Source organism: Agreia sp. Leaf210 (genome assembly GCF_001421485.1).
GTDB lineage: Bacteria > Actinomycetota > Actinomycetes > Actinomycetales > Microbacteriaceae > Agreia.
In genome coordinates this window covers 342,872-399,235 of sequence record NZ_LMKK01000001.1, presented here as the reverse complement: position 1 = coordinate 399,235, position 56,364 = coordinate 342,872, and the positions used below count along the sequence as shown (strand labels likewise).

The 56,364-nt window shown below is 66.1% G+C and carries 56 protein-coding genes and 1 tRNA gene (2 of these 57 only partly in view); 30 read left to right on the top strand and 27 right to left on the bottom strand.

Going from position 1 to position 56,364, the window contains the following annotated elements; translation table 11 throughout:
- The 4 genes from folP to ASE64_RS01915 form a co-directional block, all read right to left on the bottom strand.
- Positions 1-549, bottom strand: the 5' portion of a protein-coding gene (gene folP / locus ASE64_RS01930) for a dihydropteroate synthase (protein WP_055775150.1). 375 nt of this gene lie to the left of the window's left edge; only the first 549 of its 924 coding nucleotides appear in the window; the start codon lies at positions 547-549; its stop codon lies beyond the left edge, outside the window.
- Positions 550-619: 70 nt separating this feature from the next.
- Positions 620-1,486, bottom strand: coding sequence for a DNA-3-methyladenine glycosylase family protein (locus ASE64_RS01925; RefSeq protein ID WP_235480466.1), 867 nt, complete (start codon positions 1,484-1,486; stop codon positions 620-622).
- Between the two features lie 7 nt (positions 1,487-1,493).
- Positions 1,494-2,444 (bottom strand): LLM class flavin-dependent oxidoreductase, encoded by a 951-nt coding sequence (locus ASE64_RS01920; RefSeq protein ID WP_200920076.1) that lies wholly within the window; start codon positions 2,442-2,444, stop codon positions 1,494-1,496.
- Between the two features lie 10 nt (positions 2,445-2,454).
- Complete coding sequence (locus ASE64_RS01915; RefSeq protein WP_055775147.1) at positions 2,455-3,045, bottom strand: TetR/AcrR family transcriptional regulator; 591 nt, start codon at positions 3,043-3,045, stop codon at positions 2,455-2,457.
- A gap of 115 nt (positions 3,046-3,160) precedes the next feature.
- Between ASE64_RS01915 and ASE64_RS17035 the strand changes: the two genes are divergently transcribed.
- Entirely contained in the window at positions 3,161-3,772 is a 612-nt protein-coding gene (locus ASE64_RS17035; RefSeq protein WP_156351595.1) for an NAD(P)H-dependent oxidoreductase, read from the top strand.
- A 36-nt stretch (positions 3,773-3,808) separates the two neighbouring features.
- Here the strand turns inward: ASE64_RS17035 and ASE64_RS01905 are convergent, their stop codons facing one another.
- Positions 3,809-4,231 carry a DapH/DapD/GlmU-related protein gene (locus ASE64_RS01905; protein ID WP_181035759.1) on the bottom strand — a complete coding sequence of 141 codons (423 nt, stop codon included), beginning with the start codon at positions 4,229-4,231 and terminating at the stop codon, positions 3,809-3,811.
- A 141-nt stretch (positions 4,232-4,372) separates the two neighbouring features.
- Here ASE64_RS01905 and ASE64_RS01900 point away from each other — a divergent pair, with 141 nt between their 5' ends.
- Entirely contained in the window at positions 4,373-4,696 is a 324-nt protein-coding gene (locus ASE64_RS01900) for a hypothetical protein (protein WP_055775141.1), read from the top strand.
- A gap of 11 nt (positions 4,697-4,707) precedes the next feature.
- Here the strand turns inward: ASE64_RS01900 and ASE64_RS01895 are convergent, their stop codons facing one another.
- Positions 4,708-5,346 (bottom strand): MBL fold metallo-hydrolase, encoded by a 639-nt coding sequence (locus tag ASE64_RS01895; protein WP_055775138.1) that lies wholly within the window; start codon positions 5,344-5,346, stop codon positions 4,708-4,710.
- Between the two features lie 67 nt (positions 5,347-5,413).
- Between ASE64_RS01895 and ASE64_RS01890 the strand changes: the two genes are divergently transcribed.
- The 6 genes from ASE64_RS01890 to ASE64_RS01865 all read left to right on the top strand — a co-directional run bounded on the left by ASE64_RS01890 (position 5,414) and on the right by ASE64_RS01865 (position 9,726).
- Complete coding sequence (locus ASE64_RS01890; RefSeq protein WP_055775135.1) at positions 5,414-6,328, top strand: diacylglycerol/lipid kinase family protein; 915 nt, start codon at positions 5,414-5,416, stop codon at positions 6,326-6,328.
- A 51-nt stretch (positions 6,329-6,379) separates the two neighbouring features.
- Positions 6,380-6,452 (top strand) — tRNA-Glu (locus ASE64_RS01885).
- Between the two features lie 82 nt (positions 6,453-6,534).
- Positions 6,535-7,557 carry an LLM class flavin-dependent oxidoreductase gene (locus ASE64_RS01880; protein ID WP_055775132.1) on the top strand — a complete coding sequence of 341 codons (1,023 nt, stop codon included), beginning with the start codon at positions 6,535-6,537 and terminating at the stop codon, positions 7,555-7,557.
- A 118-nt stretch (positions 7,558-7,675) separates the two neighbouring features.
- On the top strand, positions 7,676-7,948 hold the full coding sequence (locus ASE64_RS01875; protein WP_055775129.1) for a GlsB/YeaQ/YmgE family stress response membrane protein: 273 nt from the start codon (positions 7,676-7,678) through the stop codon (positions 7,946-7,948).
- A gap of 171 nt (positions 7,949-8,119) precedes the next feature.
- Positions 8,120-9,010 (top strand): DUF4097 family beta strand repeat-containing protein, encoded by an 891-nt coding sequence (locus ASE64_RS01870; protein ID WP_082465831.1) that lies wholly within the window; start codon positions 8,120-8,122, stop codon positions 9,008-9,010.
- Positions 9,007-9,726 (top strand): PadR family transcriptional regulator, encoded by a 720-nt coding sequence (locus tag ASE64_RS01865; protein WP_055775126.1) that lies wholly within the window; start codon positions 9,007-9,009, stop codon positions 9,724-9,726. The genes ASE64_RS01870 and ASE64_RS01865 overlap by 4 nt, the downstream gene beginning before the upstream one ends.
- A gap of 39 nt (positions 9,727-9,765) precedes the next feature.
- Here ASE64_RS01865 and ASE64_RS01860 read toward each other — a convergent pair whose 3' ends face one another.
- Positions 9,766-10,515 (bottom strand): TIGR00645 family protein, encoded by a 750-nt coding sequence (locus tag ASE64_RS01860; RefSeq protein WP_082465830.1) that lies wholly within the window; start codon positions 10,513-10,515, stop codon positions 9,766-9,768.
- 215 nt (positions 10,516-10,730) lie between these two features.
- Between ASE64_RS01860 and ASE64_RS01855 the strand changes: the two genes are divergently transcribed.
- The 7 genes from ASE64_RS01855 (at position 10,731) to ASE64_RS01825 (ending at position 18,284) form a co-directional block, all read left to right on the top strand.
- Positions 10,731-11,759 carry a TerC/Alx family metal homeostasis membrane protein gene (locus ASE64_RS01855; protein ID WP_055775123.1) on the top strand — a complete coding sequence of 343 codons (1,029 nt, stop codon included), beginning with the start codon at positions 10,731-10,733 and terminating at the stop codon, positions 11,757-11,759.
- A gap of 195 nt (positions 11,760-11,954) precedes the next feature.
- On the top strand, positions 11,955-13,421 hold the full coding sequence (leuC, locus tag ASE64_RS01850) for a 3-isopropylmalate dehydratase large subunit (protein WP_055775121.1): 1,467 nt from the start codon (positions 11,955-11,957) through the stop codon (positions 13,419-13,421).
- A complete protein-coding gene (leuD, locus tag ASE64_RS01845; protein WP_055775117.1) occupies positions 13,421-14,017 on the top strand; it encodes a 3-isopropylmalate dehydratase small subunit in 597 nt (198 codons plus the stop codon). The genes leuC and leuD overlap by 1 nt, the downstream gene beginning before the upstream one ends.
- Positions 14,018-14,041: 24 nt before the next feature.
- Complete coding sequence (murA, locus tag ASE64_RS01840) at positions 14,042-15,412, top strand: UDP-N-acetylglucosamine 1-carboxyvinyltransferase (protein ID WP_055775114.1); 1,371 nt, start codon at positions 14,042-14,044, stop codon at positions 15,410-15,412.
- A 2-nt stretch (positions 15,413-15,414) separates the two neighbouring features.
- Positions 15,415-16,155, top strand: a complete 741-nt coding sequence (locus ASE64_RS01835; RefSeq protein WP_055775111.1) for a lysophospholipid acyltransferase family protein — start codon at positions 15,415-15,417, stop codon at positions 16,153-16,155.
- Positions 16,148-17,290, top strand: a complete 1,143-nt coding sequence (locus ASE64_RS01830; RefSeq protein ID WP_055775108.1) for an NAD(P)H-dependent glycerol-3-phosphate dehydrogenase — start codon at positions 16,148-16,150, stop codon at positions 17,288-17,290. Before ASE64_RS01835 ends, ASE64_RS01830 begins: the two co-directional genes overlap by 8 nt.
- Positions 17,193-18,284: a D-alanine--D-alanine ligase family protein gene (locus ASE64_RS01825; protein ID WP_055775105.1), complete on the top strand. Its 1,092-nt coding sequence runs from the start codon at positions 17,193-17,195 to the stop codon at positions 18,282-18,284. The genes ASE64_RS01830 and ASE64_RS01825 overlap by 98 nt, the downstream gene beginning before the upstream one ends.
- A 57-nt stretch (positions 18,285-18,341) precedes the next feature.
- Here ASE64_RS01825 and ASE64_RS01820 read toward each other — a convergent pair whose 3' ends face one another.
- From ASE64_RS01820 to ASE64_RS01765, 12 genes are all read right to left on the bottom strand, one after another.
- Positions 18,342-19,271 (bottom strand): FHA domain-containing protein, encoded by a 930-nt coding sequence (locus ASE64_RS01820; protein WP_055775103.1) that lies wholly within the window; start codon positions 19,269-19,271, stop codon positions 18,342-18,344.
- Positions 19,268-20,548: a vWA domain-containing protein gene (locus ASE64_RS01815; protein ID WP_055775100.1), complete on the bottom strand. Its 1,281-nt coding sequence runs from the start codon at positions 20,546-20,548 to the stop codon at positions 19,268-19,270. Before ASE64_RS01815 ends, ASE64_RS01820 begins: the two co-directional genes overlap by 4 nt.
- 25 nt (positions 20,549-20,573) lie before the next feature.
- On the bottom strand, positions 20,574-21,821 hold the full coding sequence (locus ASE64_RS01810; protein ID WP_082465829.1) for a PP2C family serine/threonine-protein phosphatase: 1,248 nt from the start codon (positions 21,819-21,821) through the stop codon (positions 20,574-20,576).
- Positions 21,818-24,139, bottom strand: coding sequence for a serine/threonine-protein kinase (locus tag ASE64_RS01805; RefSeq protein ID WP_055775097.1), 2,322 nt, complete (start codon positions 24,137-24,139; stop codon positions 21,818-21,820). Before ASE64_RS01805 ends, ASE64_RS01810 begins: the two co-directional genes overlap by 4 nt.
- Positions 24,136-25,275, bottom strand: a complete 1,140-nt coding sequence (locus ASE64_RS01800; protein ID WP_055775094.1) for a hypothetical protein — start codon at positions 25,273-25,275, stop codon at positions 24,136-24,138. The genes ASE64_RS01805 and ASE64_RS01800 overlap by 4 nt, the downstream gene beginning before the upstream one ends.
- 76 nt (positions 25,276-25,351) lie before the next feature.
- A complete protein-coding gene (locus tag ASE64_RS01795; RefSeq protein ID WP_055775091.1) occupies positions 25,352-26,344 on the bottom strand; it encodes a glutamate ABC transporter substrate-binding protein in 993 nt (330 codons plus the stop codon).
- On the bottom strand, positions 26,341-27,672 hold the full coding sequence (locus ASE64_RS01790) for a hypothetical protein (protein ID WP_055775087.1): 1,332 nt from the start codon (positions 27,670-27,672) through the stop codon (positions 26,341-26,343). Before ASE64_RS01790 ends, ASE64_RS01795 begins: the two co-directional genes overlap by 4 nt.
- Complete coding sequence (locus tag ASE64_RS01785) at positions 27,669-29,309, bottom strand: AAA family ATPase (RefSeq protein ID WP_055775084.1); 1,641 nt, start codon at positions 29,307-29,309, stop codon at positions 27,669-27,671. The genes ASE64_RS01790 and ASE64_RS01785 overlap by 4 nt, the downstream gene beginning before the upstream one ends.
- Positions 29,310-29,320: 11 nt before the next feature.
- Positions 29,321-29,839 (bottom strand): hypothetical protein, encoded by a 519-nt coding sequence (locus tag ASE64_RS01780; protein ID WP_055775081.1) that lies wholly within the window; start codon positions 29,837-29,839, stop codon positions 29,321-29,323.
- A 25-nt stretch (positions 29,840-29,864) separates the two neighbouring features.
- Positions 29,865-31,076 (bottom strand): toxic anion resistance protein, encoded by a 1,212-nt coding sequence (locus ASE64_RS01775; RefSeq protein ID WP_055777276.1) that lies wholly within the window; start codon positions 31,074-31,076, stop codon positions 29,865-29,867.
- A gap of 87 nt (positions 31,077-31,163) precedes the next feature.
- Positions 31,164-32,141 (bottom strand): magnesium/cobalt transporter CorA, encoded by a 978-nt coding sequence (gene corA / locus ASE64_RS01770; protein WP_055775076.1) that lies wholly within the window; start codon positions 32,139-32,141, stop codon positions 31,164-31,166.
- A gap of 22 nt (positions 32,142-32,163) precedes the next feature.
- Positions 32,164-32,712 (bottom strand): DUF3515 family protein, encoded by a 549-nt coding sequence (locus ASE64_RS01765; RefSeq protein WP_082465828.1) that lies wholly within the window; start codon positions 32,710-32,712, stop codon positions 32,164-32,166.
- A 23-nt stretch (positions 32,713-32,735) separates the two neighbouring features.
- Between ASE64_RS01765 and ASE64_RS01760 the strand changes: the two genes are divergently transcribed.
- Positions 32,736-33,836, top strand: a complete 1,101-nt coding sequence (locus tag ASE64_RS01760) for a thiamine-phosphate kinase (RefSeq protein ID WP_442853825.1) — start codon at positions 32,736-32,738, stop codon at positions 33,834-33,836.
- Positions 33,837-33,840: 4 nt separating this feature from the next.
- On the opposite strand, the gene rsmD is transcribed toward ASE64_RS01760, so the two are convergent.
- Positions 33,841-34,410 (bottom strand): 16S rRNA (guanine(966)-N(2))-methyltransferase RsmD, encoded by a 570-nt coding sequence (rsmD, locus tag ASE64_RS01755; RefSeq protein WP_055775069.1) that lies wholly within the window; start codon positions 34,408-34,410, stop codon positions 33,841-33,843.
- An 88-nt stretch (positions 34,411-34,498) separates the two neighbouring features.
- On the opposite strand from rsmD, the gene ASE64_RS01750 reads away from it, so the two are divergent.
- The 3 genes from ASE64_RS01750 to ASE64_RS17900 all read left to right on the top strand — a co-directional run bounded on the left by ASE64_RS01750 (position 34,499) and on the right by ASE64_RS17900 (position 38,500).
- Positions 34,499-36,709 (top strand): ATP-dependent DNA helicase RecG, encoded by a 2,211-nt coding sequence (locus ASE64_RS01750; RefSeq protein WP_055775066.1) that lies wholly within the window; start codon positions 34,499-34,501, stop codon positions 36,707-36,709.
- 110 nt (positions 36,710-36,819) lie between these two features.
- Positions 36,820-37,713: a helix-turn-helix domain-containing protein gene (locus ASE64_RS01745; protein WP_055775063.1), complete on the top strand. Its 894-nt coding sequence runs from the start codon at positions 36,820-36,822 to the stop codon at positions 37,711-37,713.
- Between the two features lie 229 nt (positions 37,714-37,942).
- Positions 37,943-38,500, top strand: a complete 558-nt coding sequence (locus tag ASE64_RS17900; protein WP_082465827.1) for a GNAT family N-acetyltransferase — start codon at positions 37,943-37,945, stop codon at positions 38,498-38,500.
- Between the two features lie 562 nt (positions 38,501-39,062).
- On the opposite strand, the gene ASE64_RS01740 is transcribed toward ASE64_RS17900, so the two are convergent.
- Positions 39,063-40,046: an aldo/keto reductase gene (locus ASE64_RS01740; RefSeq protein ID WP_055775061.1), complete on the bottom strand. Its 984-nt coding sequence runs from the start codon at positions 40,044-40,046 to the stop codon at positions 39,063-39,065.
- 88 nt (positions 40,047-40,134) lie between these two features.
- Between ASE64_RS01740 and ASE64_RS01735 the strand changes: the two genes are divergently transcribed.
- Positions 40,135-40,548, top strand: coding sequence for a MerR family transcriptional regulator (locus ASE64_RS01735; protein WP_055775058.1), 414 nt, complete (start codon positions 40,135-40,137; stop codon positions 40,546-40,548).
- A 133-nt stretch (positions 40,549-40,681) separates the two neighbouring features.
- Here ASE64_RS01735 and ASE64_RS01730 read toward each other — a convergent pair whose 3' ends face one another.
- From ASE64_RS01730 to ASE64_RS01710, 4 genes are all read right to left on the bottom strand, one after another.
- Complete coding sequence (locus ASE64_RS01730) at positions 40,682-41,062, bottom strand: nuclear transport factor 2 family protein (protein WP_055775054.1); 381 nt, start codon at positions 41,060-41,062, stop codon at positions 40,682-40,684.
- Between the two features lie 2,028 nt (positions 41,063-43,090).
- Positions 43,091-43,663 carry a hypothetical protein gene (locus ASE64_RS01720; RefSeq protein WP_156351594.1) on the bottom strand — a complete coding sequence of 191 codons (573 nt, stop codon included), beginning with the start codon at positions 43,661-43,663 and terminating at the stop codon, positions 43,091-43,093.
- 653 nt (positions 43,664-44,316) lie between these two features.
- Complete coding sequence (locus ASE64_RS01715; RefSeq protein ID WP_055775044.1) at positions 44,317-45,093, bottom strand: L-threonylcarbamoyladenylate synthase; 777 nt, start codon at positions 45,091-45,093, stop codon at positions 44,317-44,319.
- A gap of 600 nt (positions 45,094-45,693) precedes the next feature.
- On the bottom strand, positions 45,694-46,062 hold the full coding sequence (locus ASE64_RS01710) for a hypothetical protein (protein WP_055775042.1): 369 nt from the start codon (positions 46,060-46,062) through the stop codon (positions 45,694-45,696).
- A 555-nt stretch (positions 46,063-46,617) separates the two neighbouring features.
- On the opposite strand from ASE64_RS01710, the gene ASE64_RS17025 reads away from it, so the two are divergent.
- The 8 genes from ASE64_RS17025 (at position 46,618) to ASE64_RS01670 (ending at position 52,942) form a co-directional block, all read left to right on the top strand.
- Positions 46,618-47,235: a hypothetical protein gene (locus ASE64_RS17025; protein WP_235480465.1), complete on the top strand. Its 618-nt coding sequence runs from the start codon at positions 46,618-46,620 to the stop codon at positions 47,233-47,235.
- Between the two features lie 171 nt (positions 47,236-47,406).
- Positions 47,407-49,062: an ABC-F family ATP-binding cassette domain-containing protein gene (locus tag ASE64_RS01700; protein WP_055775035.1), complete on the top strand. Its 1,656-nt coding sequence runs from the start codon at positions 47,407-47,409 to the stop codon at positions 49,060-49,062.
- 9 nt (positions 49,063-49,071) lie between these two features.
- Positions 49,072-49,554 (top strand): pantetheine-phosphate adenylyltransferase, encoded by a 483-nt coding sequence (coaD, locus tag ASE64_RS01695; protein ID WP_055775033.1) that lies wholly within the window; start codon positions 49,072-49,074, stop codon positions 49,552-49,554.
- A gap of 83 nt (positions 49,555-49,637) precedes the next feature.
- On the top strand, positions 49,638-50,639 hold the full coding sequence (locus ASE64_RS01690) for a TIGR03557 family F420-dependent LLM class oxidoreductase (protein WP_044442178.1): 1,002 nt from the start codon (positions 49,638-49,640) through the stop codon (positions 50,637-50,639).
- Positions 50,639-51,505 (top strand): coenzyme F420-0:L-glutamate ligase, encoded by an 867-nt coding sequence (locus ASE64_RS01685; RefSeq protein ID WP_156351593.1) that lies wholly within the window; start codon positions 50,639-50,641, stop codon positions 51,503-51,505. Before ASE64_RS01690 ends, ASE64_RS01685 begins: the two co-directional genes overlap by 1 nt.
- Entirely contained in the window at positions 51,502-52,143 is a 642-nt protein-coding gene (gene cofC, locus ASE64_RS01680) for a 2-phospho-L-lactate guanylyltransferase (RefSeq protein ID WP_055775028.1), read from the top strand. Before ASE64_RS01685 ends, cofC begins: the two co-directional genes overlap by 4 nt.
- Before the next feature lie 44 nt (positions 52,144-52,187).
- On the top strand, positions 52,188-52,502 hold the full coding sequence (locus ASE64_RS01675; RefSeq protein ID WP_156351592.1) for a hypothetical protein: 315 nt from the start codon (positions 52,188-52,190) through the stop codon (positions 52,500-52,502).
- On the top strand, positions 52,499-52,942 hold the full coding sequence (locus ASE64_RS01670; protein WP_055775022.1) for a hypothetical protein: 444 nt from the start codon (positions 52,499-52,501) through the stop codon (positions 52,940-52,942). Before ASE64_RS01675 ends, ASE64_RS01670 begins: the two co-directional genes overlap by 4 nt.
- A gap of 33 nt (positions 52,943-52,975) precedes the next feature.
- Here the strand turns inward: ASE64_RS01670 and cofD are convergent, their stop codons facing one another.
- The gene (gene cofD / locus ASE64_RS01665; protein ID WP_055775018.1) at positions 52,976-53,983 is read right to left on the bottom strand and encodes a 2-phospho-L-lactate transferase; all 1,008 of its coding nucleotides are present in this window, start codon (positions 53,981-53,983) and stop codon (positions 52,976-52,978) included.
- Positions 53,984-54,062: 79 nt separating this feature from the next.
- Here cofD and ASE64_RS01660 point away from each other — a divergent pair, with 79 nt between their 5' ends.
- Positions 54,063-54,707, top strand: coding sequence for an MOSC domain-containing protein (locus ASE64_RS01660; protein ID WP_055775015.1), 645 nt, complete (start codon positions 54,063-54,065; stop codon positions 54,705-54,707).
- 12 nt (positions 54,708-54,719) lie between these two features.
- On the opposite strand, the gene ASE64_RS01655 is transcribed toward ASE64_RS01660, so the two are convergent.
- Positions 54,720-56,057 (bottom strand): aminotransferase-like domain-containing protein, encoded by a 1,338-nt coding sequence (locus ASE64_RS01655; RefSeq protein ID WP_055775012.1) that lies wholly within the window; start codon positions 56,055-56,057, stop codon positions 54,720-54,722.
- Between the two features lie 139 nt (positions 56,058-56,196).
- Between ASE64_RS01655 and ASE64_RS01650 the strand changes: the two genes are divergently transcribed.
- Positions 56,197-56,364: the start of a nitrilase-related carbon-nitrogen hydrolase gene (locus tag ASE64_RS01650; protein WP_055775009.1), read on the top strand. 681 nt of this gene lie beyond the right edge of the window; the window shows 168 of its 849 coding nt (coding positions 1-168); the start codon lies at positions 56,197-56,199; its stop codon lies beyond the right edge, outside the window.

Genomic DNA, 56,364 nt, shown 5'->3' with positions numbered 1-56,364 from the left:
GCGCAGGAAGTCCACGACGTTCTGCACGACGTCGTCGTACCGCGGCGCCGCGTAGGCGGTGCGCGGCTGGGCAAGGCTGTGGGTGATGACGAGGGTGGTGCCGGTGGATGCGGCCAACTCGGCGAGCGCCGGGTTCTGCAACCCGGTGGTGTCGTTGACGACCGACGCGCCTGCGGCGATGCACGCTTCGGCGACCTCCGGCCGGAAGGTGTCGACCGAGATGACGACGTCTGACTCTGCCGCAACGGCCTGAACCACCGGAAGCACGCGGTCGAGCTCGTCGGCCGCGGAGACCTCCGGACCGGGCGCGAACTTGACCCCGCCGATGTCGACCCAGTCGGCGCCGGCAGACGCCGCGGCGAGAGCGGCCTCGACCGCGCGGTCGAGGGCGAAGGTCTTGCCGCGGTCGAAGAAGCTGTCGGGCGTTCTATTGATGATCGCCATGACCGCGATGCGGGCGGAGAAGTCGATGGTGCGGGCGCCGATGGTGCGAACCGGTGTGGTGAGAGGGGGCAGCGGAAACCAGGAGGTCGCCGAGGGGGTCGTCATGGATCCATCATGCCTCTCGCGAAGGCGTGTGGCCTGTGTGCCCGAGTTGTTCACCTTCTGGGCAGGCGAGTCAGGAGAATGCCGCCGTCGTCCAGATGTGGATCAGTGCATACGAGCGGAGGGGGCGCCATGGCTCGGCAAGGCGTTCGGCCTCGCCGGCCGCGCTCACACCGAGCGCTCGGCGTAAGACCAGATCTCCCGCCGGATACGCATCGCGGTCGCCGAGGGCTCGAACGGCCAGATAGTCGGCCGTCCACGGACCGATTCCGACGATGGAGAGAAGGGACGCCCTCGTCTCGACGAGGTCGACAGACGGGGTGAGTACGAGGCCCTCTGCACAGGCCCGGGCCACGGCCTGGAGTGTTCGAGTGCGTGCCCCGGTCAGACCGATGGCCCGCTGCAGTTCATCGGTCGGTACCGAGGCGAGCACCTCGGGTCGGGGAAAGATGAGTAGCGAATCCGGCCCGGGTTCTCCGAATGCCGCGACGAGCCGTCCGGAGAAGGTGCGGGCCGAGAGGAGCGAGACCTGCTGACCCAGAACCGTGGTGATCGCCGCCTCGTATCCGTCGGGATGGCCGATCACCCGCAGCCCTGGCCGGGCCGAGACCATCGGGCCGAGTAGCGGATCGCGGCCGAAGGCATCCGTGATCGTCGACGGGTCGAGATCGAGGTCGAGCCACGCACGAACGAGGGATGCGACGGCCTCGACGTCGTTCGGCTCGTCACTCGAGATGGTCGTCGTCACCGACCGGGTGCCGAGCTCGACGCGAACAGCGACCGGTCCGCTCGGAGCGCTCATGATGCGCGTGGCGGACAGGCCATGGGGGTCGATCCGTTCGGATCCGGGAACGGCGTGCGCCGCGATCAGCGCGAGCGCCTTCTCGCGCTCGTAAGGCGGAGAGAAGGGAAGATCGATCGTGGTCGACGAGGGCGTCACCGCGACATCAGAGCGCGCGGGCGAGCGAGTCGAGTCGGCCCATCGGGTCGTCGCCGGCGGGAATGAAGACGACGCTGGTGACGCCGCTCGCGTGAAGTTCGGCGATGCGCTCGCGTACCCGATCGGGGGTTCCCACCAGCGCGAGGGCGTCGACCCACTCGTCGGGAAGTGCTGCGACGAATTCGGCGCGGGTTGCCGAGCGTTCCCTCAGCGCGACGAACTCGTCGGCGAAGGGCAGCGGCTCGATGTGCGGCGCCCAATCCGGGTCGCCGATCCACTCGAGGGCCGGCCGCGCGCGGTCTCGTGCGACGGAGGCATCGTCATCGACGGCGGCCACGTTGTAGGCCACGACAGCGTGCGGCCCCGCCGCAGCGATATTCGCGAGAGCGGCCACCACGTACTCGGGGGTGACCGGCTCGGCCAGGATGGTGCCATCGGCGGATCTGCCGGACACCGCGAGCGACTTGGGTCCGCGCACCCCGGCGAGCACCGGGGGAGCGATCGAAGCGGGAGTCGCTAGCTGGGCGCCATGGATCTGCACATACCGGCCGTCGACCTCGAGCGGCTCGCCGGCCAGGAGCGTGCGGAGTGCCGAGAGCTGCTCGTCGAGCATGGTCAAGATGCTCGCCGGTTTGTCGCCGACCTGGCGCATCCAGTCGGGCATGCCGTGACCGATGCCCACGATGAGGCGGTCGGGATAGATCTCGGCGAGGGTGTTGGCTTCGAGCGCCGTGAATGCCGCGTTGCGCACGGGCGCGGGCAGGATGCCGATTCCCACCCGGATGCGCTGGGTCGAGGCCAGTGCGACGGCGGCCTGGGTGAACCCGCCGCGGAAGAAGCAGTCTTCGACCACCCAGAGTTCGTCGAAGCCGAGTTCTTCGGCCTTCTGCACGAAGGGCACGATCTGGTGGGCAGGGAGGTCGCGGGGCAGCATGATGCCGACGGTGGCAGTGGTCACGGGCACAAGCCTAGAGGCGAGATGCGTCGAACAGGGCGACCAGTGCGGGCTCGGCCTCGTCGGCGGTGATGTGGCCGGCGATCACGAGTTCCGCGAGGCCATGCACAGCACCCCACACTCCCGTGGTCAGTGCCGTGAGTGTTGCATCGGATGCGCGAGGAGAGATCGCCTTCGTCGCCTCCATCAGGATCGTCTCGACTGCGGTGATGAGGGGCGCCATCTCGGCCGAAGGAGCCCCCGGTACGCACACGGAGGGGTCGTAGATGATCCGGAACCGCTCCGGGTACGCGGCGGCGTAGCCGACGTACGCCGCGCCGACGGCCACGAGCTGGGCGCGCGCAGTATGCGGCGCGGCTCCGCTCGGCGATGCGGCGACGAGCGCATCGAGCAACTCCGACATGCTCCGCTCGCTCAGGCGTTTCAGCAGCGCCGTTCGATCGCCGAAGTGGTGGTAGGGCGCGTTGTGGCTGACGCCGGCGGTGCGGGCGACTTCGCGCAGACTCAGATCGGTGTGGGCGGTCGTGCGCAGGAGGTCGAGCGCTGCGTCCTCCAGGGCCGGCTTGAGGCTTCCGTGGTGGTAGGCATCGGCAGATCTTGACACGAGCAAGATCCTATCCTACGGTCGAGATCGACAGATGTTGGCAGTGTCCAGATTGTGGGCACTGCCCAGATCGGTCTGTTCCGCCTCACCCAGAAGACGTCAGAAAAGGACACCAATGAACGCCCTCGTCATCGACGGACATCCGAATCCCCACTCTCTCTGCGCCGCCATCGCCATCCGCTACGCCGAGGCGCACGGCGACGCGCTCGTCTTGGCGTTGCGCGACCTCGAGTTCGATCAGAACATGCGCTTCGGCTACACGAAGAGGCAGGAGCTGGAACCCGACCTGCAGCTCGCGTGGCAGCGACTCCTCGAGGCGCGGCACGTCGTGGTGGTGACGCCGGTCTGGTGGGGGTCGGTGCCCGCGCTGTTGAAGGGGTTCTTCGATCGACTGCTGCTGCCGAAGCGGGCTTATCGAGTGAAGGCGAACGGCCTGCCCGAGGGGCTGCTCTCGGGCAGGACCGGGCGCGTCATCGTGACGATGGACTCGCCGTGGTGGTACCTGCGGCTCGCGGGTGACACCACGATGCGGCACGTGCGGCAGACGACACTGCGCTTCTGCGGCATCTCTCGTGTGAAAGCCACCCGGATCGGACCGGTCAAAGGATCTACAGAAGAGCTGAGGGCCGGCTGGCTGTCGAAGATCGAGCGGATAGCTCGTGCCGACTCGGCGGCTTCACGCACAAACCGGCCGCACCCACCCGTTGAGGTGGCTGCGACCGGTTGAGGTTCGGCGGCGTCGTCGCGACAGGGTCGAAGGCCGTCAGGCGGCCTTGGCGAACCCATCTGCGGGTGACGTGCGGCGGCGTTCGCTCCAGCCGAGGTCTTCGACCACACGGGTGTCGCGCTCGACGCGCGTCTCGTCACCGATGCGAACGTCGGCTTCGATGCGGGAGTTGCTGCCGAGCCTGGCTCCTCGACCGACGAGCACACCGCGACCGATGTGCACATTGGCTCCGACGAACACGCCGTCGCTCAGCACCGCGCCCCGGTCGACCCAGCTGCCCGCGCCGATCCAGGTGTTCTGGCCGACCTGGGCGTCCGACTCGACATAGGCCGACGACTCGATGAATGCGCTCGGGTGGACCTTGGCTTTGGATGCCACGCGCCCGCGTCCGTTCAGGTGCCGCCGGTACTTCGTGACGACGCCGGTCTCATCTTCAATCTCTTCTATTGGTCTGGTCACTGTGCCTCCATCTACAGCCGTTCTCACGACTCGCTAGAGATAACACACAAGGGCCCGTGAGGATTCCCATCTGCGCACTCCCGTATCTCGGTGTTTTTCAAGCCCTATCGAGCCGGTTCGGGCGGGCGTATCGTCGCCGCCATGAATACGACAGACCACACCAACAGTCACGCCGCCGACGACGCGCGTCAGGAACCGAATCGCAGCGCGCTCGACGAGGTCGCGCATCCGTTCGATCAGACCAACGGCATCGTCGAAGACGTCGACCGCCGTCACGGCGAGACGCACAACAACGACGAGCAGCTCGACGCCGATCCCGATGTCGACTCACACCTCGACGCGACGCGCGAAGACGACGAGCCGGGTCGAGAGGCCCCCGACGACCGTCGTCCGCTGGTCAACACCGAGTTGATCGCCGAAGAGGTCTTCGGCGACGACGAGCGACGCAAGCCCCGCTTCGACTGAGCGGCCGGCCGCTACACGTCGAGTGAGTCACCGGGCTCCAGCGCGAAGTACTCTCCGCCGTTCTGCTCCGTGGCCCACTTGATGCGGTCGCCCGTCATGGCCTTTCCCGCCTTCGAGAGAGTCATCTCGTGGGTGGGAAAGCTGCGCTTCGGCTTGATCGTGAGCACGTAGTCCATCGACTCGCTGATCTTCAGCCACGGGGCTCCGATGGGCGCCGCCAGAACGTCGACCTCGACGCCCTCGGGCACCGTGTACGAGTCGCCGCCGTAGTACACCGATCCGTTGATGAGCACCCCGACGTTGTCGATCACCGGAATCGACTCGTGGATCACCGCGTGCTTCTCGCCGAAGAACCGCAGAGTGAATGGGGCGACCGAGATCTCGTCGCCCGCCTTCACGACGGTGACCGGAAACCCGCCGGCGGCATCCGCAACGCCCTGCGGGCCGAAGATCTTGATGTCCGGGGCGCGGTCGACGAGGCGCGTCAGTTGCTCGGGGGTCCAGTGGTCGGGGTGCTCGTGGGTGATGACGACCGCGACAGCGCCCGCGGCTTCGGTGATCGCGGTGGTGAACGAACCCGGATCGACGAACAGTTTCTTTCCCGACTGCTCGATGATCAACGCGGCGTGCTCGAGTTTGGTGAGTCTCATTTCATCAGAGTAGAACTCATCGCGCGATCGGCATTGGGCATTGCCTGTAGGCCATAATCAACACATCATGCGCACCTCGCCGAAGCGGATCATCGTCGCGATCAACCCCTCAGCTTCCTTCGGTTCGCGCAGCGCGACCGGCCCACGCGTCGTCGACGCGCTCGTCGCAGACGGTCACCATGTGACCGCCCTGACCCAGCCCGATTTCGGCTCTCTCGCCGCGGCCGTTCTACAGGCTCTGGATGCCGGTGACCCGGCCCCCGCAGACGCGCTCATCGTGGTCGGCGGCGACGGCATGGTGAGCCTGGCGGTCAACGCGACGGCGCAAACCGGGATCCCCTTCGGAATCATCCCGTCCGGCACGGGCAATGACATGGCCCGGGGCCTCGGCATCCCGCTGGACTCGCTCGACGACGCCTTGGCTGTTCTGCGCACCGCTCTGGTCTCGGGACCGCGCACCATCGATGCCGGCCGCGTTCATCACGAGGGCGGCTCGACCTGGTTCGGGGGAGTGCTCTCGGCAGGTTTCGACGCCCTCGTGAACGAACGGGCGAATCGCATGAAACGACCGCGCGGGGCCAGCCGCTACGTGATCGCATTGCTGGCCGAGCTCGCGACCCTGCGCGCCCGCAGCTACGAGCTCACCGTCGACGGTGCATCGTCGACCGTGAGCGCCTCTCTGATCGCGGTGGCGAACAATCGGTCGCTCGGCGGCGGCATGACGGTGACGCCCGACGCCGTGCTCGATGACGGATTTCTCGATCTGTTCCGGGTGGGCGCCCTGTCGCGTGTGCGTTTTCTGCGGCTGTTCCCTAAGGTCTTCTCCGGCAGCCACACCGGGCTCGACATCGTCGACATCTCGAGGGTGTCGCGCGTGCGCATCGACGCCGACGGCGTGATCGCCTACGCAGACGGAGAGCGGGTGGGGGCTCTGCCGGTCGACGTCGAGGTCGTCCCCGGGGCGCTCCGCGTGCTCGCCTGAGCCGATTGGCATTGAGGGCGGGTCGTATGGCATACTCGTTGAGTTGCAGACGGCCCCATCGTTTAGCGGCCTAGGACACCGCCCTCTCACGGCGGCAGCACCGGTTCGAATCCGGTTGGGGTCACAGACAGCCCGGTTCCCTTCTCACGAAGGGTGCCGGGCTTTTTCGTTGCGGACGCGCGGGCTGCGCTCGGTACTGTGAAGGCATGAGCACAGACAGCCCGCGCGATCTCAAGAGCCTCGGATTTCTGACGATCGGCTTCTTCGACGAGGCCGACCCGTTCGGAGGGCACGAGAGCACTCTGCAGATCATCGAGCTGGGGGAGCGGTTGGGCTTCGACAGCGCCTGGCTTCGCGACCGGCATCTGCAGCACGGGATCTCGTCGCCCGTCGCGGTGCTCGCCGCGGCCAGCCAGCGAACGAGCCGCATCGAGCTGGGAACAGCGGTCATCCCACTCGGACTCGAGAATCCTTTTCGTCTCGCCGAGGACCTCGCGACGGTCGACGTTCTGAGCCGCGGTCGACTCAACCCGGGAGTCAGTGTCGGGGTCCCCACGCACTTCGACGACATCAAAGAGCACCTCTACCCGGACTCGTGGCAGACAGAGAACTTCACGACCGAGCGGGTCGACCGTCTGCTGCACAACCTGCGCGGAGGTGCCGTGAGCACCTTCGAGGGAACCGAGGGCATCGAGGCGTACTCGACGCGCATTCAGCCGCACTCGCCCGGGCTAGCCGACAGGGTCTGGTACGGCGCGGCCGGTCTGTCGTCTGCCGCATGGGCGGGGGAGCGCGGACTCAACCTGCTGAGCAGCAGCGTCGTCCGGGCGGAGGAGGACGACGACTTCGCCCGCATCCAGCGTGCGCAGATCGATCTCTTCCGCGATCGCCACCCGCTGGGGCAGGCGGCTCGAGCGTCGCAGGGGCTCGTCGTCATCCCCACCGACTCCGCCACGCCCGAGCAGGCCGCGAAGTACCGGGCATTCGCCGAGCGTCGATTTGCTCGCACGACGGCGCCGCAAGGGCCGCAGCGCATGCTCTTCGCACCGGATCTCGTGGGATCGTCGGCGGAGATCGCCGACGCGCTGCGCGCTCACGCCGGCTTCCAGGCGGTCGAAGAGGTGGTCTTCGCCTTGCCCTTCACGCTCGAGCACGAGGACTACGTTCAGATCCTCACGGACATCGCGGGCATTCTCGCACCCCTCCTGGGGTGGAAGGCTGAGAAGTAGCCGGACGAAAGTGCCTAATGTCAACCCCTGTGCCCCAAAGTAGGCACGACCGCTAGTGTCTTGGCTGCAGTAGTCGAAATCCGTCTATTGCAATACACAGCGCATTGGAGAGACAGTCATGAGCTTTCTCGGTTTTCTTCTTCTCGGTCTCATCGCCGGAGCCATCGCCAAGGCGATCCTCCCGGGCAAGCAGGGCGGCGGATGGGTTGTAACCCTCATCCTCGGTGTTGTGGGTGCCCTTGTCGGCGGCTGGATCGGTGGAGCGGTCTTCGGCGTCGGCTACGACGGATTCTTCAGCATCGAGTCGTGGCTCATCGCCATCGTCGGCTCGATCGTCGTTCTTCTGATCTACGGCCTCATCGTGGGTCGCGGAAGCCGCAGCCGCGCATAACGCGCCACACAACGTTCGAAGCGCCCCGACCCCTTGTGGGTCGGGGCGCTTCGTCGTTAACACGACCAGGGGCATCCAAGTCGAGATATAACTTGACTTGATCTTCTATCGCGATATATCTTGATGTCACCCAACACGATATATCGCGTTACAGACACCAAGGAGATATTCATGGCCATCGAGAAGTGGGTCGTCACCGGCCCCAAGGTCATCGACCTCGAACTCGTTCGCTCCGTCAAGATCAGCCTCATCGGCGGCAAGATCGATGTCATCGCCCACGACGAGCCCGGCGCTCGCGTCGAGGTGCACTCGGTCTCGGGCAAAGACCTGAAGGTCTCGATCGACGGCGATGTGCTCGAGATCGACCACCCGCAGCTGCGCTGGGACAACTTCATCGACGTCTTCAAGTCGTTCAAGGGCACCGCTAAGGCCGACATCAGCATCATGATTCCGCGCGACTCGAAGCTGAAGTTCGGCGTCGTCAACGCCGGTGCGCTCATCTCCGGTCTGCGCACCGACGCTCGCATCAACTCGGTCTCGGGCGACATCGTGATCGACGACATCGTCGGCGACCTCGACATCAACACCGTCAACGGAGAGATCTCGGTCAGTGACCAGCAGGGTGTGCTGAACGCGCACACCGTCACGGGTGACATCACCGTCACCGGGGCGCTGCGCAAGTTCTCGGCAGACGGAGTCTCGGGCGCCGTGTTCCTCGATCTCACGGGCGTTCCCGAGGAGATCAGCAACAACACCGTGAGCGGAGACCTCACCATTCGACTCGATCAAGAGACCGCGGCACGCTTCACGCTCAACAGCGTCAGCGGCACGCTGCAGGTCGACTCGACCACGACGCGAGGAACGCGCGGACGCGGGTTCAACCACACCGCGGGAACACTCGACGGCAAGTGGGTCGAGGTTCGGGCCAACTCGGTCTCGGGCGACATCACCTCGGTGCGACGCGCGACGGTGGGAGCCTCCACGGCTCCGACCACCGGTGTCTACGACGCCCCCGTCTCCGACGCCGCCCCGTTCGATGCTCCGGAGGGGGAATCCCTGTGACCCCCGTCTTCGGCCACGGCCACCTCCGGCTCTACCTGCTCAAGCTGCTCGACGAGTCGCCCAAGCACGGCTACGAATTGATCCAGGCGCTCAGCGAACGCTTCGGCGGCACCTACGCGCCCAGCGCGGGCACGATCTACCCGCGACTCGCGAAGCTCGAAGACGAGGGTCTCGTCACGAAGACCGCCGACGGTCGCAAGACCGTCTACGAGATCACCGAGGCGGGGCGCGCCGAGCTCGACGCACGCGAGAGCGAACTCACGTCGATCGAGAACGACCTTACCGATAGTGTGCGTCGCCTAGCCGACGAGGTGCGCTCCGGAGTGGGCGAGGCCATGAAGAGCCTGCGTGCCGACCTGGCATCCGCAGCTCGACAGGCGCGCGAGGCGACCGACGCCACGAGTCAGTCGTACTCGTCGTGGTTCGCGTTCGATCCCACGCAGGATGCGCCCACCCGGGACGCGAAGAGCGACACCCTCGATGGTGACGAGACCCGTGCGACGGATGAGACGCCGGCGACCGCCGAGGCGTCACGAGATGCGAGTCGAGACGAGATCCGCGACGTCGACATCGCGCTGGCCGAGTTCCGCCAGTCCGTGCGCACCGCGCTCCGGGCGAGCGGTGCCCGCGGCCCCGTGCCGACCGGAACCGCGGCCGCCTTCGCTCGACGTCTCGACGAGGTGCGCGCATCCCTGCTCGCCGATCTGGGCAAGTAGCCATCTGAAACGGCCGTCGACGGCAGGTTCGTCGGGTAGCTAGCGCTGCTCGACGAACTTGCCGTCGATGATGTAGCCCGACACCGCGACAGCTCCCTGGGGAACCGGGGAAGAATCGATCGGATCGACGACCTGGTCGGACGGCTTGTGCGTGAGGCTCCGAGCCGACGCGCCGTGGTTCTGCGACATTCGGTCGATCACGGCCAGGGCGATCGCCGACAGGATGAAGACGGTGTGGATGATGACCTGCCAGAACACGCCGTCGCCCGTGTAGACGTCGCCGGTGAGGCTCTCCTCTTCGTTGTTGCTGCCCGGGGCTCCGAGGTCGCCCACCTCGATGAACGTCTTCAGCAGGTGGATCGACGAGATGCCGATGATGGCCATGGCGAGCTTGACCTTGAGCACGTTCGCGTTGACGTGCGAGAGCCACTCGGGCTGGTCGGGATGCCCCTCAATATCGATCTTCGAGACGAATGTCTCGTAGCCGCCGATGATGACCATGATCAGCAGGTTGGCGATCATGACCACGTCGATCAGTCCGAGCACCGAGAGCATGATGACCGACTCCTCGATGTGCAGAGGGTCTTTCAGTACGGTCTCGATGAGGTGCACGAGTTCGATGACGAAGACCACGACGTAGACGAGCTGCGCGATGATCAGTCCGAGATACAGCGGGGCCTGCAGCCAGCGGCTGAAGAAGATCAGGTACCCCACCGATTTGACCCACGCTGTCTGCGGTCGGTACTGGCGCTGGGACGGTACGGCGGTGGTCTGCGGTCTGCTGGCCAAGGGGTCTCCTGAAAGTCGGTCTCGGCGGAATCATAGCGTCAGGATCCTGTAACATCGCCTGCAGAAGGGGAGTATCCCACCTTCATCGCAGTCGTCAGTACGATCCCCATCGCCGCGGGTCCGTTGCGGTGGCGTGACCGACAGGTTCGAGTTCGCGCGGGAGAGACTTTCGGTCGCTCGGCGTACCCGCCATCCCGAAAGGTCTCATCCCTCACATGCCCGAAGCTCTGAACCTGCCCATCTGGTTCGAAATCTCGTCGCTCGTCATCCTGACACTGATCCTCGTCGTCGACCTGCTGCTGGTGCTCAAGCGTCCGCACATTCCCTCGGCCAAGGAATCGACGCTGTGGGTCGTGTTCTACATCGGTCTCGCGCTGGTGTTCGCGCTGCTGATGCTGATCTTCGCCGACGGTGAGCACGCCGGACAGTTCCTCGCCGGGTGGCTCACGGAGTACAGCCTCTCGATCGACAACCTCTTCGTCTTCATCATCATCATGGCGCGGTTCAAGGTGCCCAAGCACCTGCAGCAGGAGGCGCTGATGGTGGGCATCCTCATCGCCCTCGTTCTGCGCGGCATCTTCATTCTGCTCGGCGCCCAGCTCATCGAGAACTTCAGCTGGATCTTCTACCTCTTCGGTGCCTTCCTCCTCTACACGGCCTGGCAGCAGGCGTTCTCCAAGCACGACGACGCCGATGCCGGCGAGAGTCGACTGATCCGCTTCCTGCGTCGCCACATCAGCATCTCGAACGATTTCGACGGGGCGAAGGTGCGCACCCGCGTCGACGGCAAGAAGATCTTCACCCCGATGCTCATCGTCTTCATCGCGCTCGGCTCCACCGATCTGCTGTTCGCCCTCGACTCGATCCCGGCCATTTTCGGCATCACGACGAGCCCGTTCATCGTCTTCACCGCCAACGTCTTCGCGCTGATGGGCCTGCGTCAACTGTTCTTCCTGCTGGGTGGTCTGCTCGAGAAGCTGGTCTACCTGCACTACGGAATCGCGTTCATCCTGGCGTTCATCGGGTTCAAGCTCGTGTCGCACGCGCTGCACGAGAACGAGCTGCCGTTCATCAACGGCGGTCAGCACATCGAGTGGGCGCCCGACATCTCGACCTGGACCTCTCTGATCGTCATCATCGGGTCGATGGCCGTGGCCACGATCGCGAGTCTCATTGCGATGCGACGCGAGAGCGTGTCGTCGACCAAGCTCGAGGACGCTCCGACCGACGCCGACAAGCGCTAGCCCGCTATAGGCGGTGCACCGGGCCGCCGAGACCGGTCGGGAATGCCCGGGAGGACCGCGGGTGTTACCCTTGACGGATGCTGTCTGGTCGACTCCTTCTTGGTTGCCGCGACGAGTCCTCGTTCTAAGGCCTCACCTCGTCGCGGAGTGTGTCATGGGCTCTCGCAAGCAGATTCATAAGAGAAGGCATCACTAATGACGATTTCAGATTCGCCGGCGCGTCGCGGCAAGACCCTCGCCGAAAAGGTGTGGGAAGACCACCTCGTGGTCGAGGGAGAGAACGGCACCCCCGACCTCATCTACATCGACCTCCACCTGGTGCACGAGGTAACGAGTCCTCAGGCCTTCGACGGCCTCCGGGTCGCGGGTCGGCCCGTCCGACGTCCTGATCTCACGATCGCGACCGAAGACCACAACACCCCGACGGCGGCGATCGACAAGCCCATCGCCGACCTCACCAGCCGCACGCAGATCGAGACGCTGCGTCGCAATGCCAAGGAATTCGGCATCCGGCTGCACTCGCTCGGCGACGTCGAGCAGGGGATCGTACATGTGGTGGGCCCGCAGCTCGGCCTCACCATGCCGGGCATCACGGTGGTGTGCGGCGATTCGCACACGAGCACGCACGGCGCATTCGGTGCGATGGCGTTCGGCATCGGCACCAGCGAGGTCGAGCACGTCATGGCCACGCAGACGCTCCCGCTCAAGGCTTTCAAGACCATGGCCATCACCGTCGAGGGCGAACTGCGCCCGGGTGTGACCGCCAAAGACATCATCCTCGCCGTCATCGCCAAGATCTCGACGGGAGGCGGCCAGGGCTACGTGCTCGAGTACCGCGGCTCCGCTATTCGCTCGCTCTCGATGGAGGGCCGCATGACGATCTGCAACATGTCGATCGAGGCCGGTGCTCGCGCTGGCATGGTCGCCCCCGACGAGACCACCTTCGACTACCTCAAGGGAAGGCCGCACGCGCCCGAGGGCGACGACTGGGACGCTGCCGTCGAATACTGGAAGACGCTGCGCTCCGACGACGACGCCGTCTTCGATGCCGAGGTGTTCCTCGATGCGAACGAGCTCGAGCCGTTCGTCACCTGGGGAACCAACCCCGGCCAGGGTGTCTCCCTCTCGCAGCCCGTGCCCGACCCCTCGGTGATCATCGACCCCAACGAGCGCGCCGCGGCAGAGCGTGCGCTCGAGTACATGGCTCTCGAAGCGGGAACCCCGATGAAGGACATCGCGGTCGACACCGTCTTCATCGGCTCGTGCACCAACTCGCGCATCGAAGATCTCCGCGCAGCCGCCGACATCATCCGGGGCCGCACCAAGGCCGAGAACGTGCGCGTCATGGTCGTGCCTGGATCCGCTCGCGTTCGCATCGAAGCCGAGGCCGAGGGGCTCGACAAGGTGTTCAAGGACTTCGGCGCCGACTGGCGCTTCGCCGGCTGCTCGATGTGTCTCGGAATGAACCCCGACCAGCTCGAACCCGGAGAGCGTTGCGCGTCGACCTCGAATCGCAACTTCGAAGGTCGCCAGGGCAAGGGCGGTCGCACGCACCTCGTCTCGCCCCTCGTCGCTGCTGCCACGGCGGTGCGTGGAACCCTGTCGAGTCCATGGGATCTCGCCGTCGACGACGCCCGGCTCGTGAACGCAGGAGGCAAGTAATGGAAAAGGTTTCTGTCATCACCGGCGTCGCCGTGCCGCTCGAGCGATCGAACATCGACACCGACCAGATCATCCCCGCCGTGTTCCTCAAGCGCGTCACCAAGACCGGCTTCGAAGACGCGCTGTTCTACGGCTGGCGTCAAGACCCCGAGTTCGTGCTCAACAGAGAACCCTTCAGGTCGGGCTCCGTTCTCGTCGCCGGGCCCGACTTCGGAACCGGCTCCTCGCGCGAGCACGCCGTCTGGGCGCTGCGCGACTACGGGTTCAAGGCGGTGCTCAGTGCTCGGTTCGGCGACATCTTCCGAGGCAACTCGGGCAAGCAGGGGCTGCTTGCGGCCCAGCTCGCTGAAGCAGACATCGAGAAGATCTGGGCGCTGATCGACGCGCAGCCAGGGCTCGAGGTCACGGTCGATCTTCCAGCCAAGACGGTGACCGCGGGGGCGCTCACCGTGCCCTTCGAGATCGATGACTACACTCGGTGGAGGCTTCTCGAAGGCCTCGACGACATCGGGCTCACCCTGCGCGACGAAGCGCGAATCACGGAGTTCGAGGGCCGCCGCGAGAGCTGGCGCCCGAAGACTCTTCCCGTTAAATAAGAGCAGTACAGGCGGTTATATCTAGTGAATTCCCTCGTTCAGGATGCGCAGAAGGCGGCACGCAGAGTGGGTCTACCCAGCGACACGATCATCATCAACGGCGGTCGTCCGCTTCGAGGCACGATCGACGTGCGTGGGGCCAAGAATCTGGTCACCAAGGCCATGGTCGCCTCTCTGCTCGGCGATACCAAGAGCATCCTGCGCGATGTGCCCGACATCTCCGACGTCAGCGTCGTCGCCAGCCTGCTCGAGGCCCACGGTGTGACGATCTCGGGAAGCGCCGAGACCGGCATCCTGATCTTCGACCCGTCGAACGTCGCCAGCGCGAACAGCGCCGAGATCGACGCCCTCTCCGGGTCGAGCCGCATCCCGATCCTGTTCTGCGGCCCGCTGCTGCACCGTCTGGGCCACGCCTTCATCCCCGACCTCGGCGGATGCCGCATCGGCGACCGTCCCATCGACTTCCACCTCGACGCGCTGCGTCAGTTCGGCGCGATCGTCGACAAGCTGCCCAGCGGAATCGACATCTCGGCGCCCAACGGCCTGCACGGAGCGAACATCGAGTTCGCCTACCCGAGCGTCGGCGCCACCGAACAGGTGCTGTTGACGGCCGTTCGAGTGAAGGGCACCACGGAGCTCAAGAACGCGGCGATCGAGCCCGAGATCATGGATCTCATCGCCGTGCTGCAGAAGATGGGCGCGATCATCTCGGTCGAGCCCAACCGCGTCATCCTCATCGAGGGCGTCGACAGCCTCAAGGGCTACGACCACCGGGCGCTGTTCGATCGCAACGAGGCAGCCAGCTGGGCCTCGGCCGCGCTGGCCACGGGCGGCGACATCACCTGCAAGGGCGCCAAGCAGCAGGACATGATGACGTTCCTCAACGTCTTCCGCAAGATCGGTGGCGCGTTCGACATCGAGGAAGACGGCATCCGCTTCTACCACCCCGGCGGCGACCTCAAGCCCGTGACCATCGAGACCGATGTGCACCCCGGCTTCATGACCGACTGGCAGCAGCCGCTCATCATCGCGCTGACGCAGGCGATCGGCACCTCGGTCGTTCACGAGACCGTCTACGAAGACCGCTTCGGGTTCACGGATGCGCTGGTCGAGATGGGCGCGAACATCCAGGTGCACAAGAACGGGCTCGAGGGCGGGGAACGGCGCGTTCCGCGTCGCCCGCTCGAGCAGGCCGCGGTGATCACCGGACCCACCAAGCTGCACGGAAGCGAGATCGTCGTTCCCGACCTGCGCGGCGGCTTCAGCCACCTCATCGCCGCATTGACGGCGAACGGCCGGTCGACCGTGAGCAACGTCGGGCTCATCGGCCGAGGCTATGGGGACTTCGTGGCCAAGCTCGAGAAGCTCGGAGCTGACTTCTCCTTCGAGGTTTAGCGGTGGCGAACCAGGCGGCCGAGAAGACCGTCGGATTCCGCGTTCTCGCGGCCGTGCTGGTGCCCTTCTTGTCGAGCATCGCGAAAATCGAGTTCACAGACCCGCAGAAGCTTCCCCCAAAGGGCGCGTTCGTGCTGTCGCCGAATCACTACAGCAACATCGATCCGGTGATCATGGGCTGGTCGATCTGGAAGCTCGGCAGAGCGCCGCGATTCTTGGCGAAGGCCTCGCTGTTCAAGGTTCCTGTCGTGGGGGCGGTGCTTCGCGGCACGGGCCAGATTCCCGTGGAGCGTGCCGGTTCGATTCGAGGCAGCGAGCCGTTGAAGGCCGCCAACGAGCTGGTCGACAAGGGCAACGCCGTGATCATCTACCCGGAGGGCACGCTAACCCGTGACCCGCAGATCTGGCCGATGAGAGGCAAGACCGGAGCGGTGCGGATGGCGCTCGAGCAGAACCTGCCGCTGATACCGGCGGCGCACTGGGGTACCCAGGCCGTCATGGCCCGGTACTCGAACAAGATCAGCCTCTTTCCGCGCAAGACCATCAAGGTGGCATTCGGAGACCCCGTCGACCTCACCGAGTTCCGGGGCAAGCCGATCAACTCGGCACTGCTGACCGCGGCGACCGAGCTGGTCATGGCCGACATCACCGCTCTCCTCGAACGGCTACGAGGCGAGACGGCGCCGGTCGAACGGTGGAATCCCGCAGCGCACAACCAGAAGGAGACCGGACGTTTTGAGTAGGACCAGGCCCGTCTCAGTCGTTCCGCCCCGCCGTCGCGTCACCGTGCTCGGGGCAGGAAGCTGGGGAACGACCTTCGCGAAGATCCTCGCAGACGGTGGAAGCGACGTCACTTTATGGGCGCGACGCCCCGAACTGGCCCGCGAGATCAGCGAGGCCAAGCGCAACAGCGACTACCTGCCCGGCATCAACCTTCCGCTTTCCGTCACGGCGACCTCCAGCCTCGCCGAGGCCCTCGTGGGCGCAGAGATGGTCTTCGTCTCGATTCCGAGCCAGAGCCTGCGAGACAACCTCGCCGCGATCAAGCCGCTGCTCCCGCCGGACGCCCTGGTGATCAGCCTCATGAAGGGCGTCGAGAAGAAGTCCGGCCTGCGCATGAGCGAGGTGATCGAGCTGGGACTCGAGATCGACCGCGATCGCATCGCCGTCGCATCCGGCCCGAACCTGGCGCTCGAGATCGCGAAAGAGCAGCCCACGGCCGCCGTCATCTCGTCGCAGAGCCTCGAGACCGCCCAGCGTGTCGCGATGGTGGCGAGCAACCGATACTTCCGTTCCTTCGTGAACGTCGACGTCATCGGCACGGAGTTCGGCGGCGTGCTCAAGAACCTCATCGCCGTGGCCATCGGCATCGTCGACGGTGTGGGCTACGGAGAGAACACGAAGGCGTCGATCATCACACGGGGCCTGGCCGAAATGACCGACTTCGCTGTGGCGTACGGGGCGCAGGCCGATACGCTCGCGGGCCTCGCGGGTCTGGGCGACCTCATCGCCACGAGCAGCTCGTCGCTGTCGCGCAACAACACGGCGGGTCGACTGCTCGGCCAGGGCTACAGCTTCGCCGACGTCGTGAAGAGCATGCAGCAGACGGCGGAGGGCCTCGCCTCTGTCGCACCGATCCTCGAACTTGCCTCTGCCAAAGGCGTGGACATGCCCATCGTCAAGCAGGTCAGCGAGGTGCTGGCCGGTACGCTGAATCCTCGGGACATAGCTCCCCACCTGACGACGGACTCCGACGAGCCGCAGGGCGAAAGGACAATCGATGGCCGGAAAAACAGTGGTGGCTCTGCTTTTTGGAGGCCGTTCAAGCGAGCACTCGATCAGCTGCGCGACGGCGGGCGGAGTTCTTCACGCGATTGACCGCGAGCGGTTCGATGTCATTCCGATCGGCATCACCGGCGAGGGATCGTTCGTTCTCGAAGACGACGACCCGGCCAAGTTCGCGATCGACGCCGACGCCATGCCCCGTGTGCTCGACAACGGCACGCGCATGCGCTGGCCAGACAAGGCGGGCGACCGCACGCTGACAGTCGAACTCGCCGACGGCACCACACGAAGCCTCGGCGAGGTGGATGTCGTCTTTCCGATTCTGCACGGACGTTTCGGTGAAGACGGCACGGTGCAGGGCATGCTCGAGCTCCTCGGGCTGCCCTTCGTGGGGTCGGGCGTTCTCGCCTCGGCGCTCGGCATGGACAAGCACTTCACCAAGACGGTTCTGCTGCAGGCCGGCATCGAGGTCGCTCCGTGGAACACGGTCACGGCCCGGCAGTGGGCTCAATCGCCCACCCTCGTCGCCGAACGCGCTTCCTCGCTCGGACTGCCGGCGTTCGTGAAGCCCGCTCGCGCCGGCTCGTCTGTCGGAGTGAGTCGCATCACCGATTGGTCGCAACTGGCCGAGGCTATGGAGGTCGCCCTCGCCGAGGACGACAAAGTCCTCATCGAAGAGGGAATCGTGGGCCGCGAGGTCGAGTGCGGCGTTCTCGAGGGCCGCGACGGCGCACCCACCCGGGTATCGGTGGCGGGCGAGGTCGTCATGACCGACAGAGCGTTCTACGACTTCGACGCGAAGTACCTCGACGCCCCCGGCATCGAGCTGGTGTGCCCCGCGCCGATGAGCGACGATCAGCTCGCCACCATGCAGAGCATCGCGGCCACCGCATTCGAGTCCATCGGCGGAGCCGGGCTCGCCCGCGTCGATTTCTTTCTCACCGATAACGGGTTCGTCGTGAACGAGCTCAACACGATGCCCGGCTTCACACCGATCTCGATGTTCCCGGCCTGCTGGATCGCGTCGGGGCTGAGCTACCCGCAGCTCATCGACGAACTGATCGACCTGGCACTGCAGGAACGCTGAGCCGTTCGTTCCCTGAGCCTGTCGCAGGCCCCCTTCGACGGGCTCAGGAAACGGTACCTACGCTTCGCCGGGCAGCGCCTTTCGAATGACGAGTCGCGTCCACGCGCCCACGAAGATGCGGTCGCCGTCGTGCACCTCACGGCGTTGCCCCGGCTGGATCGGAACGCTCGGCAGCTCCTCGCCGGCGGCACCCACGAAGGTGCCATTCGACGACTGGAGGTCTTCGACCCACCAGCGCTGTCCATCGGTGTTGAGCTGGCAGTGCCGTCTCGAAACGCCGCTGTCGGTGCCGCACTCGATCTGCGGGTGGATATCCCGAGATACCGAGGTGCGGCCCACCAGCAGGCTGCTCTGCTTGAGCACGACGATCTCGGGCAGTCCCCCGGAGGGGAGCGGGTCGTCGGACTTCTGCGCGGCGTACCACTCGGGATCGACCCAGACCTCGGCGACCCATGCGCTGTCGCCCTCGATCGTCGAGACGGCGGGCGGGGATGCGACGGGACCCGTTTCTGCCTCCGGTTCCGCTGCCGCCGGTTCCGAGGCCTCAGCCGCTCCTGCAGGCTCGACCGTCGGCTGGCCCTCGATGGCGGGCGCCTCGACGTAACCGGGATCGCCGGCGGCCTCGTGCTTGCCGAGATCGCCCTCCTCGATGTCGAGACTCGACACCGGTGCGACGACCGGCACGACGGCGGGAGCGTTCGGCACGGGGGCCGGCGCGGTCAGCGGAGCACCGAATCCCAGACCATCGGGATCGGGCTCGGGAAGCGACCCTGTCGTGAAGTCGTATCCGCAGTTCTCGCAGAACAGCGCATCCGGCAGGTTGGGGAACGAGCAGTTCGGGCACGTGATCGGCTCACTCGAACCCGAGACGGTGGGCATCGCCATCGTCGGGGTCGGTGCGACAGGCGCGGCGGCCACCATCGGCGTTCCGCACACGTCGCAGTAGTCGGTCGAGGCCGACGAGTGTCCGTTGGGGCACAGGGTCATTTGCGCACCCGCGTCGTCTTCGTCGATGCGGTATCGAGCGCCATCTCGTCGAGCTTCGCCACGTCACGACGAAGCCGCACGGTGCCTTCGTTCGCGTCGTCGATCTCGACGACCTTTCGGAGCTTCGCGGTCGCCTCGTCGTTGCCTGTCTCGGCGGCGAGCTGAACCGCGCGACCCAGTTTCACGGTGGCGGTCGCGGCATCGCCGGCGGCCTTGGCCGCAAGGCCGTCCTGGATGGCCGAGGCGAGCTCGGTCTGGCCCGTGTAGTGCGCCACGGCCGGGTCGATCCGCGCCGTGAGGGCGTCGTCGTTCGACCAGCGCGCCTTCACGAGACCGGATGCGACGACCTCGTCGCGCACGGTCAGCTGCACGCGGGCCGCGAGCTGCTCGGAGCCCACGGGCTTCGAGGCGACCCGGACGGCGACGTGGTAGTCGCGCGACTCATCACCCCACGATCCCGTGGGGTACGAGCCCGTGAGCGGGTTGACCATGGTCTTGCGGGTGGTGAGGTCTTCGACGGTGGGGGCGACCTGTCGCACGAACAACACCTCGGACCCCTGCGGAGCCCAGACGCGCAGCTCGGCCGACGCCACGCCTCGGCCCATCGACTGCTTGATGATGCTCTCGAAGTCGGCGGCCATGTCGGCGGGCTTGGCGATGAGATCGACGGTGCCGAGCAGAGCGGTGGCGATCTGGCGCAACTCGTCGACCTGCCAGCGTGAACCGACGCCGCGGGCGTCGCACTGGAAGACGCCGGTGGCGTTGTAGATGGCCTGGCTCAGCGCCTGTGCCGACTCGTGCTCGTTCTTGCCGTCGGTGAGAAGGATCGCGTGACGCTGGGTGGCCTGCGGTGTGGCCTGGAAGAGTTCACGAGCGAGCGTGAGCCACGTGCCCATAGCGGTGCCGCCGGAGGGCTGGAACGAGGCGACGGCCTGCTTGGCCGCGGCGCGGGCGCCCGGCTCCATCTGCACCATGGGAAGTCGGGCGTTCGGATACGGGAACGCTCGAGCCGCTGTATCGGTTCCGGAGATGACGGCGAACCAGGTGCCGTCGAGGATCTGGTCGATCGCCACCGCGGCCGCGTGCTTGGCAGCGCCGAGATTCTCGCCGGTCATCGACCCTGACGTGTCGACGATGATGATCTCGCCGGCAGCCATGCCCTGCCCCTGCCCCGCCTGGCCCGCGCCCGAGACCGTGACCGTCACGATGGCGTGAACGTCTGTGGCCCCGTCTGAGAGGAATTCATTCTGAAAAACGCTGGCGGTGAACTCTGCCATGGGGGACTCCTCTATCTGTCATAGATCAGGCCGGCTGGGCCGGTGTAGGTACAACGCTATCGAATCGAGCGAGCGCGGCGGTGATGTTGTCTTGGCCGCCCTGCTCATTGGCCCAGTCGACGAGAGACGACGAGACCTGAACGGGGTTGCTTCCCACCATTCCCACGACCCTGTGCACGAGCTCGGCGAGGTCGTCCGCGTCGGAGCAGTAGTTCCAGAGCCCATCCGAGCAGACCAGAATCCATCCGGCTCCCGTGGGATAGGTCGGCACGACGTGGGGGGCCTCGTCGGGAGAGTCGGCGCCGAGCCAGCGCGTGATGGAGTGCGCCTGCGGGGCGCTCTCCGCCTGCTGGCGCGACATGCCGTGGGCCATCATCTCTTGTGACCACGAGTCGTCGGTGGTCAGCTGTCGGGACTTGCCGCTGTCCGCGATCCAATAGACCCGGCTGTCTCCGACGCCTCCGACCACGACGAGGGGGCCGTCGATGACCGCTGCGGCGAAGGTGCACGACGGCGGATTCGTTCTCGCCGCGAGCTCGCCGATCGCCTCGTAGATCGCGGCGCTCGCCCTTTCGCCGGCCTCGAGCATCCGGGCAGACCATCGGGCCTGCGCAAGTTCGTCGCTGGTGCCTTCTGCCAGGTCGGTCGATCGCCCGGCCGCGAGATGGGCGGTCGCAGCGCGAGCAGCGGCGAGGCTCGCCTTGTCGGAGCCCGGAGTCGACGAGACCCCGTCGCACACGACCAAGACGGCGAACTCGCCGGCCTGCGGGTCTGCGGCCAGGGCCATGGCATCTTCGTTGATCTCGTGCCGGATGCCGCGGTCGCACACTCCGCCGACCCAGGCCGCGGGCGCTTCCTGCCAGTGGTCGCGTTCGCTCTGAGCGGGCTTGCCGCAGAGTTCGCAATAGCCGTCGTCGGCGATGCTGCCTCCGCAATAGACGCAGGCGCGCCGTGGTGCCGACGTCGACGAGGTGACCTGGTCTGGTTCGACCCCGGCTTCAGCCTCGCTGGCATCGGGGCCGGAGCTCACCTCGACGAGCTCGCCGAGTTGGGTGCCGCACTCCTCGCAGAACTTCGCGTCGGGATCGTTCACCGTGCCGCACGCGGGGCACAGGATCGGCACCGCCGGAGCGGCCTCGACCACGGGTTCCGCGGCAGGCGCCGCGTCAGGTTCAGGGTCAGGCTCTACGACGGCTTCGATGACGGGCTCTGCTACGGGGTCCACGGGGTCCACGGGGTCCACGGCGTCGCCGTGCAGCTGTGCGTCGCTCATGACAGGGTCCACCGTCGAACGCGGTTGGCCTCGTCGACCAGGTGCACGCGCTCCGCCTGGTTCTCAGTGAGACCCGCCAATTCGCGATACGCGCGCTCGAGACCGTCGCGGAGCGGTCCCTCCTGGGCGGGGATGCCTCCGACCACCGCATCGGTGGATGGCCCGGAATCACGCACCACGGCCAGGGCAGACGCCAGGACGCTGGCGGTGAGCTCGACTCGCGACCTCGAGTCGATCGACACCGTGGCGACGCTGTCGAGCGCGGCGGCCAGCGAGGCGAGTCCACGCTTCGAGGTCGCCAGCAGCTCCGCGCGTCGACGACGGGCGTCGACGTACGAGCTGCGGGTCGGGGTGACGAGGTCGAGCGCTGTCAGCGCGCCGTCGAGGTCGCCTCGCTGCTCGCGGATGCGGGCGAGGCCGAAGGCGGCCGCAGCGGTGTAGTTCGCGTCGGAACGTGCGCAGATGATGTAGAGGCTCTCGGCGATCTCGGGCTCGCCGCTCGCCTCGCAGGCCGCGGCAAGGGCGAGCTTCGGGGCGAGCTCGCCGGGCACCTGACCGTAGACGGTGTTGAACGACGCGCGGGCGCTGCGGGCGTCTCCCTTCGCGAGTTCGGCGAGACCGGCGACCCAGACGGCACGCCACTCCCATGGATCGTCGGTGAGGATCTCGCTCATCACGGCGTCGACGGCCTGGAAATTGCCCGACTCGATGGCCGCACGGGCACGCGCGAGACGGATCTCGACCGTGACGTTCGGGGCGGACTCGAGGGCGATCAGGCGCGCGGCCGGGTCTTCCATGTTCACGCCGGCAAGCCAGCTGCGCGCGGGGTCGGACTCATCGACCTTGAGACCGGGCAGGGCGTCCCAGGGCAGCGGTCGGTCGACGACATCGGCGACGGGCGCCTCGAAGAGAACGGATGCCGCGGAGTGCAGCGCGGGGTGACCCGGCCCACGGTCGGTGGCCACGACCTCGCGCAGCACACCCAGCAGCTGCGCGCGCAGCTCGTCGACCGACGCGAAACGGTCTGACGGGTCGAAGGCGCAGGCCTTGGCGAGCAGCCGATAGAACGAGTCGTACGTCTGGAACACGGGCGTGTCCGCCACATCGGGCAGCGACGACACGAAGGTCGTCTGATTGCCGCGGAAGTCGAGGACGAGCGTGGCGAGGGTGCGGCCGATCGTGTAGATGTCGGCGGCGACCGACGGCCCCACATCGGGGACCTCTGGTGCCTGGAATCCGACCGTTCCGAAGATGGCCGAAGTCTGGTCGTCGATGCGGCGCACGCCACCCAGGTCGATCAGCTTCACCGTGTCGCCGACCTGGATCATATTGTCGGGCTTGAAGTCGCAGAACAGCAGATTGATGTCGTGCAGGTACTGGAAGGCGGGCAGGATCTCGAGCACGTAGGCGAGGGCCTGGTCGACCGGCAGCGGGTCGACGACGCCGTTGTTCGCCTTCATGCGCTCTTTGAGGATCACCTTGAGCGACGGACCGCCCACGTACTCCATCACGATGTAGCCGGCGCCGTTGAACATCACGAAGTTGTAGATCTCGACGATCAGCGGATGCTCGACCTCGGCGAGGAACTGGCGTTCCGTGATCGCCGCGGCATAGGCATCCGGATCGCCCGAGTTGAGCAGACCCTTCAGAACCACCCAGCGGCCCGAGACGTTCTGGTCACGGGCGAGGTAGATCCATCCGAGGCCACCGAACGCGAGGCATCCGACGACCTCGTACTGGCTGCCCACGACGTCGCCCGGCTTGAGCTGCGGGGTGAAGGAGAAGGGCGTGCGGCAGTTCGGGCAGAATCCTTCGGTGCGACCGGGCTTGTCGTCGCGACCGCGGCCCACGGGCTTGCCGCAGTTCGAGCAGAATCGCTTCGCCTCCGGCAGCTCGGCGACGGCCATGACCGCTTTCAGCGGATCTGCGGGCGGCTCGGTGGGAACCGTCGTGAGCCCGGCGCCGAGGCGTGGGCCGCGGAGGCGCGTGGAGGTGGTTCCGAATCGGCGGGTGGCCTTCGAGCCGGTCGCCGCGGTGCGCGCCGATCCGAGGGCCGCCGTGGCGAGTCGCGCCGACGAGGTGCGGCCGGTGCGGGTCGATCCGGCCTGCGCGAAGTCGGGGTCGGCCCCGGCGCCGGTCTGCGGTCCGGCCGAGAACCCGGTGCCGAGCTTGGCCGAGGGCGATGCCGCGGCGGCCGTGCCGGTGCCCGAAGCGGGGGGAAGTGGGCTGGGCGCAGCGGGAGAACCGCAGACGTTGCAGTAACCGTCTTCGATCACGCCCGTGCAGCCGGGCTGCTGGCAGTGCTGGACATCGGTCATGACGTGTAGCGTCCTTCCTGACCTTGACGCGGCGAGGATGCCGGCGGCAGGTCACGGGTGAGAAATTGGTATTGCTCGACGTAGAAGCGGGCGAGGCGCAGGTCGCACGGAGTGGTGTCGACGGCCTCTTTGGCCTCGATGTAACCGGCGGCGACCGTGGGCGACGCGGAACGGCCGGAGCTCTCGGCCTTCGCGTGGTAGCCCGACAGGCGGTAGCGCAACTCGGCGCGCTCGCGGAGTTGACCGGCGTACGCGTCTTCGACCGCCTCGAAGGCGCGGTTCACCAGGGCGAGGCGCGCGGTCCAGGCGTCGAGGGCGGCACGCGTCTGCGGCACCGGTCCGAGCTTCGACACGTCGGGAATCGCCAGGCGAGGCGGGTCGACGATCTCGCGGCGGCACCGGTCGGCCAGGGCCCGCAGCACCGGCTCGCGTCGCTCTGCGGCCGCGGCGTCGTCTGCGGCCTTGCGCGCATCCCTGGCCAGGTCGCGCTTCTGAGAACTGGCGACGATGAGGTCGCGTTCGAGATGCGCCGAATCCTGCACCAGCTGGCCGAGCGGGCCGGTCACATCGGCGCCTCGGCCCGCCTTCTCGGCGAGGGTCTCGAGCCGGTTGCGCAGGGTCGAGACCCGCTGTGCGCTGTCGGGGTCGGATGCGGCCAGGTCGCGCGACCGCTCGAGTTCAGCGCGCAGGCCGACGATGCGCGCGGTGGTGCCGGCCGCGCGCGGGTCGAGGCTGAGTCGAGTGGTCAGCTGCGAGACGAGAGCGTCGGCGAGTCTGACGGCCTCGACGAGCGAGACGAGTTCTGCCCCGCCTCCGGAGTCCAACCGGCCCCAGATCAGCTGCGACATCTTCTGCCTGGCGACGGTGTCGACGCGGCCCGAGTCCCAGACGCTTTCGAGGCTCTCACGGCGTTTTCGCGTGGCCTCCCACAGCGTCTCGGCGAGAACGATGTCGGAGGTGTAGGAATCGGGCTCCTGCGATGCGAGGGCCGCGGCCCCGAGGCGATCGAGCTCTTTTCGTTGCCGGTCGACCCACTCGCCGAGGCCGGTGAGGTATTTCAGCAGCTCACCCGGGTCGATCGCCTCTCCGAGGCGCCCGGGAGCGACTGGCGTGCTTCCGCTGGCGGTCATCGTCATCGCTGCTCCTCTCGGCGGATCGAAGTTGGGGGTGTCAGGTGCTTCAGGTGCTCTGCGCTACGCGTCAGAGTCCGTGTCAACGCCCGTAGACGGGCACGGGCGGAGCCGGCGCCGGGCCCAGCACGCTGAGCCACTTCGTGTAGAGGCTCGTCCACGTTCCGTCACTGCGCATGCGGTCGAGCACACCGTTCACGAACTGCACGAGCTCGACCTTGTCGGCCGGCATTCCCAGGCCATAGGGCTCGGCGCTGATCGGCTCGCCCACGACCTTGGCGTACGGGTCTTGCGCGGCGAATCCGGCGAGGATCGTGTCGTCGCCGGTGATGGCATCCACCTTGCCCTGCTGGAACAGTACGAGGCACTCGGTGTGTGTCGCGGCCGAGACGGCCTCGACATTGGGGAACTCGTCTTGAAGCCGTGTGAGCGTGGTCGTGCTGGCGGGGGCGCAGACCTTCTTGCCGCTGAGGGCGTCGATCGACGTCGCGTCGGAGTCGGCTCCGACGAGAACCTTCTGGCCAGCGTCGTAGTACTCCGTCGAAAACGCGATGGTCTCCCAGCGGGCGCAGTTGATGGTCATGGTGCGCGCAACGATGTCGACCTGCGTCTTGCCATCGGCGCCGGGGGTCAGCACGTCGAGGCGCTGGGCCGACGTGATGACCTTGAACTGCAACCTGTTCGGATCGCCGAAGATCGCCCGAGAGATCTCATGCAGGACGTCGATGTCGAAGCCCTCAATCTGGCCCGTGAGCGGGCTGCGGGAGCCCATGAGCAGCGTGTCGGCGGAGACGCCGACCCGGAGCACGCCCTGGGCGCGGATGGCGTCGACCGCGCCACCCGCGGGAATCGAGTCGGGCGAGATGGGGGAGTACGACGGCTGCACTTCGCCCTCGACGTTCTTGCAGGTCGACGCGGGCGCCGGGTTGCTCGGTGCACTCTCGGTGGGCGTCGGGGTGGGAGTGAGACCGAGGTCGTCGCTTCCCGATCGCGGCGCGCAGGCGGTGAGCGCAAGGATGCCGATCAGCGTCGCGATGATCGCGATGCGGCCCGTACGTGAACGGATGGCGCTCATCGGTACTCCTTGAGTCGAAGGGAGACGCCGCGCCAGGAGAGCACGGCGGCGGCGAGGCCGGCCACGAGGAAGAGCCAGCCGAGGAGCGCTGACTGAGTGCCGCCCGCGTCGAGCGCGTTCTTCGTCGTGGCGGCACTCGAGGCGATGTCGTCTTGTGCCGCGGTGCTGAACGCGGTGAAGGCCGCGTTGGCGCTGCCGGGCTCCTGGCTGATCGCCTGCGCGACCGCGCCGTCCCAGTCACCCGCGTCGTCGAGCTTGCGAATCTCTGCGTGCTTCTCGACCCACGAGTCGAAGCCGTTGCTGAGATCGTCGCTGATGAGGTAGTTCTTGCCGCTCGAGTCGAGACGTGTCTGAGCGTCGGCGATGGCCGTCTGCACGTCGGCCTCGAGAGTCTGCCCTGAGCCGCGCTTGATGAGCGTGAAGCTCTCGAGCGACTTGGCCTCGGTGGCCGAGGTGTACGCCTGAGAGAGGGCGAGGGTCTTGGCGTAGGAGTTCTGCCTGGCCTCGATGGCTGCCCCCGTGGTGTTCGAGAAGGTGACCACACCGATGACGCCGACGATGAGCATGGCGACGGCGGCGATCAGCAGTGGCCAGTTGAGGTAGCGGTGAGAGCGCCGCGTGATCCAGAGGTGTACCCAGATCAGAGCGATCAGGGCCGCGAGGGCGATGATCAGCCAGACCAGCGACACGGTCGAGGCGGTGAAGCTGCCCGCCGCCCGGTCGGCGCTCGCGAGAACCAGGGCTTCGAGCTGCGGAAGGGTGCTGTCGTTCAGCAGGGCGGAGGCCTGCGACAGGTAAGCGGCGCCGACGGGAAAGCCCTGACGGTTGTTCGCGCGCGCCTGCTCGATGAGGCCGGTGTAGATGGCGACCTCGGCGTTGACCTTGGCGAAGTCGGTGTCTCCGGCCTTGTCGTCGGCGGCGAGGAGGGTGATCTCGCGGGTGGCGTCGTCGATCGCGGTGTCGTACTCGGCTCGCTGATCGGCGGGCTCCAAGCCACCGACGAGGAACGCGTTGGCGGCGATCGCGTCGGCACGCACCAGATCGTTGCGCACGGACTGGATGCCGATCAGCTGGGCGGCCTCGGCACTCGCGTCGGCCGTGGACCTGGCCTGCGACGACCCCGTCTGAAAGCCGGCGGCTCCGAACGCCAGACTGGCGAGCACGGAGACGGCGAGCAGCAGGCGGAGGGTGGCGGGAGTGGAGCGCGTCTTCTTCGCGGGCGCGGGGGCCGGTGCGCTCTGAGCCTGCACGGCCGTCGTCGACGCGGCGTTCGGCCGCGGGGATGCCTGGGGTACCGGCGGCGGGGGCGCGGCTGCGGTCGTGCTCATTCGGTGTCCTTCGACGTTGTCGGTTCTGCGGGATCGTCTGAGGGGTGATCTGCGGTGGGCGCGGCATCGGACGACTCGGCTTCGAGCGCGCTCGCCTGATCAGTCTGCGGCACGTCGACCAGGATCGGCGAGTCGATCGTCTCGTCGTCGGTGCCCCGCACCTCGCCGTCGTTCGAGTCGTTGAGATCGTCGGCCAGCAGCAGGCGCAGGTCGTCGAGCGTCGGCTCCGTGACGTCGCGCAGGCGCCAGGCGTGCCGTGCGATCGCCTTGTCGAGCAGATTGCGGGCGTAGCGACCGTTGCCGAAACCCTCGTCTCGGGGTTCGATCGACACGATCTGTTCGAACCGCTCGAGCGCCTCGGGCGTCGGCTCGAAGTCGGACGATTCGGCCAGGCGCACGAAGATGTCGCGCAGCTCGGTGTCGGTGTAGTCCTGGAACGTGATGGAGGTCGAGAACCGGCTGGCGAGCCCGGGGTTCGTCTCCATGAATCCGCGCATCGGCTCGGGATAGCCGGCCACGATCACCACGAGGTCGTCGCGGTGATCCTCCATGTCTTTCACGATGGTCGTGATGGCCTCGGCGCCGTACTGGTCGAGCGCCAGCCCGTAGGCCTCGTCGATGAAGAGAACGCCGCCGATGGCCCCGGCCACGACCTCGCTCGTCTTGGTCGCCGTCTGCCCGAGATAGCCGCCCACGAGTTCGGAGCGGTCGACCTCGACGAGATGGCCCTTGGACAGGATGCCGAGGGCCGCGTAGATGCCGGCGACGAGACGGGCCACGGTGGTCTTGCCCGTGCCCGGGTTGCCGAGAAAGACGAGGTGCCTTGTGAGCGTCGGAGTGGTGAGCCCCGCGGCCGTTCGCAGCTGGTCGACGCGCAGCAGCTGCGTCTGCCGGTGGATCTCTCTCTTGACCCTGTCGAGTCCGATCAGGCTGTCGAGCTCGGCGAGTAGCTCTTCGACGCTCTTCTTCGGCTTCTCTTCGTCTTGGGCCGCGACCGGCGCGTCGGCGGGAGCGGGCTGCTCGGCAGTCGGAGCATCCGGTTGCGGTTCGGACGGGGTGAGGCCGGCTTTGCGGGCGAGCTCGGCCATGGTGGCATCGCCCGGCCGTGCGAAGTCGGGCTGCTGAACATCGAAGTGGTCGGCGCTGAGCTGCTGGCCGACCGGGGGAACCGCAGACAGCGTCGTCGAGGGGAACAGGGTGGCCTCGGTGCGCGAGAGCGGAGGAAGAGAAGGAGCCTGCCGTGCACCCGCGAGTTGGGCGGCTGCGGTGGCAGACGCCGCACCGAGAACGCCGATCGAGGGCTCGCCCAGTTCGCTTGCGGCCGCGACGACACCGGTGAGCGCCTTCGCATAGTCGCCGGCGTGCTGCGGAGAGTCGGCGGCCAGTCTGCTCAGCAGGTCGGTGGGCGACGCACGCCAGCGCCTCGCGCTCGACGCGGCTTCGAAGAACTCGTCTGTGCTGCCCGCGCCGGTCTGATCGACCCATTGAACGGATGCGCCGATGGCGGACTCGGCGACGGCGGCGGCGATGCGCACGCCCTCGTCTCGGGCGGCGGCGGAATCGAGGCCGGCAGTCTGCGCCGCCGCGACGAGGGCGTCGAGAGCCTGGCGCAGCTCGTGCGGATCAGAGGGTGTCATGGTGTCTTCGCTCAGCTCAGGGGTTCGGACGGGAGGGTCAGGCTCGATGAGGGCTGGAACTTCTCCGCGAGGAACTGGCCGTGCGCGACGAGAGCGGCGGCGTCGGCGCGAGACACGGCATCCGAGATCTTGTCGAGCGTCGCGCCCAGCAGGTCGAGCTGGTCGCACAGGAGCATGAGCGAGGTCTTGCCCTTGTAGACGGCCCGCCGGTCGGCGAAATCGCGGGGGAGCCGGAGGTAGCCGCCGACGGCCTCGGGCAGATAGCTTGTGGCGGTCGAGACGACGGTGTGCGCTTGCGCACTGCCGCCGCCGAGCTGATCGAGCCGCGGAACCATCACGGCCACGGTGTTCGCGATGCGGTTGATGCGCGCGATGACGATGGGCGGCACCTTGCCGGTCGTGTCTGCCTGCACATCGGCGATCGACGACAGGATGTCGGCGCTGGTCGGAGCCGGTGGCAGCTCGAACTCGTATTCGCGCTCAGCAGTTCGCCCCGTCACCGAGTCGCGGAGGTTCTGCCAAAAGCCCATTGCGTGACGTGCTCGACCCGTCGACTCAGCGCTTGTCGAGGTCGAGCGTGCTCGCGACCTCGGTCGTCTCGCTGCGGCGCGCGCGCTCGATGTAGGGCTTGGCCTTCTCTGTCTCGGTCTCGAGAACTCCGATGGTCTGAGCCATGCTGTCGAGTGCCTGCACCTTGAACTCCGAGATCGAGTCCATGGTCGCGTAGATGTTGGCGAAGGCGGCCTGGAGCTGCGGCAGACCCACGGTGGCCGATGCAGCTTGCGACTGGATCGACGCGGACTGATCGGCCAGCATCTTCGAGGTGGCCTCGATCATGTTCGAGGTGGTGGTGTTCAACGCGGTGATCTGATCGAGCACGAGCTTCTGGTTGGCCAGGGCCTGCGCCACGATCACGGCCGTGCGGAGCGCCGAGACGGTGGTGGTGGTCGCCCGGTCGACGCCCTTGATGAGCTCGAGGTTGTTCTTGATGATCACGTCGATGGCCAGGTAGCCCTGGATCGACACGGCGAGCTGGGTCAGCAGATCCTGGTGTTTCTGGCGCACGTAGAAGAGCACGTCTTCGCGCAGCGCCTTCGCCTTGTCGGGGTCGGTGCTGTCGAACTCGGCGATCTTGGCCGAGAGCTTCACATCGAGGCGCTCGGCGACGTAGATGTACTCGTTGAGCCGCTGCATCGTCTCCCAGAGGTGCTGCTTCTCGAGGTTCAGCGCGGCGTTGTCTTTGCGCAGTTCGTCTTGGCCGTCGTAGAGCGCCTTGATGATGGCGTTCAGGTGAGACTGCGCGCTCTCGTACTTGCGGAAGTAGTCGGCGATCTTGCGGCCGAAAGGAATGAAGCCGAGGATCTTGCGCTCGATGCTCTGCTCGCTGGGGTCGAGGTCTTCGACGGTGCGGCGCAGTTCGAGAAGCGTGGAACCGATCTTCGAGCTCTCGGAGAGGCCACCCGACTGGAGGGCCTTCACCGGCGTCGCGAGAAGCCTGTTCGACGAGTCCGCCGCCTGGCGGATGTCGACGTCGCCCATGGTGCGCACGTCGTTCGCCTTGGCGGCGAAGGCGGGAGAGCGCGTGTCGGTGCTGACCAGAGTGTCGAGATAGGTGTCGACCTTGGCATCGAGACCGGGCAGCGCCGCGGGATCGACCTTCGGTGCCATCGCGGGCGCGGAGGTGGCCGCGACCGGAGCTACGGGCTGGGGTGCGGTCAGCGTGAGAACGCTGTCGGAAGGGGCCTGCAGGGGAGCGGCGTCGGTCATCATGTCCTCACAACGGGGGCGGAGCCTTCAGAGTTCAACGGAATCGCTTCACTATATCGTCTAGCCCGCCGTGCCCTCCGGCCCTTGTCAGAGCCATCCCTTGCGTCGGAACACGCTGTAGAGCACTCCGCCCATGGCGACCATGGCCGCGACGGCGAGCGGGTAGCCGAAGGTCCAGTGCAGCTCGGGCATGTTGTCGAAGTTCATGCCGTAGATGGTTCCGACGAGGGTCGGGGCGAACAGGATGGCGGCCCACGACGAGATCTTCTTGACCTGGTCGTTCTGGTCTTGACCCACGAGGGTGAGGTGTGTGGTGAGCGCGTTTTCGAGCAGTGCGCGATAGGCGTCGATCCGGTCGACGATGCGGTGCGTGTGATCGAGCACGTCGCGAAAGCCGCGCGCCACCTCGATATCGACCGCGTGGTCGCCGACGTGTTGCTTGAGTTCGCCGACGACATCGAGTAGTGGATGGGTGGCCCTCTGGAACATCATGACCTCGCGGGAGAGCTCGTAGATGCGGCGGGAGAGCTCGGTGGCGCCCCCTTCGAAGAGTTCGTCTTCGATCTCGTCGATGTCGTTCTCGAGCCCGAGGGCCACCGGCGCGTAGTCGTCGACGACACGGTCGAGAACGGCGTACAGCACCGCTTGCGGACCTCTCGCGAGCAGATCCGGCGCGGCCTCGAGACGTTCTCGAACGACGTTGAGATCCGGCCGCGCGGCCCGGCGAACCGTCACCACGAAGGTGCTGCCGACGAACAGATGCACCTCGCCGAACTCCACCTTCTCGATGTCGTCGCGGTAGAAAGCGGGTCGCAGCACGACGAATTGGGTGTCTCCATAGCGCTCCAGCTTCGCCCGCTGGTGACCGGCCAGGGCGTCTTCGATGGCCAGAGGGTGCAGCTCGAACTCGTCGGCGACGGCCTGCAGCTCTTCGGGGCTCGGCCGGTCGAGATCGATCCACGCGAAGCCGCGACGCTCGGTGAGCAGCTCGAACGTCTCGTCGAGGGTCTCCGGGTTGTCGGTGCGCACCCCGTCGACGTAGATGGCGTTGTCGATCACGGTCATGGGGTGCTCTTGTCTGTGGAGGTCAGCCGGCCGACGGAGCGTCGGTAGGCAGGTCGAGTGTGTCTTCGGCCCCGAGGCACTTGTGGGTCTGCGGGATCTTCGAGATGGACGGACCGAGGTCGACCAGGGTGGAGGTGCCCGAGACCACGTCGTAGTTGACGATCACCTCGGTCGTGGGAACCCGCCCATAGGTGACGAAGCGGTAGTTCGGCTTGTTCGAGTCGTCTTCGACCCAGTCGATGCCATTGATGTTGATGCACGGCAGTGTCGTCGGCCCCTGGGGCGGTATTCCGCAGCGCAGCAGGATGCTCGCAGGCGAGCCCCACGCCGCCGTCGCCTGGGCATCGGTCTGGCGGATGTCTTGATTCTCGGCGTCGCTCGGCAGCACGAGGGGCAGGCTCACGATGATGTCGGCGCACGCCGGGTCGGCCGCTGATTCTGCAGGCTCGAGCGAGACGGTCTGGGCGCAGGCGCTGAGGCCGACGACGATGAACCCCATCGCGAGAAAGGCGGCTGTGCGGCGGGCGGCTGTTCGGACCGCATTTGGCCGCGCGAGAGGTGGTCGAGACATCCTCCACAGGCTACCGTTTGCAGGTGACAGAAACCTCCGCGCAGCCCGACGGTCGGCCGTCCTCCGCCCTGCCCGTCTCCGCCCCCGGCGAGACCGTGACCTCACTCGGCGAGCGCGAGACGCTGCGCCGCATCGTGCGCCGCCTGCCTCGAACCCGGGCCGAGCTTCTCGGGCCCGGAGATGACGCGGCGGTGGTGGCCGCCCCCGACGGGCGAACCGTTCTGACCACCGACATGATGGTGCAGGGCCCCGACTTCAGGCTCGCCTGGTCGACGCCCTATGAGCTCGGCTGGAAGGCCGCCGTGTCGAACCTCGCCGACGTTGCCGCCATGGGCGCCGTCCCGACCGCGCTGCTCGTCGCCCTCGCCGCCCCAGCCGACACCCCCGTCGCCGTGCTCGAGCAGTTCGCCGACGGCATGCGCGACGCGTGCGCCGACCTCGCCCCGGGGTGCGGCGTCGTCGGCGGCGACCTGTCGACGGCCGGGGCGCTGACCATCACCGTGACGGCGATCGGCGATCTCGAGGGCCGCGACCCCGTCGTGCGCTCCGGCGCCGCGGTCGGCGACGACCTCGCGATCGCCGGGTCGCTCGGACTCGCGGGCGCCGGTGTCTGGCTCCTGTATCGAGACGGCTCCACAGACGCGGATGCCGAGGGTGGGCGGGAGCCCGACGCGCGACGGGCGCGCGTCGTGCGCCACGAGCATCCGGAGCTTGTGCGCGAACAGGTCGCGCCTCGATCGCCGATCGGGCTGGGTGTCGCCGCATCCGACGCCGGGGCCACGGCGATGCTGGATGTGTCGGACGGGCTGGTGCTCGACGCGTCACGCATCGCAGACGCGAGTGAGGTGACGATCGAGTTGCACGCCGACGCGATCGACGCCGAAGCGGCCGGGCTCGTCGCGATCGACCCTGTCGTCGGCCGTCGCGCCGCGGACTTCGTGCTGACCGGGGGAGAGGACCATTCGCTCTTGGCGACGTTCCCCGCAGGCCGCGCCCCGGAGGGATTCCGGGTCATCGGAACGGTTCGGCAGCGGGGCGCGCGTGCCGTGACGGTCGGAGGGGCGGCTTACGAACGCCCTGGCGGATGGGACCCCTACGCCGACTGGGACGGCGCGGCGGGCTAGTGACTCAGACGGGAGAGATCCACCACAGGGTCGTCTCGCCGTAGTCCTTGCGGCGGTCGAGTTCGAGGCCCTCGGGCAGCGTCGGCTGCGGCGAGCGTGCGCTGCGCTCGACGACCACCACCGCATCGGGGGAGAGCTGGCCGACGAGGGCGTCGAGATTTTGGGCGAGCTCGTCGTCGCCCAGCTCGTAGGGCGGATCGATGAAGACGATGTCGACGATGCCGCGGTCGGACGAAGCCCCGAGGTAGCTCGACACCGAGCTCGCCTGCACGTCGATGCGGGGAGCCGGCTTCGGCGCTCCCTGCTGAAGAAGGCGAGCGTTCTCGCGGCAGACCTTGGCCGCTGCCGGGTTCTTCTCCACGAGAATGACCGTGGCGGCGCCGCGGCTGGCCGCCTCGAGCCCCAGCGCGCCTGACCCGGCATAGAGGTCGAGCACTGTCGAGCCGGGGAGCACATCGCGGGCCTCGAGCGCGGAGAACACGGCCTCGCGCACGCGGTCGCTGGTCGGTCGGGTGCCCGAGCGGGGAACGGCGATGCGCCTCGATCCGGCGTATCCGGCGATGATGCGGGTCATGCGAACACTCCCTGACAGCGAGCGGAGACGCACGAACGGATCATGCCTGCATGTTATCCGTGTCGGCGGTCGCACCTAGAATCGCCGTATGACCGCGCCGGATACTGTCTCGCCGCACGGCGGCAGCATCCTCGATGCCAAGCTCACCTCCGGCAGCCTGGGCGGCAAGACGGCTACTCCACTCGCCAAGACGCTCGGCATCGTCACCGTCGGCGATCTGCTGAGCCACTACCCCCGCCGTTACGTGAAGCGCGGAGAGCTCACTGCGCTCGATCAGTTGCCGCTCGGCGAGAACGTCACGATCGTGGCCGAGGTGCGCACCGTCAAGAAGCGCACGATGAAGTCGCGCCACGGCTCGATTCTCGAGGTGAGCATCTCCGACGGCCAGGGCTTCTTGACGCTCACCTTCTTCAATCAGGCGTGGCGCGAGGCTCAGTTGCCCGTCGGCGCTCGCGGCATCTTCACCGGCAAGGTGTCCGACTATCGGGGCGCCCTGCAGCTCGCGCACCCCGACTACGAGATGTTCGACGACATCCAACTCAAAGACGGTGCGGCCGCCACCTCGAAGTGGCTCGAGCAGCCCATTCCCATCTACCCCGCGAGTGGCAGCATCGCGAGTTGGCAGATCGCCAGCACGGTGGCGCTCATCCTCGACGGGCTCGGCGATGTTCCCGACCCCGTTCCGGCCGTCGTCGCCGACGAACGCGGCCTCCTCTCTTACCGGCAGGCGCTCGAGCTCGTCCATCGGCCCACCAAGACCTCCGACTGGCAGCGGGCGCGCGACGCCCTGCGCTTTCACGAGGCCTTCGTTCTTCAGGCGGCCCTGCTCGAGCAGCGCCGTCTCGCCCACCAGCACGAGGCTGTGCCCCGCGTGCCGAAGCCGGGCGGCTTCCTCGAACGCTTCGACAAGCAGCTGTCTTTCACCCTCACGGGCGACCAGCAGCTGGTGGGCCGCGAGATCGCCGACGACATGGCACGCAACGAGCCTATGAACAGGCTGGTGCAGGGCGAGGTCGGCTCGGGTAAGACCATCGTGGCGCTCAGGGCCATGCTGGCCACCGCCGACTCGGGCGGGCAGTCGGCCCTGCTCGCGCCGACCGAGGTCCTGGCGTCGCAGCACCTGCGCTCCATCGTGCGTGCTCTCGGCCCCGACCTCGCCGCAGAGCTCATTCCCACGCTGCACACCGGTCAGATGCCCACCGCCGATCGGCGCAAGGCGCTGCTGCGCATGGTCTCGGGTCAGGCGCGCATCGTCGTGGGCACGCACGCGCTGCTCGGCGACAAGGTCACGTTCTACGACCTCGGCCTGGTCGTCGTCGATGAGCAGCACCGCTTCGGCGTCGATCAGCGCGACGATCTGCGCCGCAAGGGGGCCACCCCGCCGCACGTGCTGGTGCTCACAGCAACGCCGATTCCTCGCACCGTGGCCATGACGGTCTTCGGCGACCTCGATGTGTCGACCATCGCCGAACTCCCCGCCGGGCGACAGGGCATCGAGACGTTCGTCGTTCCGCTGGCCGAGAAGCCCACGTGGAGCTCCCGCATCTGGACCCGCATGGCCGAAGAGCTCGCACTCGGGCGTCAGGCGTTCGTCGTGTGTCCGGCCATCGACGCGGCAGCCAGTGAAGACCCGGCGGGCGATGAGCCGCTCGACGAACCGGCCGAGGCCGCGGGGCCAGTCCGGCCCGTCGCATCCGTCGAGGCCATCACGGCGCTCGTCAAGGCCAACCCGGCGCTCGCGGGCGCCAGAGTCGCCCCGCTGCACGGCCGCATGCCGAGCGACGAGAAAGAGGTGGTGATGCGCGCGTTCGCCGAGGGGTCGCTCGACATCATCGTGGCGACCACGGTCATCGAGGTCGGCGTCGACGTGCCGAACGCCTCCACCATGGTCGTGATGGATGCCGAACGCTTCGGCGTCTCGCAACTGCATCAGCTGCGGGGTCGCGTGGGTCGCGGCGGGGTGCCGGGCCTGTGCCTGCTGGTCACGAACGCCGAGCTCGAGAGCGTGGCCCGGCAGAGGGTCGACGCCGTCGCCTCGACGCTCGACGGCTTCGAGCTCGCCCAGGTCGACCTCGAGCTGCGCCGCGAGGGCAACGTGCTGGGCCGCAACCAGTCGGGCGGCAAGTCCAGCCTGCGCCTGCTTCGGGTGACCACCGACGGCGACCTCATCACCGATGCGCGCATGGCGGCGTCGCTCATCATCGATGAAGACCCGGGCTTCGGGGCGCATCCGGCGCTGCGCCAGGCGCTCGACAGGCGGCTGCGCGAGGTCGAGGCGGAGTTCCTCGTCAAGAGCTGACGCGACGCCCGGAGAGAAAGCCCTATGTCTGGGCCTCGCCAGCTTGCACCTGCCGTAGCGTCATGTGATCTGCTGGAAGCATGTCCCCGTCCCACTCCGAGAGGTCCCCCATGCACCCGTTCCCGACTCCGCCCCGACAGGTCCTCATCGGCGACGCCGCGGCGTTCGTCGGCGTCACTCCTCGGACGATCCGCCACTACCACCAGGTCGGGCTGTTGCCCGAGCGGGAGCGGGGCGGCGACGGCCGACGTCGGTATGGCTACGAGGAGATCATCCGCCTGCTCTGGATCCGCCGCATGGCCGACGCAGGCATCGCGCTCGACGACATCCGCGACGCCTTCGAGAGCGCCGCTCCGAGCCTTGCCGACGACGAAGATGAGGTCGCAGGCGTCCTTGCCCGATTGGAGGACGCCCTCGCCGAGCAGGAAGCGGAGCTGCAGCGCAAGCGCGCCTCGGTGCAGCGAATGCGTGCACTCGGTAGTCGTCTGGGGCTGCTCGACGATCTCGTTTCGAACCGCCTCGAGGGCGCCCCCGAGGGCTCGCTGCGTCAGGACGACCTCGACACCCTGCTGGTCACCGAGCGCATCTTCGGTCCGCTCGGCGCCGCCGTGCAGGCCGGCCGTTTTCTCGCCCTCGCCCTCGACCCCGCGCTGCGAGCGGAGTCCGACCGCGTCGACGCCACAGAGAACACCTTGGACGACACGGTCGCCGTCGACAGCCCCCGGGTGACCGAGGTTGCAAACGAACGGCACGCGTTCGAAACCAAGCTGATGCGCGTCATAGAGGAGTCCGGTCAGGCGGAGGAGGACGATGCTCTCTTCGACGCCTGGGACGAACTGCACCCGACCGAGAACGCCGATCCGGCGCCCGACACGACGAGAGACTCTCGTGCGAAGAACGCGGCGAAGATCATCCGAAGCATGCCCTACGACTTCTCCCCGGCCCGCCTGCGGTCTATGGAGCTGGCGGTTCAGCTCGGCGCCTCGGAGGCGTCGGCGACCTAGCCGGCGCTGAATGGAGATGGGTCGTCATCGCTGCACAGCAGAGAATGTCACGTCTCCCATCCCTTGGGTTTCGAGTCGCTGAATCGTGTTGCCGATAGGGCACCCTTCCGGGCAATTAAGTCGGGCGGGGTAAACGGGCATCCCACCAACGACGCGGGCGCGGCATCGCGATTGAATGTGAAGTGCCCGTTGAGGGACCGTCTTACGGGCACTACTAGCATTGCCGAACATGGAGCCGTACCCACTATCAACGAGACGCTTCGTGCTCGACCAACCGAGCGCAACGGACGTGGATCGAATTAGCGTCTATTGCACGGACTTGGTGTTCCGGGATTTCATGACGACTCCTTGGCCGTACGAACGAGAGCATGCCGAATACTTCGTCAATGATTTCGTGCCGACAGGCTGGTCGAGCGGCCGTGAATGGACCTGGGCAATCCGAGACGGCGTCGGCCAACCGCTCCTGGGTGTCGTTGGGGTCCGCATGAACACCGGCATGGTGGGTTACTGGCTCGGCCGCCCACATCGCGGACGCGGGGTCATGCCAGAAGCACTCGCCGCGGCAATAGAAGCAGTTTTCCAACAGACAGGGCGTTCTGAAGTTCTATGGGAGTGCGTGGTGGGCAATATCGCTTCATCGAGAGTCGCCCGCAAGGTCGGCTTCCGATACACAGGAGAAGCGTCAGGGATCGTTCCGGGGCGCGATGGTTCCGCGGTTCGCTCGTGGACAGGAACGTTGGGTCGCGCTGACGACCGTATCCCTCAGAACGGTTGGCCCGCTGGCTAAGTGCCCGTTGAAGGATCCCTCAGCGGGCACTCGGTCTCGGTGTGGTCAGTAGGTGCCCGTGAGACCACCGGCTCACGGGCGGCTCGAGGTCGGCAAAGGCTCGTCATTTACGGTCGGCGGTGACGCCTGAGAAGAAACGCTATGGCGACCAGAGACACGAGCACGCCAGCTAAGCCCACGATCCACATGCCGTTGGTCACAAGCAAGGCGAGTTTGGAGCCAAAGTAGTTGTGGACGTGCGCAACTACTAGAGCGGTAGTCGCTGCGGCGGCTGCAGCCACCAGTATGTATAGCCAGCTTCTTACTCTCATTGGTCACACATTATTTGATCGCGCCGCCAACGCATGGGTAAGCGACTATGCGTGCACGTAAAACGATCGTCTTGCGGGTGGGCTTCAACCGTCACTACTCGATCACAGAATGCCGCCATCTAGCAATCGACTTCACACACACTTAAGGACAACAGGCCTAGATCAAAAGTGCCGCGCTCAGACCGGAAACGATCGATTCTGAACAAGCTCCGCTCGTTGGAGGATCTCACCAGCTCTGCACCAGGTGTGAGTCAGCCGCGGTCTCGCGCCATCCCTGCTTCGGTATTGCGGGTTCCGACGGCCACGCCGTGCGGTGAGGCAGCCTCGATCTGTTCGAGGTCGCTGGCGGTGAGCACAACGTCCGCGGCGGCGACGTTCTCCTCGACCCGCGACGCTTTCGTGGTGCCGGGAATCGGGACGGTGCCAGCCTGGATGAGCCACGCGAGTGCGAGCTGCGCGGTGGTGACGCCTTTCTCATCGGCGATGACCCCGAGCGCGTCGACGACGCGGAGGTTCGCGTCGATGGCTTCGTCCGAGAACCGGGGAAGGTTCCGGCGGGCGTCCCCCTCAGGCAGGTCGTCTTTCCGGGTGACGGTGCCGGAGAGAAACCCGCGGCCGAGCGGGGAAAACGGTACGAACCCGATGCCGAGCTCCGAGGCGGTGTCGAGGACGCCATTGTGCTCGGCGTCACGCTCGAAGAGGCTGTACTCGGACTGGATCGCTGTGATCGGGAACGTTGCGTGCGCCCGTCTCAGGGTTTCTGCTGAGGTTTCTGAGACGCCGATGTACCGGGCCTTGCCGGCGGCGACGGCTTCGCTCATTGCACCGATGGTGTCCTCGATCGGCACGTTCGGGTCGGCGCGGTGCAGATACCAGAGGTCGACGTGGTCGGCACCGAGGTGGCCGAGAGACCGGTCGATCGCGCGACGGGCATGCTCTGGGGACCCGTCAAGGCCGATCGGGGTGCCGTCGTCGGTGAAGTCTGTGGCGAACTTCGACGCGACGACCACCCGGTCCCGGTCGGCACCGAGAGCCCGGCCAAGCAACTGCTCGTTCTCGAACGGTCCGTACGCCTCTGCTGTGTCGAACAACGTGATCCCGAGGTCTAGTGCTCGGCGGATACCCTCGACGGAACCGGTTTCGGTGGCGCCGCCGTAGAAGGCACTCATCCCCATGCACCCGAGTCCGAGCGAGGACGTGACGAGGCCCTGGGAGCCGAGAGGAATCTGCTGCATGTGTGTTCTCCGTTCACCGCCGGGTCGACCCGGACGACCTAACTCTCGACCCTGGTGCGCACACCATGTCAAGTGGGAGACTCAGAGCATGCTTCTTCCGGAGGTCCACGTCGACCAGTCCGTCACGATCAGCGTCGCCGCGGAGTTACTCGGCATCACCGTCGACACGATCCGCTACTACGAGAAGGAAGGCATCGCACCCGCACCCGGCCGTAGTCCGGACGGTTGGCGTCGGTACGACACGGCTGCATTGAGTTGGCTTGCCGGAACAGTAATGCTCCGTGGCACGGGGATGAGCGTCCACGAGATGCGCGAGTACGCGGCCGCGTACCGGGCCGGCGCTGATGATGCTGAACGTCTGGCCCTCCTCGAACAGCACCACGCGGCCGTCCTCGACCGACAGGCCGAGGTTCAGCGGCATGTGGCTGCGCTGGAACGCAAGATCGCCGCGTACCGTCAGACCATTGCCACGACGAGTTCGAGCGCGCAACCCGCGGCATGACGTCACTATTCGCTTATCCATCGGCTTGCGGGCATCCCAGCTGAACTTGTAGCGATCGGCCAGTTTGCTGATGCCCTTTAGACGATCCGTTAACGGGCAACGGCATATCAACGGATAGATGGATGTCAGGGCGCTATTCAATCCCCACAACGGAACCTCCGACAACTTTCCATTGCCCATCGACGGTTTGCCATTCGCGGTGCCAGAGCAAGCGCATCTGAATCGGTGCACCATCTACACGTAGCACTGCGGTGGCTTCCGTATCAGTAGTGCCGCGTCCACCCGTCGTGACAGAGCGCCGTTCCAGTTCATCGATCCGTTCAAAGTTGGTCGTTCCCGTGCGATGTGACTCCAGGTCGGCCTCTTTGGTGATGGCGTGCCCTTGAGGCCCAACAAAAATCAGGTCATCAGAGATCAACTTGTCCAACGCGACAAGGTCGCTCGAACGCATGGCAGCCAACAGCTCGTCTTCGGCAGCATCTAGAGTCTGGCTAGCATCATCGGGAGAAGTCATTTCACGACCGTATCGTTGAAGGCAAGGCGTCCGTTAGCCGATCCCTCAACGAGTACTTGGTCTTGAGTCGATGAGCGAGTGCCCGTAAGACCACCGTCTTACGGGCACTATGACGTTAATTCGTGCAGACGTAAACTCGATCAATGCCGATCAGATTGATCCGAATGTTTCCCGACTGGGGCCATAACTGGCCCTTGTGGGAAGACGGCGGCCAAAATTACGCACTCACGCCAACTGACCTGAATCTCTCCAGTTCACTCACCTCCGACTTAAAGACGTGGATGGAGCTTTGGCGGACAAGGTTCTCGCCCGAGCGAGGCTGGAGCAGTTCGGCCGATGAAGAGCGATGGACAGCGCACGGAAGGGACCTCAGCGTTGCGCTTGCTGCTGAGCTGACGCCTGCCGCGAAGGTGAGCTTTGAATGGCAGAGTCGCGCCCGCTGAGGGATCGTTTGCGGACAGCTCGACAGAGCGGCGCGACCCGATAGATCCTTTCGGGGCCGCGCGCGGACCGGTCAACAAGGACTAATTGGGAGGAGCTATTGAGTACCCTCTTGCGTATTGGAACACCAGCCCTGCGGGTACATACCCGGTTAGGTCTTCAAAACGTGAGTCGGAGCGGAGCAGGTGTCCGGCATCAGTCACGATGCCATAGAACTTTCCGTTGACACTCACCACCGGGCCTCCTGAATCGCCTGGTTGCACGTTATGCCATTGATTGAATGCGGCGCGCGGTACGTTGGAGCGCGTCCACGCGGAGTCCGGGGGAATACTAGCTTCGCTAAATCGGCAGTCGAGGCCGCTTGTGGAGCCGCTGATGCAATACTGTTCGGCAATTGTTGGGACACCAGTTCCGGTCATCGGAATTGCCGTCGAAGCTTGCCTCTCGCCCGGTCGAAGGATGACCTTCCCGAATCCCCGAGGTGAGTAGGTGAAATTTACGCCAAAGCAATGTGGCCCAAAGGAGGTGGGGTGACAGTCATAGTGCCCATGCCGCTCCGGCTCTATTTTGAATAGCGACACGTCGATGTGCGGATCACGCGAGACCACAGAACCTACAACCGTCCGACCTACCAGAACAGCTTCACCTACTCGGTGTGCGCAGTGGCCAGCGATAATACCGAAGCGGGTCGCCCTAAACTTCGGATCGAAATATTCGAAATACCCTGGCCTCTTTGTTAGGACTACGCCCACGGTGCAGTCTCCACCCTCTCCTAGCCTGACCCGGGTACCTGCGACCACGGGCAGCTCTGTGCGTGACGGGGACACAAATTCGCTCTGATCCAGGTCTTTAGCTTGTTCACCCAGATCTGAGGGATCCAGCTGTTCTGTTCCGCCCGGGGGGTCGGTCTGTTCTGTTCCGCCTGGGGGGTCGGTCTGTTTGTTCCGCCTGGGGGGTCGGTCTGTTCTGTTCCGCCTGGGGGGTCGGTCTGTTCTGTTCCGCCTGGGGGGTCGGTCTGTTCTGTTCCGCCTGGGGAGTCGGTCTTCATCCCTCCATCAGAGCCATCCGATTGTTCGCTTGGAGCTGAAGGGTCAGCTTGTGCGGTTGTAGGAGCAGAAATTAGAGCGAGCATCACACAGGATGCGATAGCGACGGCCCGAGCGGATCTACCGATCCCAGACGAAAATATATACATGGGTATTCCTTTGCTACTTTGGCTCGATTTGCGTTACATCAGAACCTCCAGGGGTAATGCTTTGACCACGGCTAACGCAGTGACAGATGGAGATACATCCTCGTCACCCGAGCTCACCACGGCATCGTTGTCGTGAATGCCGAGACCGCCCGAGTTCAAGATCGATCAGACATCGCATGTGAGTCCGCCCCTAGATGTCGGACATCAGTGAAGAGTGCTGGCCTAGGAGTACTCGCCCTGGCAGCGGTTCCATTTCAAGAACGTTTCTGTCAGCAGCGACGATACCCAAGCCTTTGATGCCCTGAGCGACCGCATGAGACAAGCACGCATCATTCGCGCAAAAAACGAGACCAGATTTGACCCCGAATCAATCTGGTCTCGTGTCTTTGGGATCAGTTATTCCAGAATTGAAACCCCGGATACTTCACCGGGTGAATCTCGTCAAATCTCGACGTGTACTTGTAGATCTTGTTGACTTCGAGGTTGCTACACGGGTCCCACCCTTGACCGCCGATCGCATTACCGAAGTTTTCGCACGTCACCATGCTGAAGGAGCGCCTGGCTAGGGTGCCGTCGTAGGCCTGTCCGTAGAACGTCTTCATGAAGCCGAGCTTGCTTTCGCAGGTACCCTTGCCGCCGTTTGCTACTTTCACGACCAGGCCCGTGCCCACCATCCATGGGAAGTCCGTCAGGTCCACACCTTTTCCGTAGACACCGGCAGCGCTAGCAGAGTTCCAGGCGCCGCAGACCCGGTAGCCAGCTTGTGCATTGGCGGCCTGCGTCGGAGAGAACACGAAGGTGGCGGCAGTGATAGCCAGCACCGCCAATGCTCCGGAGAGAGGTCGTTTCAGTCGTTGAGGGATTCGCATTGTTTCTTTCTTCTTTCGGTGCTTTGTTAGTGGAACAACGACGCGTGCCTTCAGCCGTTGTGTTTTCGAAGCCGGCCGCAGGAGGACATAGATCACCCACGGTGCTCTCTCACGGCCGAATCAAGTTGGGCTTCGCTAAGAGGAAAGCCGAACTGTGCCGCGGTGCGCTCTGCCGCGAACAAACGTCAGTGGACTGCGTTTGATGAAGCGAACATGGCATTGAAACGTCCGCGTCTCTCGGGACGCGGTCAGTGCTGTCGCGGTAGACAAAGAGACTTGGAGGTGTCGTTCTTGGGCATCATTTGCCCCATCGGGCCATGATGCAAGAAGTCGGTTGTCCGGTCTCCTTCGCACGTTTGAGCAGACGACCACGATGTCCTTCAGTTCCTTCACACCCTCGCCGTCTGTACCCTTGCCGCGATTGAGCGAGTTTTCTTCTGGTTTGGAGTCGTCGGTACCATTCCCTGGTGCCTCTGTGGAAGTGAAATCTTCCATCGGTGAGCCGGTCGTGGCCACGAGGGCGGATCCGATCAATGCGCCAACGACTATCAGCGCCAGTACAGCAAGTGAGACAAGCACGGGGCGGTGCCGAGCGCCGGCCCAAAACACGTTTTTCATTGAGGATCTCCGGTCTGCCGTCGTGCTGATATTTGGAAGTGATACATGTGGCACGGAGATGCTGAGAGGACGTTGCTCCTTGACCTCTTGTCCGGCCACAGAAGGACCGGCTCAGTGCTTCATCTGCGGGCTTAGTAGTACTCGCCCTGGCGGTAGTTCCAGCTCGAGAACGTGTCGGCCAGCAGCGACATGATGCGGTCGACGGCCAGGCCCTTTCGAATGAGTACCGGCGTGGGCGTGATCGACCGCTGTCCGTTCTGCTCGGGGACGAGAGACCCGTATTCGTCGACCATCGATACCATGACGCCCTGCTCGTAGCGGGTGTCGGCGTTCTTGTCGGGCTGGATCGACGCAACGTAGTCGTCGGCCTCGATGATCACGTCGGCCGCTGCCAGGATGCGCTCGCCGACGCCGGCGACGACGCCTCGGTTGCCCTTCCCGGAAGGGTTTGCGGAGCTGGCGAAGGCGATCTTGCCGTGCTTCTCGTAGAGTTCGCGGGCGGCATTTTCTCCGGGGACACCGAACTTGATCACGAAGCACGACGTGCCTCGCGTGTCCATCATCAGTTCGTCTGCCCCGTCGGGCAGAACGGCCTTGCCGGTCTCACTCCACGGAAGGATGCAGCCGAGCAACACATCTTCGTTCCAGCAGGTCTCGTAGAGCGAATCGATCTCGGGGGTGAGCTGGGCCAGCTTGCGCAGCATCTCGAGAGAGCTCACCAGTACGACGCCCGGCTTGTTGCGGTTGCGCTCCTTGGCATCGAACTTACGTTCAAGGCCCTGACGATCGGTCGTCATGATGATGTAGCCGACTTTGGTGGGGACAACGGCGATGCCGCCATCTGCCGATAGCAGGTCGACTGCCTCGGTCGGCGTGCCGCTGGTCCAGTGGATGGGTGTGGTGCTCATCGGGTTCCATTCAGGGATCGTGGTGCTGTGAACAATGTGGAGCAAGCCTTCCGGCGATTTGACGATCTTGTTAGACGATCGTCTGAGTACGATGAGCGTATGTGAGAGCGCTCCACTAAGAACTCAAATGACGACTTTCGCGGCGTATGCCCAGCATTTATGCGGGAGAACCAAAGGTGCGCACCCTGCGTCAAAAGCTGCGAAATCGAAGAGTGCCGTCCGATACGAATTCGCAGAGTCGTTGACTGTGGACTCACACCGAAAACGATCGTTTGCGAGCAGGTCGACGTTGGCCCGATGTGAACCGCGAGTTTCCGGGGGTGGCTATCTGTGGACTTGATCGGTAAGTGGCGGTGTTCTGTGATCGCTCACTGGCGTGGTCGGGCTCGAGACCGTCTCGCATCCCATGGCTTTCGAGACAGATAGGTTACGAGACACCGAATGGGGGCTCGAGCAGAGGCGTTTGAGGATGCCCACAGTATTTCGGTCGCTTCAACGAAACGGGTATGCCTTGCTCGGTCTGTTTAGAACAGCAAAGACGTACGGCCAGAGATCGCATAATCGCATCCATTGGAGCGCGGGGCGAGGAAGGTCAAGATGTCACGCTCGATTCCATGGAGGCGACGGAATCTCGCTAGCCGGCTCGGGCCAGCCGATCGCCAGAACACACAACCCCACGACCACGGTGACGCTGAGGGCGGCCAATCCCACCGCTGTCGCGCGAGCCGGCCCGGACTGCCGCAGAGACCCGCCACGAAAGACAGCCACAGAAAGTCCCAAAAGAACGAGCCAGGTCAGTAGCGCGGCGGCCCCGAACGCGACACCGATCTGGCCTTCGCCCTCTTCCCAGTACCGCCGCTCGACGAAGCCACCGGACCAACCGAGTCCAGCAAGCGAAAAAGAGGCTGCCGCCAATACCCCACTAAGGGTCGCCACCACCCACAACACCATCCCGCCGACCACGCGCATTCATGCAGACTATTGCGTCGACTCGGCCCACCGTCCTACCGACCGCCGTGCCAGACACCAACTGGTGTTCCAACGCACCCAGATCAGATCAGATGCTCCTCATCCCATGGGTTTCGAAGCACTGAGGTTATGAGACACCGGAACGCTTGAGGAGTGCCATGCGGGTACCCGCAAGCCGATCATCTAACGGGCACTGGCGGGGCACTCCCGGACCGTTCCCGTGTCTCACAACCTCAGTGCCTCGAGAGCCATGGGATACGAAACGGGGCTTGTTCCCCCGGAAAATGGCCCATGAGACGCCTCGTCATGTTTGTGGCGGACTCAACGGGTCAGCACATCATGAGGACGGTGACTGAGCCTAGATAGCGCTGTGGTGCAGGGCGGAGGCCCACCACTACACCCGTCAAGAAAAGTGCCGCCTCGGCTGAGTCCCCACCGTTTAGAGGTAAAAGCAGCAGTCAGAGCGCTGGGAGCGACTGCGGGTCGCTTAATCTTTGGACGTCACCTAGCGTCGAGAGAGCTGGCAGGCAGCCCAGAGTCGAAGGAGTGGCGAACATGGGATCCGCACCGATGCGCTTTGCCGGATTTCTCCCGGAGGATGCACCTGACCCTCGTCTTGCGCAAGCCGAGAAAGTCAAGCTCATGCCGGTTCCGGTGCTGGGACTCGTGCCCCAACCATCGCTCGACGACATCAACATGGAGAGCACCACTATCTCCAGCGGTGACAGCGGAATGTCACAGATGTCAGTGAGTATCAATTACACGCTCTGGCGCAATCCACTCGATCATTCCGACCCCGTGAACCTCACAGAACTCGACGAGTCGACACGCCGAGCCTTCGACGGGCCGGCACCGCACCCTCGCCCGGCCTGGCTTGTTGAGCAAGTGGCTCGCATGCGTTATCCGATGCTGTGGGAAGCGGTGCGCACCTCGTGGCATCGTGAACCCACCGACTTCTCAACACCGTCGTATCTTCTCGTCGAGCATGCCAACTACATCCTGATGAATCGATTCCGCACAGAGCTGGGGTCTCGCAGACCTTCACGCCGATCGTTTCGCGGCTCGACTCACCGAACGCGCCGTCACCCCGCGGGCCACTGCGATCGTCGACGGCGTTCAGATGCCAGCGATCGAGATCGATACCGACCCGTTCGTCTACGCAATCGGGGTTGAACTTGCCCCCGACACGGTGCTCACGGCAGTGATCCCTCGCGACGAGCTGCAACACGTGCGAATCGAGTTCGTACGACGAATACCACCGGCTGAAATCGTCTCCCTTCGCGATGAAGGCTCCCGCTGACCGCCCAACTCGCCTGCGGCCCGCGCTCCTGACACCATGGAGTCATGACCGCAACACTCGTGGCCAAAGGCCTGGCCGGCGGCCACGGCCACCGCACACTCTTCTCTTCTCTCGACCTCACGGTCGCGCCTGGCGACATCGTGGGTGTCGTGGGCGCCAACGGCGCCGGCAAGTCCACGCTGCTGCGCATCCTCGCGGGCCTCGACGCGCCGCTCGAGGGCACGGTCACGCTCGCGCCCGGCGACGCCTTCGTGGGCTGGCTTCCGCAGGAGCACGAGCGAGTCGCCGGCGAGACGGTCGCCGAGTACGTCGGGCGGCGCACCGGCACGACCGTTGCGACGAGCGAGATGGATGCCGCGGCCGCAGCTCTCGGAGACACCGAGGGCGTCGCGCCGGGCGAACCCGATCCGGCCGATGTCTACTCGGCCGCGCTGGAACGCTGGCTGGCCAGCGGAGCCGCCGACCTCGACGACCGCCTGCCCGTCGTTCTGGCCGAGCTCGGGCTCGCCCTGTCGTCCGATGCGCTGATGACCTCTCTGTCGGGCGGCCAGGCCGCCCGGGTGGGCCTCGCCGCCCTACTGCTCTCGCGCTTCGACATCGTGCTGCTCGACGAGCCCACCAACGACCTCGACCTCGACGGCCTCGAGCGACTCGAGGGCTTCATCCGCGGGTTGCGCGGGGGAGTCGTTCTCGTGAGCCATGACCGGGCATTTCTTGCGTCGAGCGTCACCCGCGTCGTCGAGCTCGACCTCGCGCAGGGCACGAACCGCGTGTACGGCGGCGGATACGACTCGTTCCTCGAAGAGCGCGAGACGGCGAAGCGGCACGCCCGCGAAGAGTACGACGAGTTCGCCGAGAAGAAGGCCGACCTCGTGGGACGAGCCCGCACCCAGCGCGAGTGGTCGAGTCAGGGCGTGCGCAACGCCATGAAGAAGTCGCCCGACAACGACAAGATCCGCCGCAAGGCCTCGGTGGAATCGAGCGAGAAGCAGGCCCAGAAGGTTCGCCAGATGGAGAGCCGCATCGCCCGTCTCGACGAGGTCGAGGAGCCGCGCAAGGAATGGCAGCTGCAGTTCACCATCGGGTCGGCACCCCGGTCGAGCTCCGTCGTGTCGACGCTCTCGGCGGCCGTCGTGCGCCAGGGAGACTTCACGCTCGGACCCGTCTCTCTGCAGATCGACGCCGGTGATCGCATCGGAATCACGGGCCCGAACGGAGCCGGCAAATCGACTCTGCTCAGGCTGCTTCTCGGTCGCACAGAACCGAGTGAGGGCATGGCGAGCCTCGGCGCGAGCGTGGCGATCGGCGAGATCGACCAGGCCAGGGCCGTGCTCGCGGGCTCGGCCACCCTGGCGTCGAGTTTCGAAGCGCAGGTGCCCGAGTGGCCGGTCGCCGAGGTTCGCACGCTGCTGGCGAAGTTCGGCTTGAAGGCCGACCACGTCTCGCGCCCGGTCGACGAGCTGTCACCGGGCGAGCGCACCCGGGCGGGCCTCGCGCTGCTGCAGGCCACAGGCGTCAACCTTCTCGTTCTCGACGAGCCCACGAATCACCTCGACCTCGTGGCGATCGAGCAGCTCGAGCAGGCCATCGAGTCGTACGACGGCACGCTTCTGCTGGTCACGCACGATCGCCGCATGCTCGAGACTGTGCGTCTCAACCGCCAGTGGCAGGTCACTGACGGCACAGTGATCGAACGATAGGGTCGAACAATGAGCAGTGTCGCCGTCGTCCCCGGGTCTTTCGACCCCGTCACACTCGGGCATCTCGATGTCATCTCGCGAGCCGCGGGCCTCTTCGACGAGGTGCACGTTCTCGTGGTGCACAATCCTGCGAAGACCGCGCTCTTGCCCATCTCGCAGCGAGTGCGCCTGATCGAGCAGGCCATTCTCGACGAGGGTCTGCCGTCGAACATCGTCGTCAACTCGTGGAGCGTCGGCCTGCTCGTCGACTACTGCACCGATGTCGGAGCGCGGGCACTCGTCAAGGGAATCCGCTCGCAGGTCGACGTCGCCTACGAGACGCCGATGGCCATCGTGAATCGCAATCTGGCGGGCGTCGAGACCGTGTTCCTGCTTCCCGACCCCGCTCACGCGCACGTCTCGAGTTCGCTCGTGCGGCAGGTGTCGTCGCTGGGCGGCGACGTCGCGCCGTATGTGCCGGCCGCCGTCGCAGACTTCCTGAACAGTCAATAACGCTCAACAGCCAATAGGCGTGAACACGCAATAGGGCGCATCTTCGAAACCTGTTCTTCACACGCGAGTGGGAGGATGGAAGCATGTCTGATCTCTCCATCGGCTATGCCGCCATGCTCGAGCAGTTCCACCCCACCGAGGCCGTCGCTCTGTCGGCGCTCGCCGAACAGCACGGCTTCACGGGCGTGATGGCGGCGGACCACTTCCAACCCTGGGTTCCGCAGCAGGGTCAGAGCGCCTTCGTCTGGGAGGTCCTCGCGGCCCTCGGCGAGCGGACCACCGGCGACTTCGGTCCGGGCGTCACCGCCCCGACGTTCCGCTGGCATCCCGCGATGGTGGCCCAGGCATCCGCAACCCTCGGTGCCATGTACCCGGGCCGGCACTGGCTCGGACTGGGCTCGGGCGAGGCCCTGAACGAGCACATCGTGGGCGGCTACTGGCCCGAGGCGCCCGAGCGCATCAACCGCATGTTCGAGGCCATCGAGATCATCAACAAGCTCTTCACGGCATCGATCGCCGGAAAAGATGTGAAGCACTCGGGCCAGTTCTACAAGCTCGAGTCGACGCGCCTGTGGACGATGCCGCCCGTGGCTCCCGAGATTCTCGTCGCCACGGCAGGCCCGGTGACCGCGAAGCGGGCGGGCCGCCACGTCGACGGCCTCATCACCGTCGGAGCTCCTCTGGCCAAGATCGAGGGCCTCTTCGCCAAGTTCGAAGAGGGCGCACGCGAGGCCGGCAAAGACCCGTCGACGATGCCGCGCGTGCTGCAGTTGCACATGTCGTGGGCTGAGACCGATGAGATCGCCCTCGTCAACGCCATGACCGAGTGGCCGAACGGCGGCATGAAGTTCCCGAAGGGCGACATCCGCTCGCCGTTCGAACTCGAGCAGATGGCCAAGCTCGTGCGCCCCGAAGACTTCGAAGGCCGCCTCGTGATCTCGAGCGACCCCGACGTGCACCGCGCCTACATCCAGAGCTTCATCGATCTGGGCTTCGACCGCGTCTATTTGCACAACGTCGGCCGCAACCAGAAGGAGTGGATCGAGGTCTTCGGTCGCGACGTGCTGCCTAAGCTGCACCGCTAGTGGCCCGATCCCACGCCGCGGAGATCCGGCTGATCGGCGTCGAGGGCATTCCCGAGATCTCCCCGGGCGATGACCTGGTGACGGTGATCGCGTCGGCGCTCGATGCTCAGGAGTTGTCGCTCGAGGACGGCGACATTCTGGTGGTCACGTCGAAGATCGTTTCGAAGGCAGAGGGCCGGGTCATCGCGGCGACCGACCGCGAGGAGGCGATCACCCGCGAGACGGTTCGCCTGGTGGCGTCGCGCGCGTACCCCGGCGGCGTCACCCGCATCGTCGAGAACCGCCAGGGCATCGTTCAGGCGGCGGCGGGGGTCGACGCCAGCAACACGCCCGACGGCACCGTCCTCCTGCTGCCCGAAGACCCGGATGCGTCGGCGCGGGCTCTTTGCGCGGGCCTGCGTCAGGCATCCGGTGCTCGTATCGGCATCGTCATCTCCGACACGCTCGGCAGGGCGTGGCGCGAGGGCCAGATCGATGCGGCGATCGGCGCGGCCGGTGTGATCGTCATCGACGACCTGCGCGGCAGCACCGACACCTTCGGGCAGACGCTGTCGGTGACCCAGGCCGCCACGGGCGACGAACTGGCGTCGGCCACAGATCTGGTGAAGGGCAAGGCCACGGGCATGCCGGTCGCTCTTGTGCGCGGCCTGCCCCGCCTCGTGGTCGACTCGCTCGACACACCCGCTCGCGCGCTCGTGCGACGGCCCGAAGGCGACATGTTCCGGCTCGGCACAGACGAGGCACATGCTCAGGGCTTCGCCGAGGGCTACGGCCAAGGGCTGGCAGACGCGCGACGCGGCCATCGTGCGGGCGCTCGTCCGTCGCGGGTTCGGCTGCGTGCACGCTCGCGTTGGAACGCCCGATGAGTGCCACCGGCGACTGGGTCGTCGTGATGCCCGTCAAGGGCACGGCGGGCGCGAAGAGCCGACTGCTCGGCGGCCTCGCCGATTCCGAGATCCCCGAGGATCGTCGCGCCGAGTTCGCGCTGGCTCTCGCGCTCGACGCCGTCGATGCTGTGCGCACGGCGCTGCCCGTCGTGCGGGTCGTCGTGGTCACGAGCGCCGAGGTCTCCGAGCGCTTCGAAGCGCTCGGCGCGCTTGTGCGGCGCGATCCGGGAACCGGCCTCAACGCCGCCTTCACCCGGGGCATCCGATCGGCCATGGAACTCAACCCGGGCCGGCCCGTCGCAGCGCTGATGAGCGACCTCGCGTCGATCAGGCCGCGCGATGTGACCGCCGCTCTCGACCTCGCTTCGGAGACGCCACTCGGTATGCTCACCGACAAAGACGGAACAGGAACCACGCTGCTGACCGCGCTGTCGCCGCGCGCCCTCGTGCCGAGATTCGGCCTGGGGTCGGCACGGCGGCACCGTGAGGCGGGCCACCTCGAACTCGAGATCGCCCGGGGCGACCGGATGCGCCTCGACATCGACACGGCCGACGATCTGGCGACCGCGCGAGCCCTCGGCCTCGGTCTGCGAGCCAGAGCCGTGCTCGGCCAGTAACGCAATGGCTTCCCGCTGACGCGTGCAGCTGGCAGGGTCGGGGAATGGAGCCTTCCGAAGATGCACCAGGTAGCCGGATAAACCCGTTCGAGGTCGCATTGTGGATCGTCGGTCTGGTCGCCGTCGCCGCCGCGGTGTGGAGTACCCATTGGGCGAACGGCACCCTCTCGATCGCCAACGGAGGCTACTACTGCGACGATGCGGGCAACTGCAAGGAGCTCTACGACTACGCGCTCGTTCACACCGTTCTCGCCCTGGCGCCGTCTGTGCTGACGTCGGGCTTCATCGCGATCATCGTCGCCTTTGCACTGCGGGCGTGGCCGGTCGCGCGCCCGGAACATGGGAGAGTGAGTGCATGAACCGCGGAACCCGTATCAATCCGTTCGAGATCGCGCTCTGGGCGGTAGCCGCCGTGCTGACCATCGGCGGAGTGGCTGCTCAGGTCTGGTCCGTCAGCCGCCTCGGTCTCGGGGGAGGGCCGTCGAGCGAGGGCTTCGTCGCCGTTCAAGTGATCTATACGCTCGGACCGGCCGTCGTGACCGCGGGCCTGATCGCCGCTGCCGTGGCACTGGCCCTTCGCGCGGCGGCAGTCCTCGCCGCCCGGCACGTTGCTTCGCTCGCCACCGAGGCTCGCCGCGCTGCGGCTTCCGAGGTGCCCACCAGCGCGGAAGTGGCGGAGACCCCGTCGCCCGCGAACGGTGCGCAGCAGGAGGATCCGCTGCCCTTCGAACCGCAGAGGTTCCGGCAGCGCCAGCGGGCGGTCGACCATTCGGCCTTCAAGAGGCCGGCCGGCGAATAGCCTGCTTGCCCGATACCGGCGGCTCGGGCTCGACTAGACCCCGAGCTCTCGTGCCGTCTTCAGAGCCGCGGCCGCGAGCACCCCGCTGACCTCGTCGTCGTTCATCCAGAGCGGAACCGGGCGCGACCGGATTCCCGCTCCGTGCAGGGCGGGAACGGCCGCCGCATCGGTGGAGTCCACGAGCCACGCGTCGAGGATGCCGCCGCTGGCGCGGGATCCGTAGTGCAGCCCCACGGCCTCGGCGGTGACTCCGACGCCGATCGCGGTCAGGCAGGCGGCGGCCATGCCCCGCACCGCCGCACCGTCGATGATGGGCGAGACACCGACGACGGGCGCCCGGGTCTCGGCGAGAGCCTCGCGAACCCCGGGGATGTCGAGCGTCGTGCCGATCGAGACGACCGGGTTCGAGGGTGCGATCAGCACGACATCGGCTTCGAGGATGGCGGCGCGCGCCTCGGGCGTGATGTGAGAGTCCTCGACGCCCCGCTGCACGAAGCCCCGCGTGGGCAGGTTGGCGCGGTGCTTCACCCACCACTCCTCGAAGTGGATCTGAGTATCGACGCCGTCGTCGGTGACAGAGACGAAGGTGGGCACGTCGGCGTCGGTCACAGGCAGCAGGCGCACGCCGATCGACGGCCAGCGGGCCTGGATGCGTTCGGTCGCCTCGGTCAGCCGAAGCCCCTCGCGCAGCAAGTGCGACCGGGCGATGTGCGTGCCCAGGTCGAGATCGCCCAGAGTGAACCAGGGCCAGCCCACCCCGAACGCGGTGAGTTCGGCGCTCACTCGCTCCGACTCGCCCGCCCGTCCCCAGCCGCGCACCTCGTCGTTCGCGCCGGCGAGCGAGTACATGATCGAGTCGAGGTCGGGGCACACCTTGAGGCCGGTGAGCCAGACGTCGTCGCCGGTGTTGACGATGGCGCTCACCTCGTCGGTGTGGCCGCCGTCGCCGTCTCCGTCGGGATGGACGATGGACAGGTGGTGGCGGAGTCCCCGCAGGAACTTGGCCCCGCCGACACCTCCCGCGAGTACGGCGATCTTCACGAGCCGAGTTTATCCCGGCTCTCGGTCCGACCTCGCCGGGGGCCGGAATGCCCGTGCCCGCGGTGCCATAATCGTCGGCATGTCTCTGGTCGAATCACTCTGCCGCGTTCACAGCCTGCTTCCCGACCCCGGGTCGGTGGGGGTGACGGGCATAGACAAGCGGCCGGTCGAGGGCCCGGTGAGGTTCGGCGAATACGGGCTCTATGCCGATGTGCAGGCCGACCGCAAGTACCACGGCGGACTGTCGAAAGCCGTCTACGCCTACGCCTCGGAGGATGCCGAGCACTGGGCGGGCCTTCTCGGCCGAGAGATCGGCTACGGCCTCTTCGGCGAGAATGTTCGCACGCGTGGAGTGGATGTCTCGGGCGCGGTCATCGGGGAGCGGTGGATGCTCGGCGCGCAGGTCGTGCTCGAAGTGACCTGCCCACGCACCCCCTGCGCCACATTCGGCCGCCGCATGGGCGAGCGCGGGTGGGTCAGGCGCTTCGCCGCGGAGGGGCGACCCGGTGCCTATCTCCGCGTCGTGACAGCGGGAGAAGTCCGCGCCGGAGACGCCGTGCGCGTCATTGATCGCCCCGACCATGGCGTCAGCGTCGCGTCGTGGTTCGCACTTCGGCGCTCAGCCGACGCCGCTGCCCTGCTCGCCGCGCACGAGAGCGGGCGGCATCCGCTCGTGCCAGAGATGCTCGACTCGCTCGCGGTCGCCCTGGCGTCGAACCGGTAGGTGCGCGGCGCGTTATCGCGCGAGTGCCGCTGCCGCGAGCAGCGCGCCGATCTGGTCGAAGTCGTCGCGGATGCGGCCCGCCGTGATGCGGATGAACTGCTCGCTCTCGAGGGGTGCCGCATAGAACGAGCTTCCGGCGGCCACCTTGATGCCCGAAGCGGCGAGCGACAGGATCGCGGCCTTCTCGTCGTGCACGCGGAGCCACGTGTTGATTCCGTCGGAGGGGGAGTGCTCGACGCCGGAGCGAACAAGGGCCTCGGAGAGCGCCCGCTGTCGGGCGTGGTAGACCCTCCGGGCCTCGGAGATCTGGGTGACGCTCGGCGACGCGGTGAGTAGCTGGTAGAGGATCGTCTGGAGCATTCGCGACGTCCAACCGGGGCCGACCATACGCCGGGCGATCACCCGGTCGATGATCGCGGTCGGACCGCCCAGGGCTCCGATGCGTAGATCGGGCCCGTGCGACTTCGCGAAGCTGCGCACGTGCAGCGTGCGGTGCGGAAACCACTGGCCGAGGCTGAACGCCGTGCCCGTCGTGATCTCCCCGGAGTGATCGTCCTCGATGATCACGGGGTCGGAGACGTGCGACTTGGCCCGGATGACGCGCGCCAGTTCGCGCGTGCGTTCGGCGGTGAGAGACACTCCGGTCGGGTTCTGTGCTCGGGGCTGGATGATGATGGCGGCCGGATTGAGATCGAGCGCTGCGGAGAGCAGCTCGGGCCTCATGCCCTCGGAGTCGATGGCCACGGGGATCGCCTCGACCCCGAGCTGTTCGAGCAGATCGAAGAATGGGGGGAATCCAGGGCTCTCGACGACGACCCTGTCTCCGTAACGCACGATCGCCTCGAGTGACCGGCTGATCGCATCCAGGGCCCCGTCGAGAATCGTGAGGCTCGCCGGCACGAAGGGCCAGGATGCGCGCAGTTGCCGCTCGAGGTCGGGCAGCACGCGCATGTCGAGATAACTCGCTGTGTCGGCTCGGGTCGGAACGTGCGCGAGCGCGAGGGCGAGGTCGGGCAGCAGCAGAGGGTCAGGCGTTCCCGTTGACAGATCGAGCCGCGCCACCACGTGCGAGCCGGCCAGCTCGCCGAAGTGCGGCGGCATCCAGGCCGTCGAGGCCTCGAGCACGTAGCTGCCGGCGCGGCCCCGCGAGGTGATCAGCCCCACTTTCGAGAGCGCCTGCCACGCGTTGCTCACCGTTGCCGGGCTCACGCCCAGGGCCGATGCGACGTTGCGCACCGTCGGCAGCCGTTCTCCCGATCGCAGCGCGCCTCCGCGAATCAGGCGGGAGATGGCGGCGGCGATGCCCTCGGGCGTCTTGCTCTCGACGGCGCCGGTGATGGTGTCGAGCACTCCTGCCGTCCTTTCGTGGGGGCTAGCGACTCTTGACTTATTTACGCCGACGTCACAATCTGAAATCTAAGAGAAATGTTCAACCCCGACAATAACAAAACGGGGTTCGAGCGGAAATGCTCAGCGAGAGGACGATGCAATGACGGTAGTACGCGCAGCACTCACCCAGGCGACATGGACGGGCGACAAAGAGTCCATGATCGCCAAGCACGAGCAGTTCGCCCGCGACGCGGCAGCTCAGGGCGTGCAGATCATCTGTTTTCAGGAACTGTTCTACGGGCCGTACTTCGGCATCATCCAAGACGCG

Bases quoted from the DNA above. Each gene is read 5' to 3' on its own strand.
- ASE64_RS17035 (WP_156351595.1), top strand. From the start codon at position 3,161: ATGAACGCCCTCGTCATCGACGGACATCCGAATCCCCACTCTCTCTGC.
- ASE64_RS01900 (WP_055775141.1), top strand. From the start codon at position 4,373: ATGAATACGACAGACCACACCAACAGTCACGCCGCCGACGACGCGCGT.
- ASE64_RS01895 (WP_055775138.1), bottom strand. From the start codon at position 5,346: ATGAGACTCACCAAACTCGAGCACGCCGCGTTGATCATCGAGCAGTCG.
- ASE64_RS01890 (WP_055775135.1), top strand. From the start codon at position 5,414: ATGCGCACCTCGCCGAAGCGGATCATCGTCGCGATCAACCCCTCAGCT.
- ASE64_RS01880 (WP_055775132.1), top strand. From the start codon at position 6,535: ATGAGCACAGACAGCCCGCGCGATCTCAAGAGCCTCGGATTTCTGACG.
- ASE64_RS01875 (WP_055775129.1), top strand. From the start codon at position 7,676: ATGAGCTTTCTCGGTTTTCTTCTTCTCGGTCTCATCGCCGGAGCCATC.
- ASE64_RS01870 (WP_082465831.1), top strand. From the start codon at position 8,120: ATGGCCATCGAGAAGTGGGTCGTCACCGGCCCCAAGGTCATCGACCTC.
- ASE64_RS01855 (WP_055775123.1), top strand. From the start codon at position 10,731: ATGCCCGAAGCTCTGAACCTGCCCATCTGGTTCGAAATCTCGTCGCTC.
- leuC (WP_055775121.1), top strand. From the start codon at position 11,955: ATGACGATTTCAGATTCGCCGGCGCGTCGCGGCAAGACCCTCGCCGAA.
- leuD (WP_055775117.1), top strand. From the start codon at position 13,421: ATGGAAAAGGTTTCTGTCATCACCGGCGTCGCCGTGCCGCTCGAGCGA.
- ASE64_RS01825 (WP_055775105.1), top strand. From the start codon at position 17,193: ATGGCCGGAAAAACAGTGGTGGCTCTGCTTTTTGGAGGCCGTTCAAGC.
- ASE64_RS01820 (WP_055775103.1), bottom strand. From the start codon at position 19,271: ATGACCCTGTGCCCCAACGGACACTCGTCGGCCTCGACCGACTACTGC.
- ASE64_RS01815 (WP_055775100.1), bottom strand. From the start codon at position 20,548: ATGGCAGAGTTCACCGCCAGCGTTTTTCAGAATGAATTCCTCTCAGAC.
- ASE64_RS01810 (WP_082465829.1), bottom strand. From the start codon at position 21,821: ATGAGCGACGCACAGCTGCACGGCGACGCCGTGGACCCCGTGGACCCC.
- ASE64_RS01805 (WP_055775097.1), bottom strand. From the start codon at position 24,139: ATGACCGATGTCCAGCACTGCCAGCAGCCCGGCTGCACGGGCGTGATC.
- ASE64_RS01800 (WP_055775094.1), bottom strand. From the start codon at position 25,275: ATGACGATGACCGCCAGCGGAAGCACGCCAGTCGCTCCCGGGCGCCTC.
- ASE64_RS01795 (WP_055775091.1), bottom strand. From the start codon at position 26,344: ATGAGCGCCATCCGTTCACGTACGGGCCGCATCGCGATCATCGCGACG.
- ASE64_RS01790 (WP_055775087.1), bottom strand. From the start codon at position 27,672: ATGAGCACGACCGCAGCCGCGCCCCCGCCGCCGGTACCCCAGGCATCC.
- ASE64_RS01785 (WP_055775084.1), bottom strand. From the start codon at position 29,309: ATGACACCCTCTGATCCGCACGAGCTGCGCCAGGCTCTCGACGCCCTC.
- ASE64_RS01780 (WP_055775081.1), bottom strand. From the start codon at position 29,839: ATGGGCTTTTGGCAGAACCTCCGCGACTCGGTGACGGGGCGAACTGCT.
- ASE64_RS01775 (WP_055777276.1), bottom strand. From the start codon at position 31,076: ATGACCGACGCCGCTCCCCTGCAGGCCCCTTCCGACAGCGTTCTCACG.
- corA (WP_055775076.1), bottom strand. From the start codon at position 32,141: ATGACCGTGATCGACAACGCCATCTACGTCGACGGGGTGCGCACCGAC.
- ASE64_RS01765 (WP_082465828.1), bottom strand. From the start codon at position 32,712: ATGTCTCGACCACCTCTCGCGCGGCCAAATGCGGTCCGAACAGCCGCC.
- rsmD (WP_055775069.1), bottom strand. From the start codon at position 34,410: ATGACCCGCATCATCGCCGGATACGCCGGATCGAGGCGCATCGCCGTT.
- ASE64_RS01750 (WP_055775066.1), top strand. From the start codon at position 34,499: ATGACCGCGCCGGATACTGTCTCGCCGCACGGCGGCAGCATCCTCGAT.
- ASE64_RS01745 (WP_055775063.1), top strand. From the start codon at position 36,820: ATGCACCCGTTCCCGACTCCGCCCCGACAGGTCCTCATCGGCGACGCC.
- ASE64_RS17900 (WP_082465827.1), top strand. From the start codon at position 37,943: ATGGAGCCGTACCCACTATCAACGAGACGCTTCGTGCTCGACCAACCG.
- ASE64_RS01740 (WP_055775061.1), bottom strand. From the start codon at position 40,046: ATGCAGCAGATTCCTCTCGGCTCCCAGGGCCTCGTCACGTCCTCGCTC.
- ASE64_RS01735 (WP_055775058.1), top strand. From the start codon at position 40,135: ATGCTTCTTCCGGAGGTCCACGTCGACCAGTCCGTCACGATCAGCGTC.
- ASE64_RS01730 (WP_055775054.1), bottom strand. From the start codon at position 41,062: ATGACTTCTCCCGATGATGCTAGCCAGACTCTAGATGCTGCCGAAGAC.
- ASE64_RS01715 (WP_055775044.1), bottom strand. From the start codon at position 45,093: ATGAGCACCACACCCATCCACTGGACCAGCGGCACGCCGACCGAGGCA.
- ASE64_RS01710 (WP_055775042.1), bottom strand. From the start codon at position 46,062: ATGCGCGTGGTCGGCGGGATGGTGTTGTGGGTGGTGGCGACCCTTAGT.
- ASE64_RS17025 (WP_235480465.1), top strand. From the start codon at position 46,618: ATGGGATCCGCACCGATGCGCTTTGCCGGATTTCTCCCGGAGGATGCA.
- ASE64_RS01700 (WP_055775035.1), top strand. From the start codon at position 47,407: ATGACCGCAACACTCGTGGCCAAAGGCCTGGCCGGCGGCCACGGCCAC.
- coaD (WP_055775033.1), top strand. From the start codon at position 49,072: ATGAGCAGTGTCGCCGTCGTCCCCGGGTCTTTCGACCCCGTCACACTC.
- ASE64_RS01690 (WP_044442178.1), top strand. From the start codon at position 49,638: ATGTCTGATCTCTCCATCGGCTATGCCGCCATGCTCGAGCAGTTCCAC.
- cofC (WP_055775028.1), top strand. From the start codon at position 51,502: ATGAGTGCCACCGGCGACTGGGTCGTCGTGATGCCCGTCAAGGGCACG.
- ASE64_RS01675 (WP_156351592.1), top strand. From the start codon at position 52,188: ATGGAGCCTTCCGAAGATGCACCAGGTAGCCGGATAAACCCGTTCGAG.
- ASE64_RS01670 (WP_055775022.1), top strand. From the start codon at position 52,499: ATGAACCGCGGAACCCGTATCAATCCGTTCGAGATCGCGCTCTGGGCG.
- ASE64_RS01660 (WP_055775015.1), top strand. From the start codon at position 54,063: ATGTCTCTGGTCGAATCACTCTGCCGCGTTCACAGCCTGCTTCCCGAC.